We start from the raw sequence: 55991 nt of genomic DNA, 5'->3' as shown, positions 1-55991 counted from the left end.
TGCTGGGCACGGTGTTCATGCTGATCGGCGAGAACAGCCGCACGGTGTCGCAGGCCGTCGACCGCAAGATGGCGGAGATCAACCGCACGCTGCCGGCCGGCGTGAAGGCGATCACCGTGTACGACCGCACCACGCTGGTCGACAAGGCCATCGCCACGGTGAAGAAGAACCTGCTGGAAGGCGCGGTGCTGGTGATCGCCATCCTGTTCCTGTTCCTCGGCAACCTGCGCGCGGCGCTGATCACCGCGCTGGTGATCCCGCTGTCGATGCTGTTCACCTTCACCGGCATGGTCCACACCCGCACCAGCGCCAACCTGATGAGCCTGGGCGCGCTGGACTTCGGCATCATCGTCGATGGCGCGGTGGTGATCGTCGAGAACTGCGTGCGGCGCCTGGCGCATGCGCAGCAACGCCATGGCCGCGCGCTGACGCGCACCGAGCGCCTGCACGAAGTCTTCGCCGCCGCGCGCGAGGCGCGCCGGCCGCTGCTGTACGGCCAGCTCATCATCATGGTGGTGTACCTGCCGATCTTTGCGCTGACCGGCGTCGAGGGCAAGATGTTCCACCCGATGGCGATCACGGTGGTGCTGGCGCTGCTGGGCGCGATGGTGCTGTCGGTCACCTTCGTTCCCGCGGCGGTGGCGCTGGCCATCGGCAATCGCGTGGCCGAGCGCGAGAACCGGTTGATGGCCTGGGCGCGGCGCCGCTATGCCGTGCTGCTGGACCGCTCGCTGTCGGCGACGCCGGTGGTGCTGGCGCTGGCCGGCGTGGCGGTGGCGCTGTCGCTGGCGATCGCCACGCGCCTGGGCAGCGAGTTCGTGCCCAGCCTCAACGAGGGCGACCTCGCCATCCAGGCGCTGCGCATTCCCGGCACCAGCCTGACGCAGTCGGTGGCGATGCAGCAGCAGGTCGAGACCACGCTGAAGGCGAAATTCCCGGAGATCGAACGCGTGTTCGCGCGCACCGGCACCGCCGAGATCGCCTCCGATCCGATGCCGCCGAATATCTCGGACGGCTACATCATGCTCAAGCCGCAGTCCGAATGGCCCGCACCGCGCCGCACCCGCGACGAGCTGATCGCCGCGATCCGCGAGGAGGTCGGCAAGCTCCCCGGCAACAACTACGAGTTCTCGCAGCCGATCCAGCTGCGCTTCAACGAGCTGATCTCGGGCGTGCGCTCGGACGTGGCGGTCAAGGTGTTCGGTGACGACAATGCAGTGCTGGAAGACACCGCGAACCGCATCGCCGCCGTGCTGAAGGGCATTGCTGGCGCGGCCGAGGTCAAGGTCGAGCAGACCACCGGGCTGCCGATGCTCAGTGTCAATATCGACCGCGACAAGGCCGCGCGCTACGGCCTCAACCTGAGCGATATCCAGGAGGCCGTGGCGATCGGCATCGGCGGCAAGGTGTCGGGCACCTTCTTCAGCGGCGACCGGCGCTTCGACATCGTCGTGCGCCTGCCCGATGCCGTGCGCGAAGACGTGGAGGCGCTGCGGCGCTTGCCGGTGGCGCTGCCGAAGGACACCGCGGCCGGCGCGCGCACCAGCTATATCCCGCTCAGCGAAGTCGCCGCCGTGGAGATCGCGCCTGGCCCTAACCAGGTCTCGCGCGAGAACGGCAAGCGCCGCATCGTGGTCAGCGCCAACGTGCGGGGTCGCGATATCGGCAGCTTCGTGCCCGAGGCGGAGGCCGCCATTCGCGAGCGCGTGCGCATCCCCGCCGGCTACTGGATCAGCTGGGGCGGCACCTTCGAGCAGCTCCAGTCCGCTACCGCGAGGCTGCGCGTGGTGGTTCCGCTGGCATTGGGCCTGGTGTTCGTGCTGCTGTTCGCGATGTTCGGCAACGTCAAGGACGGGCTGCTGGTCTTCACCGGCATCCCGTTCGCGCTGACCGGCGGCATCCTCGCGCTGTGGCTGCGCGGCATTCCGCTGTCGATCTCGGCCGCGGTGGGCTTTATCGCGCTGTGCGGCGTGGCGGTGCTGAACGGGCTGGTGATGCTGTCGTTCATCCGCTCGCTGCGCGAGGAGGGCATGGGGCTGGACCCGGCGATCCGCGACGGCGCGCTGACGCGGCTGCGGCCCGTGCTGATGACCGCGCTGGTGGCGTCGCTGGGCTTCGTGCCGATGGCGCTGGCCACCGGCACAGGCGCGGAAGTGCAGCGCCCGCTTGCCACGGTGGTGATCGGCGGCATCCTGTCGTCGACGGCGCTGACGCTGCTGGTGTTGCCGGTGCTGTACCGCCTGGCGCACAGGAATGATGAGCCGGTGGCGGAGGCGGCGCAGGATGGCGGTGAATTGGCGGCGTCGAAGTACTGAAGCAGCGCCGTCGAAGTTGGAAGGCACCGGGTCCGCGCGCAAGCGGGATCCCGGTGTGCTGGACCGCCACCTCGCAGGCAATCCATCTTTCACGTTGCCGTGAAGCGTCCACCCCCGCGCACGCGGCAAACTGGCAGCACATCCAGCCTCCATGTGCCGCCATGCTGCCCGCAACCGTATCCGATGCCGACGATGCCATCGACCCCCTTAGCGCCGTCACGCACCCCGATCCCTATCCCTACTACCGCGAGCTGGCGATGCACCGGCCGTTCTTCCGCGACCAGCGGCTCGGCCTGTGGGTCGCGGCTGGCGCGCAGGAAGTCGCAGCGGTGCTGTCCCACCCCGAGTGCCGCGTACGCCCGCCCGCGCAGCCGGTGCCGCCGGCACTGGCAGGCACCCCTGCCGGGGATCTGTTCGGCCGGCTGATCCGCATGAACGACGGCGCCGCGCATGCGCCGCTGAAAGGGCTGCTGATGCCGCTGCTGGCCGCCATCGATCCGTCCGCAGCCGCGCACCGTGCGGCAGCGCTGGCGGCGCTGCTGGCCGCCGGCACGGCAATGTCCGCCGAGCGCGTCAATGGCTTCCTGTTCACGCTGCCGGTTGTGACGCTGGCCGACCTGCTCGGCCTGCCGGTCGCCGTGGATCGCGACATGGCCGTGGCGGTTGCCGGTCATGTCGCAGCCTTTGCCACCGCCCAGTCGCCGCTGGCCGACACGAACGCAGTGCAAGCCGGCGCCGGCGCCGCGCAATGGCTTGCCATCTGGCTCGCCGACGCGTTACCGCCAGCACCGGCATCAGGGCCGTTGCCGTTGCTGCACCAGGCCGCGCACGCTGCGGGCATCGATGCGCAAGCGGTGTCGGCCAACATCATCGGCTTGCTGGTCCAGGCCTGCGAAGCCACCGCCGCGCTGGCAGGCAATACACTGCTGCAACTCGGCCGTGGCACGGTGCCGGCCGGTACCGTGCCGGAAGAACTGGCCGCGCAGGTAGCGGTGTCGGATCCGCCGGTGCAGAATACGCGCCGCTTCCTCGCCGCCGATGCCCGCCTGTGCGGCCACGACGTCAAGGCCGGCGACGCGGTGCTGGTGCTGCTCGCCGCGGCTTCCTGCATCGGCATGGCCGATGGCAAGCGGCCGTGGACCTTCGGCGATGGCCGTCACACGTGCCCCGGCGACCGGCTGGCGCAGGCGCTCGCCGGCGCCACGGTCCGGGCGCTGCTGGCGCGCGGGGCCGATCCGGCCGCACTGGCGCGCGCGTTCCGCTATCGTCCGTCGCTGAACGCGCGCATCCCGCATTTTTGCTGAGACCACGATCCAGGAACACGGAGAAGCCCACATGATCGCCATCATCTTCGAAGTCGAGCCCGCGCCGGGCCGCCGCGACGCCTACCTCGATATCGCCGCAAGGCTGCGCAGCGAGCTGGAGAGCATCGACGGCTTTATCTCGGTCGAACGCTTCCAGAGCCTGGTCAACCCGGGCAAGGTACTGTCGTTGTCGTTCTTCCGCGACGAGGCCGCCGTACTGGCCTGGCGCAATACCGTGGCGCACCGCGAGGCGCAGGCCGCGGGCCGCGGCGGCGTGTTCGCCGACTATCGCCTGCGCGTGGCGCAAGTGCTGCGCGACTATGGCATGCACGAGCGCGACGAAGCCCCCGCCGACAGCCGCGCGGTGCACGACCGCAAGCCCGGCTGAAGGAGTCAGCGATGACGATGGAAGCAATCGGCACGCAGGCTGCCTTTATCGGCCTGACCTTCCTGCTGGCCGGCTTTGTCAAAGGCGTGGTGGGCCTGGGCCTGCCCACCGTCGCGGTGGGACTGCTCGGGCTGGTGATGCCGCCGGCGCAGGCCGCGGCACTGCTGGTGGCGCCGTCGATGGTGACCAACGTGGTGCAGCTCTTCAGCGGTCCGCGCTTCGGCCTGCTGGTACTTCGGCTATGGCCGATGCTGGCGGCGATCTGCGCCGGCACGTGGCTGTGCGCGGCGCTGGTGCCGGCAGGAATGATGACCCATGCCACCTCGGCGCTTGGCGTGGCGCTGGTGCTGTATGCGGTGGTCGGACTGGCCGCGGTCAGGTTGCACGTGCCGCCGGCGGCCGAGGCCTGGCTTGGGCCAGTGGTCGGCCTGGTGACTGGCGCGATCACCGCCGTGACCGGCGTGTTCGTGATTCCCGCCGTGCCTTACCTGCAAGGTCTGGGACTCGAAAAGGAAAGCCTGGTGCAGGCGCTGGGGCTGTCCTTCACGATATCGACCATTGCGCTCGCGGTCAGCCTGGCGCTGGGCGGATCGTTGCTGCACACCCCGGTGCTGGGGGCCTCATTGCTGGCGCTGGTGCCTGCGCTTGGCGGCATGTTCATCGGGCAATGGCTGCGGCATCGCATCAGTGCGGAACGCTTTCGCAAGTTGTTCTTCTGTGGGCTGCTGGTGCTGGGCGGCGAGCTGGCGCTGCGCGGGCTTTCCTGATCGGAGGTCGTTCCCATACCGTCGGTTTGCTCCCCTCTCCCGCTTGCGGGAGAGGGAGCACACAAGCAGTCAGGCAAAGGTCATGGGTACGCGACGACCCTCACCGTCCCGCCTGCACCACCCGCCCATTCAACGGCTGCACCGGCCGCGCATTCATCCGGTAAAGCTTGCGGAACGCTGCCAGCTGCGCCGCCGAAATCTCCACCGGCGTCTTCAACACCTGCCACTTCACATCCTCGCTGCAAGGCGGCGTGGTCAGCGAGCCAGTGAACGCCCAGTAGGATTGCTGCGCAGGGAGCAGTGCCGCCACGTCAATCGGCGCACCCGGCTCGCGCGATTCGCCGGCCTTGGCCGGCAGGTTGGCAAAGACCGGCTGCAGCGCCGCATTCTCGCGCCCGGTCTTGAACAGCACTGCCACCACCGCCAGCTTGCCTTCGGCGTTCTGGTGCACCAGGTGAGCCACCAGCGGATAGGCCTTGCCGTTGATCTTCTCCTCGCTCGGCGTGTGGAAGTGGAACTGCACCAGCTTGTACGCCGCGCCGTCGAACTCTGCCTGCCCGCCCGCAGGCAGGTTGACCTGGATGGTATGGCCGGTGTTGACCACGGTTGCCTGCGTCGCGGTGTAGCCAAAGCCGATCGGCTTCAGGTCGGCGCTCATGGTCTTGCCGGTGCGGATATCGATCGGCGACTGGTGCTTGCCCAGCGCACAGGTCTGGTAGCCGGCGTCGAGTTCGCCCCAATGGCTGGCCCCGGTCGGTCCGGCGTAGCTCCAGTGGGTGTCGTTGCCTGCCCAGGCGGCAGGGGCGAGCAGGGCTGCGCAAATGGCGATGGCCTGCAGCTTGATAGTCATGTCGATTGCGTCCTCGTGTTGGTGACCCCCATGTACTCGGATCTCCCGGGTTGGCGCGGTCTGCTGCCAGGCCTGGCCCGGGCCCGAAATCATGCAGCAAAACTCGCCCCACGCGAACACAGCATTACTGAATTCCGGTCTGCACTGCGCTTATTCCGGGTATGCGGCTGGCGGTGGCGCACCGGCCAGCAGACGGGCTGTTCGAGGTATCGAGACGCGCGGCGAGTACCTGCGCCGCCGGATCGACGGCGCGGCCCCGGACCGGCAAGCGGGGTCATGACAGGCACGGCCGGGATGCTCCGGCCGTGCCTGCGGCTTCAGTGGGGCGGGGTGCCCGGCTGGCTTGACTCCAGCTGGTCCCGCACCGCGGCGATATGGTCGCCGGCGGCATCGACGGCCGCTTCGAGATCCTGCTCGCTGCAGTGAAGCTCGCGGCACCAGTACTGCACTTCAAGCGGATCCATCAGGTTAACGCGGCCCGGATCCAAAGGCCTGAACTGGCTCGTTGCATCGATCATGCTCGCCTCCTGTCCGTGCCTCGGCGCGACACGACCCTTGCATTGTAGGCAGGGATCGCGATCGCGTTGCATGCAATGCTGATGCTGTGCGCCATGCCATGCACGCGACTCGGCATATGATGCACGGGTTACCCACGCCGACAGGACACCGCATGCCCCGCTCTTCCGGTGCAAAGCTCTGGTCCACGCTGAACAAGGCCGCCACGCGCAATGCCCGCCGCATGCAGCGCGCGGTCAACCGCAACATCACCAAGCCGATGACCGAGGCCATCGTGCGCAACGCGGTGAAGCAATCCGCTGCAGTCACCGCGGCCACGCAACGCGCGCTGTCCGGCGTGGTATCGCCGGCCGAACCGCCGCGCAGCCGCGGCAGCGGGCGCTGGGAGGAGGGTAGCTGGGGCGCCGGGCCGCTCGCGCCGCGGCGCTATCGCATCTTCGTGCCGGCAGGCGCCAATGGCAGGCGCCGCGCACCGATGCTGGTGTTGCTGCATGGCTGCGGGCAGGACACCGCCAGCTTCGCCGCGGTCACGCGTGCCGCCGCCGTGGCGCGCGAAGCCGGCTGGGTCGTGCTGCTGCCCGAGCAGAGTTCGCAGGCGAACGCGCAGCGCTGCTGGAACTGGTTCAAGCCCGCCGGGCAGGGCGCAGTGGAAGCCGGCCTGCTGATGGCGCTGATCGAGCAGGCATGCCGCATGCATCCGGTTGCGGCTAACCGCGTCAGTGTGCTGGGCTTGTCAGCGGGCGGGGCGATGGCATTGACGCTCGGCCTGCGCTATCCCACGCGCTTCGCGGCGGTCGGCTCGCATTCCGGTGCAGTGCCGTGGAGCGCCACCAACGCGGCGCAGGCAACACGCGCGATGCGCGGCCAGCGCGGGCCTGATGCGCAGGCCGTTCACGCGCTGCGCCTGGGCCTTGCCGGCCGGCGCCCGCCGCCGCTGCTGCTGCTGCATGGCGATGCCGACGCCATGGTCGATTTCAGCAACGCCACCGCGGCGGCGGCGCTGTGGATGCACCTGCAGCCCGAAGGCGCGCATCCGCTCGCTGTCGTGCCGGCGCGGCGCGTCCAGCGCGGGATGCGGCGTGCGGTCGACGTGTTCGACTGGACCGAGGGCAAGGCGCCCTACCTGCGGCTGGTGCGGATCGAAGGGTTGGGCCACGCGTGGAGTGGCGGTCCGGGAGGGCATGCGTTCTCGGATCCGGCGGGGCCGGACGGGTTGAAGCTGGCGTTGCGGTTTTTTCTGGCGGTCGGGGCCTGAGGCGCGTCGGGGCGCCTCACCCCAGCGACACCGGCTCAATCACCACATCGCTGACCGCGCAAGCCACGCATGGCAGGATCAGCCCTTCCTCTTTCTCGTCCAGGCTCAGCCCTGGCCACTCGATCCGGTAGCGAATCGATCCGGCATGCAGCCGGCTGGCACAGGCGCGGCAGGTGCCGTTGCGGCAGGAGTTGGGCAGCGGCACGCCGTCCAGCAAAGCGGCCTCCAGCAAGCTCAGTGCAGCCGGGGCGGCAAAAGTCTGGCCACCGGGCAGCACCCGCGCGGTGAATTCGCCGTCGGTGTCGGCTGCGGACGCATCGCGCTCATCCATGGGATTCGTCCTGTGCCTGCGGAAACTGCGCGCGTCCATGGGTGGCGTCGCGCAAGGCATCGCGGGCCGCATCCACCTGCGTGGCAGGAAGGCGCAGCACCAGCGTTGCCAGCGCGCCATAGGCGGTATCTGCCAGCGTGCAGCCGTGCTGGGCGGCCTGCTCGATCCAGCGGCGCACGCGTGGCTCGTCGGCATAGTCGATCGATATCGTCAGCGTGCCGTAGGCGATGCGCTCGATGCGTTCGGCCGACTTCAGCGCGGCGGCGATGGCATCGGTGTAAGCGCGCACCAACCCGCCAGCGCCCAGCTTGACACCGCCGTAGTAGCGCACCACCGCGGCCAGTACGCCGTCGAGGTCGTGGTGGCGCAGCACTTCCAGGATCGGGCGGCCAGCCGTGCCGGAAGGTTCGCCGTCGTCGGACATGCCCGACGCGCCGCCGGCGAGCAGCGCCCAGCACACATGGGTGGCGGTGGGATGTTCCGCACGCAGCGCCTGCAACGCGGCAATGGCCGCGTCGCGGTCGGCCACCGGCAAGGCCAGGGCCAGGAAACGGCTCTTGCGGATTTCGATTTCGGCCTGGACGGGATGGGCTAGCGTGTAGGTCGGCAAGCGGGAGGGAAGGAAAAAGCTCGAAAAAGCTGCGCGGTGCGGTCGCGGACGGAAACGGGAAGTGTACCGCAGCGGATCAGCCACCTCCGGCCGCGTCACCGCGTGAAGTGTTGCATCGTCAACTTCCTGTCACAAAGACGCCCTAGGATCTGCGGCGGTCGGGCGCAATGCCGTCCGCCGCCTGCCTGTGCCAACAGGTGCCCGGCCGCCCGCGTGGTGCCGGCGCGATCAAGCAGTCAAAAAACCAGATCTATCCTTTCCCCGGACAAAACCATGCAACAACAACCTGATGCTGGCCGCCGCAAGGCCCTGAAACTGCTGGCGGGCGCGCCGATGCTTCCGCTTGGCCTGGCTTCCACCGGCCTGCTGGCCGGCTGCGGCGGCAGCGACGATGCCGTGGCAGCACCCGCACCCGCCCCGGCGCCTGGCGCCACCTTCACCACGGCCGAGTTCATCCCCATGAGCGCGCCCACGCTGGCGGAGGCCGCCGCGATGGCAACCACCACCGTGGGCTCAAGCCTCAAGGTGTCGTTCAGCGACGGCAGCAGCACCACCTACAGGCTGGCTTACCAGCCGTTCTTCGTCACCGGCGACACGCTGCCGGACGGCAAGGGCGGCACCATCGTGGCTGGCGGCTACTACAACATCAACAACCAGCCGATCCTGGACAGCTCCGTGGCCGGCAAGGAACGCCAGTTCTTCTCCGACGCGCCAGATGGCAGCTCGTTGCTGACGCTGGCCAACCCGGCCGTGCCCGGCGTCAAGGGCAACACCGTGTTCGCGGTGGTGCAGTTCGAGTACACCTCGCGCAACCAGAACAACACCAGCATGTACGGCCTGCTGCCGTCGCCGATCGCCGTGGTGACGCTGGACCAGGACCCCGCCACCGGCAAGCTGACCCCGGTGAAGTACCACAACGTCGATACCTCCGGCGTCAACGGCCTGTGGATCACCTGCGGCGCGAGCCTGTCGCCGTGGAACACCCACCTGTCGAGCGAAGAGTACGAAACCGACCTGAAGGACGCCAACGCTGTCACGCAACTGCAGGGCTACAGCCAGAACCTGTACGGTGACCCCACCCGGGCCAATGCCTACAACTACGGCCACCTGCCCGAAGTGACGGTCAACCCCGACGGCACCGGCACCATCAAGAAGCACTACTGCCTGGGCCGTATCTCGCACGAACTGGTGCAGGTCATGCCCGACGAGCGCACCGTGCTGATGGGCGACGATGCCACCAACGGCGGCCTGTTCATGTTCATCGCCGACAAGGCGCGCGACCTGTCCAGCGGCTCGCTGTACGTGGGCAAGTGGCAGCAGACATCGGGCGCCGGCCCGGGCAGCGCCACGCTGTCGTGGATCAAGCTGGGCAGCGCCACCAGTGCCGAGATCCGCGCGCTGGTCGATGGCGGCATCCGGCTGGCCGACATCATGGACGTGCAGACCGTCGACCCGAACGACAGCAGCTACACCCGCATCATCTACAACGGCAAGGCCAACTGGATCAAGCTGGTGCCGGGCATGGAAAAGGCCGCGGCCTACCTCGAAACCCACCGCTACGCCGCGCTGGTCGGCGGCAGCCTGGGCTTCACCAAGATGGAAGGCACCACGGTCAACATCAAGGACAAGAAGGCCTACTCGGCGATGTCACGCATCGAGTCGAGCATGCTCGCCGGCAATGCCGCCAACGCGGGCGACATCCAGGTCGAAGGTCCGTACTCCGGCGCCGTCTATGAGCTGAACCTGAAAGGTGGCCAGACCGACAAGAGCGGAAACGCCATCAACAGCGAATGGGTGCCGGTCGACATGGCCGCGGTGCCGGCGCTGGTCAGCGAAGACCTCGGCGGCGGCAAGATGAAGCAGCAGGATGCGCTCGGCAACTTCGCCAACCCGGACAAGGTTGCCACGCCCGACAACCTCAAGTTCTCGGAGAAGCTGCGCACGCTGTTCGTCGGCGAGGACAGCAACACCCACGTCAACAACTTCCTGTGGGCCTACAACGTCGACACCAAGGTGCTCAGCCGTGTGCTGTCGTGCCCGGCCGGCGCCGAGTCGACCGGGTTGCATGCGGTGGACGAGATCAACGGCTGGACCTACGTGATGAGCAATTTCCAGCACGTGGGCGACTGGGAATCGCCGCTGCACGACAAGGTCAAGCCGACGCTGGACCCGCTGGTGCGCGCCAACTACAAGGACCGCTTCGGCGCGGCCGTGGGGTACCTGACCGGTGATCCGGCGGGCGTGAAGCTGTCGAAGGCCTGAGCGCAAGCGGACGCTGCGGCATGAAGGCGGCGGGCGCTTCGCCGCCGCCAGTGCATCCCGGTCCGCGCAGACTCTGCTACGCTAGCCGTTCATCCGGCAAACGAGCCGGCAAACGAGCCAGTCCGCCATGACCGACCAGACCCACGATCCCGACGCACGCCGCATGGCGCCCGCCACCGAGCGCAATCGCGAGCCCATTCTCGCGGTGCTGCGCGATGTGCTGCCCGCCAGCGGCACGGTCCTGGAAATCGCCAGCGGCACCGGCCAGCACGCGGTGCACTTTGCCGGGGCGTTGCCCGGCCTGAACTGGCAGCCGAGCGACCCCGACCGTGCCGCGCGCGAATCGATCGCGGCATGGACCGCGCATGCGGGGCTGGCCAATGTGCGCGCGCCGCTGGATCTTGACGTGTGCCGCCAGCCGTGGGGCATCGATGCCGCCGATGCGATGGTCTGCATCAACATGCTCCATATCTCGCCGTGGGCCGCGGCCGAGGCGCTGTTCGCAGGCGCAGGAAAGCTGCTGAAGCCTGGCGGCGTGCTCTACCTGTATGGTCCCTATCGCCGCGGCGGCGCGCATACCGCGCCGAGCAATGCCGCCTTCGACGCACAGCTGCGCGCCACGGACGCTGACTGGGGCGTGCGCGACATGGAAGACGTGGTTGCGCTGGGCGCCGCGCAGGGATTGCGCTGCGACGAGCCGGTGCCGATGCCGGCGAACAACTTCAGCCTGGTGTTCCGCAAATAGCCGCCCGGCAACAGCGGCATGCCGCTGGCCCGGCCGACATGGCCGGCGTGGGCATAGGTGCCCGGAAAGCCGGATGCGCTGCGAGCGACATCATATGCGCCCGGGCCCGGCAGGCGCTTTGCACTAAAATCGTCATTCATTTTCGATCCAGCGGCGCCGGCTGCCTGCCCGGGCGCTGCCGCGCCGCGCCCGCCACGGAGAACACGATGAAGGTCCAGAATATCCTGCAGACGATCGGCAATACCCCGCATATCCGCATCAACCGCCTGTTCGGCAGCGGGCACGAAGTCTGGATCAAGTCCGAGCGCAGCAATCCGGGCGCCTCGATCAAGGACCGCATCGCGCTGTCGATGGTCGAAGACGCCGAGCGCCGCGGCGTGCTGAAGCCGGGCGGCACCATCATCGAGCCGACCTCCGGCAACACCGGCATCGGCCTGGCCATGGTGGCCGCGGTCAAGGGCTACAAGCTGGTGCTGGTGATGCCGGACAGCATGTCGATCGAGCGCCGCCGGCTGATGCTGGCCTACGGCGCCAGCTTCGACCTGACCCCGCGCGAGAAGGGCATGAAGGGCGCGATCGCGCGTGCCGAGGAACTGGTTGCCGCCACGCCCGGCGCCTGGATGCCGCAGCAGTTCGACAACCCCGCCAACGTCGATGTGCACATGCGCACCACCGCGCAGGAGATCCTGAACGACTTCCCCGAAGGGCTCGACGTGCTGATCACCGGCGTCGGCACCGGCGGCCACCTGACCGGCTGCGCCCGGGTGCTGAAGGAAAGGTGGCCGCAGCTCAAGGTGTTCGGCGTCGAGCCGGTGGCCTCGCCGGTGATCTCCGGCGGCGCGCCGGCACCGCACCCGATCCAGGGCATCGGCGCCGGCTTTATCCCCAGCAACCTCGACACCGCGCTGCTCGACGGCGTGATCCAGGTCGATGCCGAACCCGCGCGCGAGATGGCCCGCCGCTGCGCGCGCGAAGAAGGCATCCTGGTCGGCATCTCGTCCGGCGCGACGCTCGCCGCGATCGCGCAGAAACTGCCGGAGCTGCCGGCCAATGCGCGCGTGCTGGGCTTCAACTACGACACCGGCGAACGCTACCTGACGGTGGAAGGCTTCCTGCCGGCCTGAGGCCGCGGGCCGGCGGCAACGCCGCGCCAGGCGGTCGGGGGATGCGGGCCGTCAGCGCGAGGACAGGCCGTGGCGCTTGTGCCAGTCGGCCAGCGACTCCTCCGGCCAGGTGTCGCAGTGCACGTGGCCCTTGCCCTTGGGTACATCGACCCAGGGCGCGGCCGATTCCAGCGAGGCTTCCACGACCTCGGGCGGGCGCGGCAACGGCGTGTCGATGGCCGATGCATGCGGATACACCAGCTCGGGCCAGCGCGGATCCCACAGCCACAGCGCGCTGCCGCACTTCACGCAGAAATGCCGCTGCGCGGGCGAACGCCGCGCGCGCTTGCCCGGCTCGCGCATCACCGCGTGGTAGATGCCCAGGTTTTTGCGCCCGCGCACCTGCAGCGTGGCGGCATCGCCGCCGATATTGATCGCATAGCCGCCGCCGCCGGCGGTCTTGCGGCAGATCGAGCAATGGCAGTGCATGTACGGGCACGGCGAGTCCGACTCGAGCGAGAAATGGACGGCGCCGCAATGGCAGGAGCCTTCGAGATGCATGGTGGGATCCTTTGCGTTGGCGTTTCCGGCAGTTCCTTGACTGTAGAAAACCCTGCACAAAGTGCAAAACCGCGTGTCGCGCCAGGCTTGCGCTACAGCGCCTTGCGGAACGTCAGGTTGATGCGCGCGCGTCCCAGCAGCGGATGGTCGCCATCGGCCAGCGGCGCCACGCCGTGAAAGGCTAGCCGCGACGGGCCGCCCCACACCACCACGTCGCCATGCGCCAGCCGCACGCGCTGCGGCCGCTCCGCGCGGCGCATGCCGCCGAACAGGAACACCGCTGGCAAGCCCAGCGAGACCGATACGATCGGCGCGCTGAAATCGCGTTCATCGCGGTCCTGGTGCAGCGACAGGCGTGTGCCGGGTACATAGCGGTTGACCAGGCACGCATCGGGCGCGAAACCGGCAAAGCCGGCTTGGGCCGCCGCTTCAGCCGCGAGCGCGCGCAACCGCGGCGGCATCGCCGGCCATGGCTTGCCGCTCAGCGGATCGGTGCGGTCATAGCGGTAGCCGCGGGCATCGGAGACCCAGCCCGCATCGCCGCAGTTCGTCATGGCCACCGACATGGTCAGGCCGCCGGGCGTCACCATGTGGCGCAGCGGGGCAGCGGCAATGACCGCCTGCACGTCGGCTAGCAGGGCCCCGGCATCCGCGCGCGCCAGCCCGCGCAGCACCGCCGCGCCGTCGGCCAGGGGCTCGGGCGCGGGGTTGGCCGGGGCGGGGTCGTCGAGGTTGTCGAAGAGGTCGAAAGTCATGGCTTGGGGTGGACGCGTGAGGGCGCCGGCATGCCGGTCCGGTCAGGCGACCGTCAGTTCCAGCCGCCTGCCCAAGGCCAGAAACGCCGCTTCGATGGTGTCGATCTTGGTCACATGGTCCTGCTGCTCAATGAAATGCTCGCGCAGGGCGTCTCCCAGGCAGAACTGGCGCGACGCCTGCATACCCGCAAGCAGGAGGTCCAACGTATTGTCAACCTCGAGCCAGCACCTTGTCGAGTTGCCGGCCAGTGTGTCGGCCAAGGGTTCCGCCTGGGTTTGGAGGGCAGCGGAACCTGCCGGCCGTCTTCGCTTGCGGGAGAGGGTTGGGGAGAGGGGAGAAAGCAGGTGGAAAAATGGAGCGTCGAGGGCCGGCAAAAAACGCCCGCTACCAAGGAGCCCGGCTGATCGGCGATGAACCCTGACATGGTGGCCGCCTTGACTCCCTCGACCGCCATTGTCCATCAACAGAACTGCCGCCTGAAACGGCGGCATTTTTGTCAGCGGAAGTGCGGATTGCCCGGCACCCAACCCCCGGGGCAATCAGGCGAACGTATCGATCTCGCCGCGCGCCAGCACTCGTGTAGACCGGACCACCGGTTGCGCCGGGGCGGCGGTCTCGGTGCCAGCCAGAGTGCCCGTGCCGAAGGCCGCTTGCCCGCGCCCGTTGCCCGGCGGCTGCTGCTGTTGCTGCCCATTCCCGGCCTGGCCGGCAAAGCCGTCCGCACCGATGGAAGTCTGTCCCAGCTGTATGCCGTTCTCGGACAGCGCGGTGCGCAGGTGCGGCAGCGCTGCTTCCACCGCGGCGCGGACTGCCTGGTGGGGCGAAACGAACTGGGCCTGGGCCTGGTCGTTGACCACGTTAAGCACGACCTTCAGCGGGCCGAGGTCGGGCGGGTTCAGTTGCAGCTCGGCGCTCTGCGTGCCCTGGGTACTGAGGCGGATCATCTGCTGGCCGAGCGCCTGTGGCCACTGGCTGTCGTACAGCGCGGGGGCGACCAGCGGGCGAGCGGCTGTGGCCGCGACAGCCGCCGGGGCCTGTGCCGAGTGCTGGCTGGCGAGTGTGGCGGCCAGGGCCGCCGTGTCGTCGGCGCTGGCCGATGCGGTGGTGGCGTCGGTGGCGCGCGCCGCCGGTTGCGCGGCGGCGAACGAGGCAGCGGCCGGGCGCGCTTCGCCGGTGCCATTGGCGGCGGCAAGCGGCTCGGCGCGATGCTGGCCGACGCCGCCGTCGGGCTGCTGCCGGGCGTTGTCCTGCTGCGCGGGCATGCCGGCAGCCGGCACGGATTGCGCGAGGGCAGCGGCGGACCTGGCGTCGGTGGCGGCCGGCGCGCTGCCCTGCATCGCGGCACGTTGCGAGGCGATGGTGGCGAGCGTGTCGGCGACAGAAGACTGGGCCGGCGCGACTTCGGCGGCTACGACCTGCAGCGTGGCGGGCAATGGGGCGTCGCCAGGCAGCACCGCTACCGGGGCGCTGGCTGCGTCGGCTGCGTCGGCAGCCGCCGGCTGCGCGGCGCCGGCCAGCGCGGCTTGCAGGGCAGCGCTGCTGCCTGCGTCGGCTGCGGACCCGATCGCTGCGGCGGTAGTGCCGGCTGCGGCGGTCGCTGCCGCCGCAGGGGCCATTGCCGGCAGCAGCAATGCCAGCGCCGCGGCGGCCGCTGCTGCGGCGGCATCGGCGGCGTTGGTGCTGTCGTCGTCTTCCTTCGTCCTGTCGGCAGTCGCTGACTTGTCCGCCGGCGCCGGCGGCTTGCCGGCGTCGGCGCGCGTCGGCTCGGGTGCTGCCTGCTTCTGGCTCGCGGCCTTGTCCTGCACAGCACCTGCGTCCCGGGGCTTGCTTGCCGGGGTTTGCTGCGGGCTGCTGTCTCGCGCGCGTGTCAGCGCGTCGTCGAAGCCGCCGGTATCGGAGCCGGCGCGCCTGGCGGCCTCGGCCGTGCTGGCAGCCGACTTGGCGGCATTGGCGGTGGTGCTGACAATCTGGCTGATGTCGATCATGTCGTCCTGCTGGATATCCGGTTGCGGTCCGGGCTTAGCCGAGCCGGCTGGCGGCGGTGCGTGCCAGCCGGGCCGCGTATTCGTCATTGGCGCGCTGCTCGCGGCGCGCCGCGATCTGGTCTTCCCTGGCCTCGGCACGCGCGATCAGCGTGTCGAACGAATTCAGGCGGCGCTTATGTTGCTGCCAGCGGTTGCGCCCGGCCAGCAGGTCGGCTTCGGCCTTGGCCAGCGCGGCGGTCTGCTGGCGGATGGCCTGGTCGAGCGAGTCGAGGAAGCGCGAGAAATCCTGCCAGCGGCTCGATGTCATGCCCTCCGCCGCCACGGCCTGCATGCGGGCGCGGTACTCCTGGCGGTATTGCGTCAGCTGGTTCAGCTGCTGCTCCGCCTGCGTGCGCAAGCCCTGCAGCCGGCCGAGATCGCGCGCGGCCGCGTCGGTATCGTTCTGGGCGAGGTCCGCCAGGGCATTGAGCGGTGAAGGCTTGGCCATGGTCACTCCTGTCGAAAGAGGCTGTGCAGCTGGGCAATGGCGTCGTCGTAGCCGGCGCGCTGGTGGATGTCCTGCTGCAGGAAGGCTTCCATGCGCGGATGCAGGCGGATCGCGAGATCCAGCTCGGGATCGTTGCCGGGCACGTAGGCGCCCACGCTGATCAGGTCGCGGTTGCGCTGGTAGCGCGACATCAACTGCTTGAAGCGGCGCACCGAGGCGAATTGCTCGTGCGGGATCAGCGCGGTCATGGCGCGGCTGATGGAAGCCTCGACATCGATGGCGGGGTAGTGCCCCGACTCGGCCAGGCTGCGCGACAGCACGATATGGCCGTCCAGGATCGCGCGTGCCGAATCGGCGATCGGGTCCTGCTGGTCGTCGCCCTCGGTCAGCACCGTGTAAAACGCGGTGATCGAGCCGCCGCCCTCGGGACCGTTGCCGGTGCGCTCGACCAGCGTCGGCAGCTTGGCGAAGACCGATGGCGGATAGCCCTTGGTCGCGGGCGGTTCGCCGATCGCCAGCGCGATCTCGCGCTGCGCCATGGCGTAGCGCGTCAGCGAATCCATGATCAGCAGCACATGCTGGCCCTGGTCGCGGAAATACTCCGCCAGCCGGGTCGCATAGGCGGCACCCTGCATGCGCAGCAGCGGCGAGCAATCGGCCGGCGCCGCCACCACCACGGAGCGACGGCGGCCCTCATCGCCCAGGATGTTCTCGATGAACTCTTTCACTTCGCGGCCACGCTCGCCGATCAGGCCAACCACGATCACGTCGGCGCTGGTGTAGCGCGCCATCATGCCCAGCAGCACGCTCTTGCCCACGCCCGAGCCCGCGAACAGGCCCATGCGCTGGCCGCGCCCCACCGTCAGCATGCCGTTGATGGCGCGCACGCCGGTATCGAGCACGGTTTCGATGGGAGCGCGCATCAGCGGGTTGATCTGCTCGCCGGCCAGCGGCACTTCCATCGCCGCGGTCAGCGGGCCGAGGCCATCGAGCGGACGGCCCGCGGCATCGAGCACGCGGCCGAGCAGGCCCGCGCCGACAGGCAGGCGCTTGGAGCCAGGCTCGCGCGGCGCGGTGATGCCGGCCGGCTGCGGCGACGGCTCCAGCGGATAGACGCGCGCGCCCGGCAGCAGGCCGACCACGTCGGATTGCGGCATCAGGTAAAGGCGGTCGGCACCGAAGCCCACCACTTCCGCTTCGGCGGTGCGCGGTGCGTTGCTGTCGGCACTGAACTGCCCGGCGGGCAGCTCGATCAGGCAGTCGCTGCCTACCGGCAGGCGCAGGCCCACGGCCTCGAGCACGAGGCCCGCGGCGCGCGTCAGGCGGCCGCAGCTGCGCTTGCTGTCGAGTCCGGCAATACCGGCCGATGCCGTTTCGAGCGCGCCGATCCAGCGTTGCGTATGCTGGTTCGCTGCGCCAACCGGCGCGGCTGGTGCGATACCTTGAACGAGGGCCTCAGTCATGCGGCGGCTCCCACGGATCGTCGCGGCCCAGCGCCTTGACCACGCGCGTCCAGCGCGTGGCCAGCGTGGCGTCGCGCTCGCCGCTGGCGGCGCTGGCGATGCAGCCGCCGCGCGCCACCGTCGGATCCGGACGCACGGTCCAGCCCGCGGCTTCGAGTTCGCCTTGCAGGTGCGTCTCGACCAGCGCCACGTCGTCAGGATGCAGCAGCACGCCGGGCGAGCCCTGCAGCGCGGGCTCGCTGGTCAGCAGCTCGCGCACGGCGGGCAGCAGCACCGAAGGATCCGCGGCAACCGTGGTGCGCACCAGCTGGCGCGCCACGTCCAGCGCCAGCGTCACCAGCGCGCGCGCGACCTGGTCGTCGACACCCGCCAGCGCGCCCCGGAAATTCGTGGCCAGTGCCTGCAGCTGCGCGGCCTCGTTGCGCGCCGCTTCCAGCCCGCGCGAATAGCCTTCGCGGTGGCCGTCGCCATAGCCCTGGGTCTGTCCCTGCGTGTAGCCTTGCGCATAGCCTTCCTTGCGCGCGCCCTCGCGCATCGCATCCAGCGCCGCAAAATCGATCGGCGGCGGCGCGGGCTCGGCCGGCAAGAGGCTGGCCGGCGCCTCGGGCGCGGTATCGCGCGGGTCGAGCGAGCCCATCTGCCAGCGCTGCCAGCCGGCGCCGCCACCGCGCGCCCGCCGCGGCGGCTCGAACGGCGCGAAGCCGCCGCCGTGCGCGCCGTCAGGGGGATCGCCCCGCACCGCGCGGCGTGCGCTCAGCGCGTTCGGCGCGTGCTGTGTGTTCGGGCCGCGCTCTGGTAATGCATCAGACATAGGCATCGTCGCCTCCGCCGATCTGGACTTCGCCCGCATCCGCCAGGCGTCTCACCACCTGCAGGATGGCCTTCTGCTCGGCTTCGACCTGCGACACGCGCACCGGGCCGAGCGCATCCAGGTCCTCGCGCAGCATTTCGCCGGCGCGCGTGGACATGTTGCGGATGAACTTGTCGCGCAACTCCGACGGCGCGCCCTTGAGCGCGACGATGAGCGACTCGGTGGCGATTTCCTTGAGCACGCGCTGGATGCCGCGGTCGTCGACCTCCAGCAGGTTCTCGAACAGGAACATCTCGTCGATGATCTTCTGCGCCAGGTCGCCGTCGTGCAGGCGCACGCCGTCGATGACCGCCTCTTCGTGCGCGGTGCTCATCAGGTTGATGATTTCCGCCGCGGTGCGCACGCCGCCCATGCGGCTGCGCTTCAGGCTCTGGCCTGCCAGCAGCTTGGTCAGCACGTCGGTCAGTTCCTGCAGCGCGCCCGGCTGCACGCCGCCGAAGGTGGCGATCCGCAGGATCACGTCGTTGCGCAGGCGGTCGGTGAACAGGCCCAGCACCTCCGACGACTTCTGGCGGTCCAGGTGGATCAGGATGGTGGCGATGATCTGCGGGTGCTCGTCGCGGATCAGCTCGGCGATCGAGGTCGCGTCCATCCAGTTGAGCGAGTCGATGCCGCTGCCCGGGTCGCGCGATTCCAGGATGTCCTCGATCACCGACTGCGCGCGCTCTTCGCCCAGCGCCTTGTTCAGCACGCTGCGGATAAAGGCGCTGGAATCGACGTTCAGTGCCAGGTACTGCTCGGTCTCGGCGCGGAACTCGCCCAGCACGTCGGCCATTTCCTCGCGCGTGACCGAACTGAGCGAGGCCATGGCAGCGCCCAGTTCCTGCACCTCGCGCTGCGACAGGTGCTTGAACACCTCGGCCGCGGCATCCTCGCCGATCGCCATCATCAGGACGGCGCTCTTCTGCAGGCCGCTGGCGGAGATTTCCTTGGAGATGGCCTTAGCGGTTGTCATTGGCAATCCAGTTCTTGATCACGCTGGCGACCAGTCGCGGGTCGCGCTGAGCGGCGTCGCGCACCAGTGCGAGGTCGCTTTCATACCTGGCGGCAAGCCGCAGGACTTCCGGATTGGCGGGTTCTTCCGGCGGCAGCAGCACGGCCTCGGTCTCTTCCCTGGCTTCCGGCGCCGGCAGCGGCGGGGTGGTGTAGCGGCGCAGGATCGGGCGCGCCACCTTGAACCACGCGAACAGCGCCAGCAGTGCCAGCAGCAGGTAGCCTGCGCCGGTCTTGCCCAGGTCGATCATTTCAGGTTGCTTCCACAGCGGGACTTCCGGCGTGACCTCGCGGTCCACGGTGAACGGGCTGTTGACCACGTTGATCGAGTCGCCGCGGTCGGACGAGAAGCCCATCGCCTCCCTGGTCAGGTTCTGGATCTGCGCCAGCAGCGCCGGCGGCAGCGGCTGCGCCGCGATCTTGCCCTTGGCATCGGCCACCTGGCGGTAGTTCACCACCACCGCTACCGACAGCCGGCGCACGCCGCCCGGCGCCTGCTGCACGTGGCGCACGGTGCGGTCCAGCTCGTAGTTGACGGTGGAGTCGCGGCGGTTGCTGCTCGGGCCGCTGGCGCCGGACTGGCCGTTGGCGCTGCTGGCCTGCGCGCCCTGGCCTTGCTGGCCGGGTTGGCCCGGCTGGCCGGCAGCGGGTGCGCCGGCCTGTCCAGGCGCCTGGCCCGCGCGCGGCGTCTGCGGCGTGGTCACCGGCGCGACCGCGGCAGCGGGCGGCTGGTTCGACAGCGCGCCCGGCACGCCGCCCGGCGGCGTCGCACCCTGCTGGTTCGACTCGCTGGTCTGCTGGCTGCGGATGGCCGAGCGGGTGGGATCCTGGTTGGGCTTGTAGCTCTCGTCGGTGTGCTCGACGATGGAGAAGTCCACGTCGGCCGTTACTTGCGCACGCACGTTGTCCTTGCCGACGATCGGCGCCAGGATCGCCTCGATGCGCTTGAGGTAGTTCTGCTCCAGCGCCTGCACGTACTTGAGCTGGGTGGCGTCGAGCATGCGCTCGTTGCCGGAATTCGACAGCAGGTTGCCGTGCTGGTCGACGATCGAGATCGACTTGGGCGTCAGCTCCGGCACGCTCGACGACACCAGGTGGCTGATCGCCGCGACCTGGCCTTCATCGATGGCGCGGCCCGGGTGCAGCTGCAGCACGATCGAGGCGGTGGGCTTCTGGCGCTCGCGCACGAACAGCGTCGGCTTGGGGATCGCCAGGTGCACGCGCGCCGACTGCACCGCCGCGATCGATTCGATCGAGCGCGCCAGCTCGCCTTCCAGCCCGCGCTGGTAATTGACCTGCTCGGCAAACTGGCTGATGCCGAACTTCTGGTTGTCCATCAGCTCCATGCCCGCAGTGCCGCTCTTGGGCAGGCCCTGCGACGCAAGCCGCAGCCGCGTTTCATGGACTTTCTCTGCCGGCACCATCACCGCGCCGCCGCCCTCGGCGAACTTGTACGGCACGTTCATCTGCTGCAGCGACTGCAGCACCGCACCGCCGTCGCGCTCGGACAGGTTGCTGTACAGCACCTTGTAGTCCGGCGCGCGCGACCACAGCACGCCTACGGCGATGGCCGCGGCAAGCGCCGCGCCGCCCAGCATCAGGGGAAGCCTGGGATTGGCCTTCAGGCGCTCGAGCACCTCGGCCGGCCGGCCCGGCATGGCAACCGCCGCGGTCACGCGCGTGCTCCTGCACCGGCGCCGCGATGCTCGCGACGGCTCGGGCGGTGATGACGGCCATGGCCGTCGGCACGGCTCATGGCGCGGCTGACGGTGCGGCTCACATTACGCTGCAGAGAAAACACGCGTACTCCCGGATCGATGGTTGGTCTGGCAAGTGCCGGAAGGTGGCGCTGGGGCGATTGCCCGCGCTTGTCCGGCACGGTGGCAATGATCGGCCAGACTTGATTGGGACAATCCCGCAAACAGACCCGGTTTTCCGCCCGATTTCGGGCCATGGCGGGTGCGTGGCGGCGGGTACTCTGCAAACCGCTGAAAATCGGTGCGCCCCGTCTGCCTTGCCGTCATGAATGTGATCGACGGGACGCCCATCGACTGACTCGGCCGCCGGCCGGCCCATGACGACGCCATGACCACTATTTCTTCCATCGAGTCCATGCTGCAGCAGCTGCGCGGCCTGTCACAGGTTGCCTCGGGCAACAGCGCCACCCAGTCGGCACCGATTGCCGGCGGCGGCTTCGCCAGCGAGCTGCAACGCTCGCTGGGCAAGATCAATGCGGCGCAGGAGCGCGCCTATGGCCAGGCCGAGGCCTTCGAGCTGGGCAAGCCGGGGGTGGCGCTCAATGACGTGATGATCGACCTGCAAAAGGCCAATATCTCGTTCCAGACCGGGGTGCAGGTGCGGAACCGGCTGGTCCAGGCGTATCAGGAAATGATGAGCATGCCGATCTGATCGGCTTCATCCGATGAAAAGGGCCGCCGGGTGTTGCAAGTACCAAGGGCTTCAAACTGCTGACAAAGCGTCGATGCCGCTGGTTTGCACCCCTCTCCCGCTTGCGGGAGAGGGGCCGGGGGTGAGGGCCGGCGCTCGGCAAGCACGGTGGCGCCTCACTTCGTGGACGCTCCCGCCCTCCCCCCACCCCTCTCCCACTGCGCGGGAGAGGGGAGCGACTGCATGAGGCGATGGCCATGGCCGCCATTCCGCATATGCTGGCTTGAGAGATAACACTTGCAGTCTTAACCTGGTCAGCAATCTGAGCCCCTGGTGTTGCAAGTATCAGGGGCTTTTTGCTGCGTATGGCCGCTGTCAGCCTTCTTGCCCGGCCGCGTCCAAGCCGGCTTCCAGGTGATAGATCCACGCCAGCAGCTCCGCCACCGCCACATACAGCTGCGGCGGGATCTGGCTGTCCAGGTCCACCTGCATCAGCAGATTGACCAGCGTGGGCGAGTCGTGGATATAGACACCCGCTTCCCTGGCGCGGGCGATGATGGCCTCGGCCACCACGCCATAGCCCTTGGCGACCACGCGCGGTGCCTGGTTGTTGTGCTGGTAGCTGAGCGCGATGGCCGCGCCGCGGTCTGCCGCGCCTTCGCTCATGACGCGGCTCCGGCAGACAGGTCGTCCTGGGTCTGGATGTTGAGCCGCTGCAGCGGAATTCCCTGGGCTTCCAGCCGGTTGCGCAGCAGCGGCCGTGCGGCGATCAGGCGCGCGGCGATATCGGTCTCGCCGGTGGCGACACGCGCTTCCAGTCCGGATGGTCCCAGCGTCAGCAGGGCTTCGACAGTGCCAAGGTTGGGCAGCTGCAAGCGGATCCGGCTCGACCACGGCCGGCTGGCGTCGTCAGGCCCCTGGCCATGCGCTTCGGGATCCGTACGCTGGATGTCCCACTCCATGGCGGCGCCGGGCCATGCTTCGCCGGCAAAGCGGAACTGCTGGGTGGCGAGCAATTCGAGTTGCTGGCGAACCACGCCTTCGGTCGCGGGATGAATCGCCGGTCCGGCGGGTGCCGCTTGCCGGGCGGCTTCGCTGCCGATGCTATCGGTATCGCCGGTACGCGCCGCATGCCCTGCCATCGACTCTGCGGTCGCGGGGCGCGCGGCGTCCGCGGTGGCCTGGTAGGCCTGCGCCGCCAGCATGCCGGTGGACGGGCGTTGCGGTGGCGTGTCGGCATCGCGGCTATACACGGCTGCGGAGCCGGTTCCCTGGCGCACACCCTGCTCGGAGGGCGCGTGGCTGTGCGCCACGCGCGGATTGCGCGGCGAGGCCAGCGCTTCGGCCAGGACCTGCGAGGCCGGCAGCAGGGGCGGGTTGCTCAGGCGAGGCGCGTCTCCGCCAGCTGGTCCGGAGTAGGTCAGCATGGCCGAGGCAGAAGCCTGCGACTGCGATGCGGCGGCTTGCCCGGGTGCCCCCTGCAATGCCGGTCGCGGCACGGCTGCCTGCGGCTCCTGCAGGATGGTCGACAGAGGGCGCGCACCGCTCATCCACTGCGCCAGGTGCGATTCATAGAACAGCCCGCTTTGTCCCACCGCATTCGCCAGCGCCGCCGCGGCGGCCTGCATCGAGCCGGCTGCCGGCGGTGCGGGCAACAACGGCGTGCCCGGCTTGACCGGCTGCGGCCCGGCGCTCTCCATCACCGCCAGGATCGCGCGCGCGGCACTGCTCAGCGATTCGCGCGTGGACGTGCCCGGCAGCAGCGCGCCCTGCGCCGGCATGGCATTGGCGCCTGCGGCCTGCTGGCTGTGGCGGATTGCCTGGCCGGTGGAATTCTGGACATTCGCTTCCGTGGCCTCGAGTACGGGCTGCAAGGCTGCCAGCTTGTCGATCGCCAGCGCGGGACGCAGCAGTTGCGGGTCCGGGGCCTGACCGGGTGCCAGGCCTGGTGGCAGGTGGATGCCGGTCATCTGTCAGGAAATAACGGATAAAGGCGGCGCGGCGCAGGGCCGTACGCGCGTGTGGTCAGCCGAGGGAGGCGCGCCAGCGCTGGCGCGCGGTATCTGTCCGGTTGCCGCTCAGGCCATCGCCCCGTACGCCGACGCAAGCTCCACCTGGCGGCGCGAACTGGTCAGCATGTCGCCGAGCTTCTTCAGCTGCGGCACGGCCAGGTCGCGGATGCGCGCATCGTACGTGAGGATGCGATCCAGCAGCTGGTAGCGGCGCATGCGCTCGGCATCGGAGAACGGGGATTCATGGTCAAGCTGGCGCAGGTGCTCGACCTGTTCCAGGTAGCTGCGCTGCAGCTCGGTGACGGTGTTCCAGTCAGCGGCGTGGGCGGCGTCGTACATGCGGGACGACAGCGCCAGGATGCCTTCGTAGCAGGTGACGATGGGGGAGAAGGGTGCCATGTCAGTTGTCCTGTAAGGCAGCGTGCGGCTCATCAATTTGCGCCCACGCTGATGCCAGGCTTTCCAGCAGCGTATCGACCTCGGCCAGCAAGGCAGCGTCGCTGCGCAGGTTGGCCAGCATCAGGCGGCGGACCATGTATTCGTAGAGGGATTCGAGGTTGGCGGAGATTTCGCCGCCGGCGTCGTGGTCGAGTACGGCGCGCAGGCCGTTGTCGATGATGTCGATGGCCTTGGAGATGGCATTGCCGCGCTCGGCAATGTTGCCACCTTCCAGGTGGAACTTCGCCCGTGCGATGGCCGCGCGGGCGCCGTCGTACAGCATGGCGATCAGCTTGTGCGGACTGGCGCTCATGGCGCCGGTGTGGACACCGACCTGGGCGTAGGCATTTGCGGCTTGGCGGGCGAACATGTGCGTTATCCCCGTACGTTACTTGGAACTGCTGTTGGTCAGCGCGTTGAACTGCTGCGTCAGGTAGCTGCTGGTGCGGTTCATCTGCGCCACGACCAGGTCCAGTTGCGTGAACTGGGCCTTGTAGCGGTCGATGGTCGCGTTGACGCGCTCTTCGACGCGGTCATAGTCGTCTTCCAGGTCCTTCAGCGTCTTGGTGATGCCATCCTGGGCCGACTTCAGGGCGCCATCGGTCTTGGTCAGGCCGTCGACGTAGTCGGTGATCTGCTTGCCGATACCGCCGCTGCCACTTGTGCTGGAAAACATCGCCGTGACACCGCCAAGATCATTCTTCAGTGCCTTGGTCAGCTTGGCGTCGTCCAGCGCCATCGTGCCGTCCTTGTTGAACGAGATGCCGACGTCGATCAGCGTCATCGTGCCGCCATTGCCGTTGTCCAGCGCGCCGCCGAGCATGCCGCGCAGGCGCGACTGGATCGACCGCAACGTGCTGTCGCCGGTCAGCGCCGCCGAAGTGCCGGCGTCGGTGTCGAAGGCCGTCAACGACTTTGCCGTGCTCTGGATGTTGTTGTACGCGGTGACGAAGGCCTGGACCGACGACTTGATCGTATCGTTGTCGCGCGTCACCACCAGCGATGTGGTGCCGGTCTTGTTCAGGTTCATGGTCACGCCCTGCGCCGCGTCGACCACCGAGTTGCTCTGGCTGACCACGTCGATGCCATTGATCTTCAGCGTGGCATTTGCCGGCGAAACCTTCTGTTCCATTTTGTTCGCGGCAGGCGCGGCGGCCGGGTCGAAGGCGACCAGGTTGTTCAACGCGGCATCGCCGGACGACACGCGCATCGTGGCTTGCGTGCCCGTCTTGTCGGACGTCAGCACCAGGCGGTAAGGCGTGGCGCTGCCATCGTTGACGATGCTGGCGGTCACGCCGATGCCAGCCTTGTTGATGGCGTCGCGCACGCCCTCCAGCGATGCGTTGGCCGGGATCGTGACCTTCTTGGTGCTGGTGGCGGCGCCGCCGGTAGCCAGCGCTTCGCCAAAATCGAAGGTGATCTCGCCCCCGCCGATCGCCGCCTTCTGGTCCGCGACGTTGCCGCTTACCAGGGACTGCGCGGTGGCGAGCGTGTTGACGGTGATGCTGTAGTTGCCCGGTACGGCGTTGGCGGCGGTGGTCACCGACATCACGTCGGCAGAGCCGACGGTCGCCTTGACCGCGCCGAAGGTGTCGGCGTTGGACAGCTTCTTGGCCGCGGCCTGGTATGCCGACAGCACGCTCTGCAGCTGGCTGAAGGCCGACAGCCTGGTCTGGTAGCTCTTGGCCTGGTTGTTGATGGCGGTCAGCGGCGCCTGCTCCGCCGTCTTGAGCTGGTCCAGCAGGGAGCTCAGGTCCAGGTTGGAGCCGATGCCGATGGAGGAGATCGTTGCCATGTTCTTGTCTCGTCTTCAACTGGTGATCAGGACTCAGGCTGCCTGGCTGACGAACAGCCCCTGCAGCTTGTCGATGGCGCGCGCGATGCGCAGCACTTCTTCGGTGGGCATCTGGCGGATCAGTTCGCCGCTTTCCTTGTCGACCACCTTGGTGATGACGCGGTGGGTCGTCTCGTCGATCTCGAAACGCAGGCCAATGGAAGTCATCTTGAGCGCGTGGACCAGTTCGCCGATGGCGGCGCTGGCTTCCACCTCGTCCAGGGCCGCTTCATCCGGCGCGCCCGCGGCGCCCTGCTGGCGGTGCGTCGCCTGAGTGGCCACCGGCGTGGCACCGGCGGACGGCATGGCCGCGACCAGGCTATCCGCGGGCAGCCGCAGGGCAATCGGGTTCACGGGCGGTGGAGGCGCCATCTTCTGCTCCGTCCGGGGCGGTCTGGTTGATAAAGGGTAGAAACGCTTTGCAGGCAGTCGCGCTGCCTGCAAAACGCTCCTCGGGCAAAAAGGCCGGGCCTTGCGGCCCAGCCTTTTGTGCCATGCGTGGTGCGATTAACGCAGCAGCGACAGCACGCTCTGCGTGGTCTGGTTGGCTTGCGACAGCACCGAGGTACCAGCCTGCTGCAGGATCTGCGCGCGGGTCATGTTCGACACTTCCGTGGCGTAGTCAGCGTCCTGGATGCGCGAGCGCGACGACGACAGGTTGGTGATCGTGGTGCCCAAGTTCGAGATCGTGGAGTCGAAGCGGTTCTGCACAGCACCCAGCGAGCTGCGCAGGTCGTCGACGACCTTCAGTGCCGCGTCCAGCTTGGCCAGCGGGTTGGCGGTGGAAACGCCGGTGAATTCAGCGGTAGCTGCCGTGCCGCCGTTCTGGCTCAGGTTGATGGTCGTGCCGGTCTGTGCGTCGTTGAGCGTACCACCGGCGCCACCGTCCGCCAGAGCGGTGTTGGCAACGGCGTAGTTCTTGTTCTGTACAGTGATGTAGCCGGTAGCGGTGCCGGTAGCATCAGCACCGACCTTGACCAGCATGTCGGTCACAGCGGAACCCGCGGCGTTGCCGTTGGCCGCGTCGGCAACGGTGATGTCCACCGTATTCAGCTGAACGTTGCCCGTAGCAGTATCCACCGAAGCAGCATAGTAGTCGTTGCCGCTCTTGACCACGTAGTCACCAGTGCCGCTCACATTGTGCAGCGACAGGTCGCCGGCGTTGACGCCCAGCGTCGTGGCGGCTCCGCTGAGGTCGACGTCGACGGCAGCAGCGGCACCACCGGCAGCCACGGTCGTGATGGCATCGCTGACATTCAGGCTATTCTTGGATACGGTGAAGCCCGTCAGGCCCAGCGTCGACGAGTCGATCTGCTTCAGGTCGATGGTGATGGTCTCGCCGTCATTGGCGCCGACCTGGATCGTCAGAGGCTTGGCGCTGGACGACAGCACCTTCACGCCGTTGAAGTCGGTTTGTTGCGAGGTGCGGTCGATTTCCGACAGGCGCTGGGCAATTTCGTCCTGGATCGACTTCAGGTCCGAAGCCGAGTTCGAGCCGTTGGCGGCCTGCACGCTCAGTTCACGGACACGCTGCAGGTTGTTGTTGACTTCGGTCAGCGCGCCTTCGGTGGTCTGCGCCAGCGAGATGCCGTCGTTGGCATTGCGCTGAGCTTGGGTCAGGCCCTTGATGTTCGCGGTGAAACGGTTCGCAATCGCCTGGCCAGCCGCATCGTCCTTGGCGCTGTTGATGCGCAGGCCCGACGACAGGCGCTGGATCGCCGTGTTCAGCGACGATTGCGAAGCGTTCATGTTGTTCTGAGTCATCAGAGACAACGAATTGGTATTAATGACTTGCGCCATTTACGACTCCTGTATGCAAAGTTTTTGGCATTCCGGCTGCTAGCCGTAACGTTGGCTGCCTGCTTTGCAGGGCGTAGAGTGCCTCCGTTGCAAGGGTTATCGACCGTCCCCGGCAAAGGTTTAGAGTGATCTCCGCAAGAGTTTCGGGGGGTATCGCCCGGGAGCGCACGGGCGTGCGCCGGCCTGCCAACAGGCCCTGAGAGTGCGGCGTTGCGATGCCGGCTTCAGCGCCGCTTGCGCGTACGCGGTATATAGATAGGCAAGAATTCCGCCGCGATTGCCGGATCGATCCCCACCGCCGGCGTGTCCAGCGGCGTCACCAGGCAGATCGCCTGCTTGTAGACGATCGTGGGCTGCGGATCGTCCAGCCGCCGCCCGAGCAGCACCATGTAGTTGTCCGTCCCCAGCACGAACCCCTGCAGCCGCGTACCGTTGGACAAGTGGACGGCCACCGGCGCGCGGTTGGCCGACTGGGCGGCGAGGTGCTGGTACTGCAGTGCCTTTCGGCTGGAGCGCTTGGGCCGGATTTCCTTCTTCTTCACAACGACTCCGGAAGAGCCCGCAAGGGATCTGGCGGCTGATGACGGTCCGTTGGCCGGCGGCGGGGTGAGCGGCGCGGCCAGGGCGGAGGGGAAAGATCCGCTCTCGGAACCGGCGGGTCGGGTCGTCGGCGCCGCGGTGCCTGCGGGCTTCACGTGCAAGGCCCGGGGCGTCGCGCACATGCCGGCTAAGGGCGCTGCCAGAAGAGAAGGGGGGATACTTCAGCGCCGAGAGTAACAAAGTTTTACAAGGGTTGACGGGCGCAGTGCCTCGCTGAGCCTAGAGTAATCGCTCTATAAAATTTGTTGCGCTCGGAGCTGTCGTATTGTAACCGCTTTGTGCGGCTGCACAATGGCCTTTTCCGGCCATTCGCGAGCCCTGACATGGCCTGGGACCACGGGGAAAGTGAAAGAAAGTCAGAAATTCGCCCTGAAGTGACGTCAGGGTTTAAAACACTAAAAATGTGAAAATTATCGCATTGCACATAAGGGATTTCCCTGATAGAAGCGGGATTTACACCTCATGTAAGCGCGTTTATATTCTTGGCAAGAGCTTGGTTTTCAAGCTCTTGCAGTCCTGGAAAGCCTACGAGCACCCCGCGCGTGGGCTTCTTTTTTGTGCCTGCGTCGTTTAGGTCGCGCTCTGTGGCGCTGTGGTCGGGAATTAACCGACCGTTCGGGATGCCCAGCGTGATTAAAAGCCACCTTCCGGACAGGCAATTCACCGAACTGCGGGTGTTTTTGCCTTTAATTCTCATTTCCCTTCAAGAACTGTTCGCTGACCGCCGATAGCGCGGCGGCGCTGGGGTATTGCCCTTAATCAGCCCGCAAGCTGCGCCGATCCGACACCGGCGCGCCAGCGGCTCTGGCGCGCTGGCGCACGGCGAGCACCCGCGGCGGGAAGCGCCTACAATGGCCGCTCTCCTTGACTCCGCAACAAGAGCAGGACCGGTCACCGCGCGGCCTCGCAGCGCGGCTAGCCGCGATCCTGCCGTCCGCAGGTGCACATGACCGCCGTCTCCTCCCAGCCGCCCTCGCACGCTGCCGTCGCCGCTGCCCCCTCCGCCCCCTCCGCCTCGACAGGCACTCCTGCCGCTACGACTTCGCCGCCAGCCCGGCACGATGCCCGTGCCCCGATGCCCCCGGTGCCGGTCATGCAGGTGATCTTCGGGCTGATGCTGGCGATCCTGCTGGGTGCGCTGGAGCAATCGATCGTCGCCGTGGTGCTGCCCGAGATCGCGCTGCAGCTCAACGGCTTCGACAACATGGCGTGGGTGATCTCCGCCTACCTGGTGGCATCGACCGTCACCACACCGATCTACGGCAAGCTTTCGGACTTGCTCGGCCGGCGTTCGGTGCTGTCCTTCGCCATCATGCTGTTCCTGCTGGCTTCCGCCGCCTGCGCGCTGGCGCAGACGATGCCGCAGCTGATCCTTGCGCGCATCCTGCAAGGCCTGGGTGGCGGCGGGCTGTTGTCGGTGTCGCAGGCGACCATTGCCGACGTGGTGCCGCTGCGCGAGCGCGGCCGCTACCAGGGTTATGTCAGCGGGGTGTGGGCGGTGGCCAGCATGGCCGGCCCGGTGCTCGGCGGCTACCTGGCGCACTTCCTGTCATGGCGCTGGATCTTCTGGATCAACCTGCCGCTGGCACTGCTGGCGCTGGTGACCGTGCGGCGCGCGCTGCGCCACCTGCCCGCGGGCGGGCGCCGCCACCGGATCGATTACCTCGGCGCGCTGCTGTTCGGCGCGGGGCTGAGCGGCGTGCTGGTGTTCCTGACGCGGCTCGGCCAGGGCCAGTCGCCGTCGCGGCCCGATACGCTGGGGCTGCTGCTGGCTGGCCTTGCTTGCCTGGGGCTCTTCCTCTGGCAGGAGCGCCGCGCGGCCGATCCCGTCATTCCGCTGGCGATGCTGCGCGTGCCCACCGTGGCGATCTGCTGCATCACGCTGTTCCTGTGCTTTTTCCAATTGATCGCCATGTCGGTGCTGTTGCCGCTGCGCTTCCAGGTGGTGGCCGGTGCGCAGGCCGATGCGGCCGCGTTGCGGCTGGTGCCGCTGACGCTGGCGATCCCCTTCGGCGCGTACGCGGCGGGGCGGCTGATGTCATGGAGCGGGCGCTACAAGCCGCTGCAGATGGCAGGCGCGCTGGTGGCTCCGCTGGCGATCGTGGCGCTGGCGTTTGTCGATCCGCGCGGCGCATGGCTGTGCGCGCTGGTGATGGTGGTGCTCGGGCTGGCGATCGGCCTGCAACTGCCCAGCGGGCTGGTGGCGACGCAGAACGCCGTGCCGCTGCAGCATGTCGGTGTGGCCACCGCATTGACCGCGTTCTCGCGCATGCTCGGCGGCGCGGTTGGCGTGGCGGTGCTGACCACGGTGCTGATCGCGCTGCTGCGGCACGGCGGCATGGCGGTCAGTGACCTGGGCGGCGGCGAAGATGTGCTGATGCAGCTGTTCCAGCGCGTGATGGCAGGCACGCAGGATGGCGGCGATGCCGCGGCGGTGCGCCAGGGCGCCGAGCATGCCTTCCGGCTGCTGTTGCTGATGAGCGCGGGGGTGTCGCTGCTGGCGCCGTTCCTGGTGGCGCGGCTGCCGGAGACAGCGCTGCGCGGCAGCGTCGGCAGCGCGGCAGTGGCTGCGGAGTAAGCGTACCGAAGGCTGGGCCGGGATGCCCTAGCCCGAAACTCCGCCCACCCCGCCGCCCACGCCGCCCCCCACATCGCCGCCACGCGCCACGCGCCGCCGTGCCCGTGCGGCCAGCCCCGCGCCCAGCGCCCAGCGCAGCGCCGGCGCGAGCACGCGCATGCCGGCCCGCGAGGCCGAGCGTCGCAGCGAAGGTTCGTCGAGCTCAAGCTGCTGCCGCGCCCACGGTGGCAGCAAGGCAATGCCGGCATCGGCCATGATCCGCACCGCCGGTTGCAGCAGCGAGTTGGCTACCGGCATCCTGCGCACCAGCCGCACCACTTCACGGGTGCGCTCGCTGGCCTGCAACTGGGGCCGCATCGCTTCCAGGTAGGCCGCCACCGCCGCGCGCGAGCGCGGCACGTCGGCCGCGCCGAGCAGCAGCGCGATGCGCGCGACCTCGTCGTAATAGCGGTCCTGCTCCGCCTCGCCCAGCGGCCCGACATAGCGCAGGTAGCCCGCCATGAAGCTCGACACCTCGGCGACATGCACCCATGTCAGCAGCGCCGGATCCGTTGCCGCATAGTGCCGGCCGTCCGGCGCCACGCCGCCCACGCCGGCATGGATGCGCCGCACGCGCCCGATCAGCGCCATGGCATCGTCGCGGCTGCCGTAAGTGGTGCCGGCAATAAACTGCGCGGTGCGGCCCAGCCGGCCCTGCATGTCGGTGCGAAAGCTGGAGTGGTCCCACACGCCGGCCAGCGCCAGCGGATGCAGCGTCTGCAGCAGCAGCGCGCTGACGCCGCCGGCCAGCATTGCCGGGAAGTCCGCATGCACGCGCCAGCAGACTGCGTCGGGACCGAACAGGCCAGGGTCGCCGGGCGGGTTGTCATAGTCGAGGGTGAGGCCGGAATTGCTGCGCGTCAGCGCGCGAACCTGGGCACCGGCGTGCGCGCGCACCCGCGTCATGGGTCCAGGCGAGCCGCGTTCGCGCCGGGCGTGGCAGGAGACCGCGGGATTGGCGGGATCAGAGTGGCTGGACAAAACCTGGTTGCAAGCAGGAAGACGTCACGGCCAGCATACACGGTAAGCCGCGGAGGCGCGCGAGCGGGCTGTCGCGGCAAGCCGGCAGCGGCAACCTGAGAAAAAAGGGCCGGACCTTCCGTTCGGAAGACCCGGCCGATCAATTTCCGGCGTATGCCCCTGCGGCCGCACCGCATGTTGCTGCCGCACATACCCGGATAGCTGCCTCTATGTCAGCAGGCGAGCCTGACTGCTGGAATTACTGCTGGCGTTGTCCGCCTTGCTGGCCGCCCTGACCGCCCTGTTGGCCGCCCTGACCGCCCTGCTGACCACTGCGTTGACCGCTTTGCTGGCCCGGTTGCGAGCTGCCGCGATCCTGTTGTTGCTGTTGGCCTTGGCCGCGGTCCTGGTTACCCATTTGACCACCGCCTTGTTGTTTTTCCATGTCAGATTGTTGGCCGCCGCGTTGGCCAGATTGCTGTTCCTGCTGCTTTTGGCCCGACTGCGATTGACCCGGCTGTTGCTGCTGTCCCATTGCTAGTCTCCTTGACGCGGCGGACTGCCGCATTCCCGTTTTTGCAATCACCATGCCAAGCGCGCACGCGCCGGCAGCGGGCTTGCCGTGGCCGACCGCGCCGCATGCTGCACCCGCCGGGACTGCCCGCTTTTACAACAGGTGGCCCGATTTACACACCGGTGTCGCCCCCGGTCTTGCGTGGCGTTGGGCGAACACGCGGGTATGGAGTTTGCGGACTGACAAGGTGCCAGCCGTGCCGCGTGCCAGGCAGCGAACGCGGCGAAGGCGCTGGCAACCTGTACAGGAGACACAGCCATGCGATTATCCCGATTTTCCGCGCGCGGCCTCAGGCTGGCCTGCGTGGCCGCGGCGCTGGCGGCGGCTGCCGGCGCCGCGCAGGCGCTCGACAAGAGTGGCCTGATCTTCATCGCGGCCGACAATACGCCGGTGGCGCCGGTCAACTCCGCGCCAGGCATGCCGGGCCGGGCCGACCCGGATGGCGGCGCGAGCGCCGACCTGAATGCCGACAAAGCCAAGCAGGCGGTCGAGGATGGCGCCATCACCACGAAGATCAAGACCAAGCTGCTGACCGCGAAGGATCTCAAGTCGACCGGCATCCACGTGAAGACGAAGAACGGCACGGTTGATGTCGGCGGCACGGTGCCAAGCCAGCAACAGCATGACCTCGCGCTTGACACGATCCGCAGTGTCGAAGGCGTGACGTCGGTGAACGATAACCTCAAGGTGACTTCGCGCTGACCGCCTGAAGCGCAATGCCCGGCACGCCGACGCCCCGCGTCCCGCCCTCCAGCGAAACGCAGGGCACCGGCCGCCATCCCGGTTTTCCGGATTTCAGCTAGGCGGCTTTGCGGCGCGTCGTGCCCGTGCTCTTGCGTGCCGTGGCATGAGGCTTGGCGTGCGACTTCCCGTGCGACTTGGCCGGCGCATGCTTGGCCGCCGCATGCTTGGTCGCGTTAGTGCGCTTGGCCGTAGTCCGCTTTGCGGGTGCTTTCTTCGCCGCAGCATGGCGCGCCGGCGTCTTGCGGCGGCTGCGGCTTGCGCCGGCGCGGTCGTCTTCGGCCCCGGTTTCCTCCGCCGCTTCCGATTCCTCAGCCGGCTTTGCGCGGCGCCGGCCCTTGCCGTCGTCGCCCTTGCCGCGCTCGCCCAGGCTCTTGCGCAGCAGTGCCACCATATCGATGACCTTCGCGCTGCGGCGCGGCGCTTCTTCGTCCTCGGTGGGCTGGGTCAGCTGGTGCGTCTTGCCGGATTCGATCTTCTCTTCGATGCGCGCCATCATGTCGTCGCGATAGGTGTCGCGGTACTGCTCCGGATTCCAGTCCTCGGTCATGTCCTCGACCAGCTTTGCCGCCATCTCGATCTCGCGCGCATGCGTGCCACTGCCCTTGGCACTCGACGCCTTCGGCAGGCGCAGTTCGGAAATCGGCAGCACCTCGTCGGCGAAGCGCATGGTATTGAGCACCAGCGCGTTGTCGTGGACCAGCATCGCCGCCAGGTGCTGGCGGTTGCGCAGCACCACCAGCGCCAGCGCGGCGCGGCCGGTGCGCCGCATCGTCGCATGCAGCAGCGCATAGCCGCGGTCGCCGCGCTTGTCCGGCTCGAGGTAGTAGGGGGTGTCGAAGAAGTACGGCGGAATGCTTTCTGCCTCGACGAAGCTGACGATGTCGACTGTCTGTGTAGCTTCGACATTGGCCTGCCGGAAATCCTCATCGTTCAGCAGCACGTATTCGTCCTTGGCGTACTGGTAGCCCTTGACGATGTGCTCCTTGTCGACCGGCTTGCCGGTGCTCTTGTTGATGCGCTGATAGCCCACCGGAGCCATGTCGCGCACGTCCAGCAGGTCCAGGTCGAGCGTCTGGCTGCGCGAGGCAGGCCGCACGACGACCGGGATGTTGACGAGGCCAAAGGTAATGGCGCCTTTCCAGATGATGCGGGACACTTAACGGCTCCTTTAATGGCTCCTCAAGCGCCTTATTCGCGCGCGCGTTGCGGCGGCGGTGGCGGCTGGTCGCCCGGCGGCGGATCGGAGACGGGTTCAGGAGGGCCCGGCGGCGGCTCGGGCGGGGGGACTTCCGGCTCTCGCGGGGGGATGTCATCGGGGTCGGGTGTGGTATGCACGTAGGCTCCTTGTCAGGGTCGATGGCGGACCGGCATGGCCGGCAGGCGGCTAAGCCCGTTCCTTGAGCGTATCGAGCAGGTGGGCCAATGCGTCCAGGTCGGCCGGCTTGACCAGGTGCTGGTCGAAGCCCGCTTCCATCGCGCGCCGGCGGTCCTCGGGCTGGCCGAAGCCGGTCAACGCGACCAGCGTGGCGCCGCGCATCTCGGGCAGCGCGCGCAGGCGGCGCGCGGTCTCGAAGCCGTCCATGGCTGGCATGCCGAGATCCAGCAGCACCACTTCCGGGCGCGCGGCGGTAGCGAGCGCGACAGCGGTAGGCCCGTCCGGCGCGGTCACCACGGTGTGGCCCATGGTCTGCAGCGTCATGGTCATGGCTTCGAGCGCGTCGGCGTTGTCGTCCACCACCATGATCCGCCGCGACACGCCGCTGTGCGCCGCGGACTTGCCGGTGCCGGGGTGCCACTTGTGCCACGGCTCGACCGGCAGCGTGACGGTGAAGGTGCTGCCCTGGCCAGGGCCGGGACTGTTGGCGCGGATCGTGCCGCCATGCAGCACGACCAGCTTCTGCACCAGCGTCAGGCCGATGCCGGGCCCGTCGTGCGGGAAGACGTTGGACGGCGCCATGCCGTCGTTGGTGTTGCCGTTATCGTTGCTGCTGCCCCTGCTGCTTCCTTCGCCGGCGTGGTCCTCGGCGGGATCGTGCGGGGCCAGCGGGTCGAACAGCAGCCGCTGCAGCGCCTCGGACAGCCCGGTGCCGTTGTCGCGCACGCGCACCGTGACGTAGCCGCCGGCGGAACCGCTGGCCGGATCCTGGTCTAGCGTGGCATCGACCGTGATCTGGCCGCCCGCAGGGGTATAGGCGGCGGCATTGTGCAGCAGGTTGCTGAAGATCTGCGTCAGCCGCACCAGGTCGCCGCGCACCGGCAGCGGCTGCTCGGGCAGCGACAGGCGCAGCGTGTGGCGGTAGGCTTCGATCTCCGGCCGCACGGCTTCGACAGCGGTATTGAGCGCGGCGCGCAGTTCTACCAGGTCCTGCCGCAGCGTGATGCGGCCCTGGTTGAAGCGCGAGATATCGAGCAGCTCGTCGACCAGCCGGGTCAGGTGGTGCAGCTGGCGGCCGATGATGTCGCGCGCGCGGAACATGTCCTCGCGCGACGGCGACAGTTGCTGCAGCATGTCGGCGGCGCTGCGCAGCGGTGCGAGCGGGTTGCGCAACTCGTGGGCGAGCATGGCCAGGAACTGGTCCTTGCGCCGCTCCTCGTCGCGCAGCGCGCGTCCGGCGCGGTTCTGCAGGGTCACGTCCTGGCAGATGCCGGCAATGCGCAGCGGCCGGGAATTGCCGAGATCGGCGCGCGCGGGCGCCTGACCCGCGCCGTGCACGGGGAAGGCGCGCGCGCGGATCTCGCGCAGCTGGCCGTCTGGCCGCGTCATCTGGAATTCGATATCCATGCGGCCGTCACTCAGCATGCTGGCGAGAGCGGCCTCCACGCGCGGGCGGTCGGCCGCAACCAGGCGGTCCAGGCAGCGGCGCGGCTCTTCCATCACCTCCGCTGCCGGATGGCCCCACAGCGCCTCGAACGACGGGCTGACGAACAGCAGCTGCCGGGCGGCGGGATCAAGAATCCAGACCACGTCGGCGAGCGACTCCGCCAGCTGGCGGAACAGGTCCTCGTTGTCGTGCAGCGCCTGCGTGGTGCGGTAGCAGGCATCTTCCGCGCCGCGCAGCCGCAGCAGCGCCTGGATGCTCGACAGGACTTCCTCGGGCTCGGCCGGTTCGACCAGGTAGCCGTCGGCGCCGCAGTTCAGCGCCTCGACGCGCTGGCGCGCCTGGGGTTCGCCGGGCGACGTCAGCAGCACCAGGGTGCGCGCGATTTCCGGATCGTCCTTGATCAGCCGGCACACTTCCAGTCCACTGATATCGGGCAGGCGCGACGACAGCAGCACCAGCGCCGGCGCATGCTGGCGCACCACCGCCAGCGTCGACTGGCCGGTGGCCGCCTCGATCACGGAAAACTCGCCGCGATGCAGGATGCGGCTCTTGACATAGCGCGGTCCCTCGCGGTCGTCGACGTTGAGGATCAGCGGAGCGCGGTTGGCTTGCGGGCGCATGGTGTCACGCTGACGTACGCTTTCGCGCACGTCCGCAGGCGATCACCGCGGCGCAGGCGCGCGGTTGGTTTGGAAGCAGGTAAAAGCGCCCCGGGGCCATCCCTTCGCGTGCAAATCTTGCACGGCCGGGCGACGCCCAGGTTGTAGTAATTACATGCATGCAGAAGTGATCCATTGCGTTCCCCCTTGTGGCGGCTCATCCACGGGCCCTCGGCGAGGCCGTTGGCGCTTCGCAGTGGCAAGAGGCGTGCCGGGACCAGGCACAGGCTAACGGGCGCGGTCTGGCTTCAGCGGCGAGCGGCCTCGCCGCTATGTGCCTCGGCGCTCGGCGAGGTACCGCCGTGCGGGCCGGCCGAACCGGGAGCTTCGGCGGCCTTCTGCGGGACCTTGCCGGCGTCGGTGGCGCCCGCCGGGCTGGCGCCCTTGCCGAAGCGCGCGGCCAGCGTGTCCTGCACGCGAGCAAGGGCCTCGGCTTGTTGCTTGGCCGTCTCCGCTTCCTTGGCCTTCTTTGCTTCGGCCGCCTGCTGTTGCTCGGGTGTGGGTGCCGGCAGGCGCGCGTGCACTGGTGCAGCGGCGAAAGACAGCATCGCGCAGGAAACCAGCAGACGACGCAGCGCGCGCCGGTTGTGCGGCGCGCTGGTGCCTGAACCGGCGCTGCCACCGCCGGCGGCGCGGATCGTACCGGGAATGCTGAGGTGGGTCATTGCGCTCTCTCCATAAGTGGCGGCACGGCGCTCACGCCGGTTGTCTATGGAAAGCGGCGCAAGAAATGTGCCGCGGATATGCCGCGATGTAGCTCAGCCGGCGCGCCCGAGCCGCGCGGCGGCACGGGTGATGGCCTGACGCACGCCAGCATAGCCGGCCCATGGATCGTCGGCCTGCAGGGCCTCCAGCCGCGGGCCCACGCTGGCGACGGTCCATTGCGCCGCGCTCTCCAGCGTCCCGAGTTCTTCCCACGAAACCGGGATCGATACGCCCAGCCCTGGCCGCGCGCGTGCCGAGAACGCCGCGACGGTGGTCGCCCCGACACCATTGCGCAGGTAATCGATGAAAATCTTCCCTACGCGATTGCGCGCACCACTCTTGGCCACGAAGCGCTGCGGGATGGTGGCGGCGACATGGCGCACCACGTCCTGCGCAAAGTCCTTGACCTCGTCCCAGCCGGCGCGCGGCGTGACCGGCACCACCACGTGCAGGCCCTTGCCGCCGCTGGTCTTCAGGAAGCTGGCCAGGCCAAGCTCGTCGAGCAGTGCCTTCATCAGCGCGGCGGCCTCCTGCATCTGGTCCCAGGGCACGCCTTCGCCCGGGTCCAGGTCGAAGATGATGCGGTTGGGCCGGTCGATGCTGCGCTTGCTGGCGTTCCAGGTGTGGAACTCGACCACGTTGAGCTGGGCCGCCGAGACCAGCGCCTCGGCCGACACGATCTCCAGCAGCGCGGGATGGCCCGGCCACAGCGACGGGTCCAGGAGGTTGATGCCATCGACGCGCAGCGTGTCGCCATGACGCTGGAAGAACTGTTCGCCGCCCACCCCGGCAGGAGCGCGCACCATCGCGATCGGACGGCCGCGCAGGTGCGGCAGCATCAGCGGGGCCGCCTGCTCGTAGTAGCGCACCAGGTCGCCCTTGGTCAGGCCGGAGGTGGTGTCGATCACGCGTTCGGCATGGCTGATCCTGACCTTGCCGCCCAGCGCGGTGGGCTGCTTGCCGAGGGCGCCAGCTCTGGCGGCCTTTATCGTGGCCTTGCCAGCCGCTTTCGAAGCGGTCTTGCCTGCGGTCTTGCCTGCGCGCTTTGCGGGGGCTTTCGCCGCGGCCTTCTTCCCCTTGCCGGCTGGTGCCGCCGGCATCTCGACCGACACCGCGCCGGCAGGCTTGTCGGTGCGCAGCCCGTGGAACACGGCATGGCGCACGCGGCCTTCGCGGGTCCAGCTGCCAAACGACACCTCGGCCACCAGTTTCGGCCGCACCCAGTGCCCCTTCACGCCGGCCGGCACGGTCGCGAACGGCGACGTATCGGCGCGCAGCGCATCCAGTTGCGCGCGCAGTTCGCCAAGCATGCGCGTGTCGAAGCCGGTGCCGACATTGCCGGCATAGCGCAGCCGTCCGCCGCTGTCGTGCACGCCCAGCAGCAGCGAGCCGAGGCCGGTGCGGCTGCCCCTGGGTTCGGTAAAGCCCGCCACCACGAATTCCTGGCGCAAGGTGCATTTGAGCTTGATCCAGGTATTGCTGCGCGTGCTGACATAGCTCGAATCCGCGCGCTTGCCGATCACGCCTTCGAGCTTCATGCGGCAGGCGGCGTCGAGCATTTCGTCGGGGGCGGCCTCGAAGTCTTCGCTGAACTGCAGCCGCGGCGCGGTGTTGCCGGCAAAGATGTGCCGCAGCAGCGCGCGGCGCTCGACCAGCGGCACCTTGCGCAGGTCATGGCCGGCATAGAAGGGCAGGTCGAACACGAAATACTGGATCGCCTCGACGCGCGCGGTATCGAAGGCGTTCTGCAAGGCCTGGAAGTCGGTCTCGCCATGCTTGCCGATCACCACGATCTCGCCGTCGAGCCAGCCGTCGGGCAGCCCCAGCATGCCGACGTCGCGTGCCAGCGCGCGCAGCTTCGCGGTCCAGTCGTGGCCCTGGCGCGTGAACAGCCGCACGTCCTTGCCGTCGATGCGCGCCAGCACCCGGTAGCCGTCGAACTTGATCTCATAGCGCCAGGCCGCGGCGTCCGCCGGAGGCTTGTCGACCAGCGTGGCCAGCTGCGGCGCCAGCGCCAGCGGCAATGCCGCGCGCGGCGCGCCGGGCGGTGGCTTCAGTGCCTTGGCGCGGGTGCCGGCGTGGGCCTTTGCGCCGGCATTGGCCTTGCCGGCACGCTTTGCTGCCGGACTGGCGGAGCGGCTGGCACCTTTCGCCTTGCGCGCGGTGCCGCCCAGCACGCTGTCGGGCAGCGCCTCGACCACGTCGAACTCTGCGGCCGGCACCGCGGCGTCGTCGCGCTCCTTGATCAGCAGCCAGGCGTCCTGCTCCTTTTGCCGGCTGCCGTGCATCCGCACCAGCGTCCAGTGGCCATGCAGCTTCTCGCCGCGCAGCTCGAACTTGAGCTTGCCGGCGCGGTAGCCTGCCTCGGCGTCGCCGACCGGCACCCAGGTGCCGCGGTCCCATACGATCACCGTGCCCGCGCCGTAGTGTCCGGCGGGGATGACGCCTTCGAAGCCGGCATAGTCCATCGGATGGTCTTCGACGTGGACCGCCATGCGCTTGTCGTTCGGATCCAGGCTCGGGCCCTTGGGCACGGCCCAGCTTTTCAGCGTGCCGCCAAGCTCAAGCCGGAAGTCGTAGTGCAGCCGCCGCGCCGCGTGCTTCTGGATCACGAACGACAGCTCGCCGGCGCGCTTGCGCGGTGCGGCGTGCGTGCGGGCGGGGGCACCGCTGGGCTCGGGCGTGGCGCCGAAGTCGCGCATGCGGCGGTACTTGTCCAGTGCGGCACTGGCTGTGCTGCGTTTGCGGGCCGCCGCCCCGCTCTTGCGCGCCGCCGGCGGCGAGTCCTTGCGGGCAGGCCGGCCGCTGCGCGCGGTAGAACGCTTTGCCGCTGTGCGGCTGTCGCCGGAGTCCTGTCGCGTCGTCTTGGCCATGGCTGTCGCCGGTTGGGAGAAGATGCATCCAGCTTAGGCAGCACATGGCGCTACCGAAATCGGCGCCAGTCCTACACTGGAAAAGATGGCGCCCTGTCGTCCCGCACACGGCAACGCGCGCCGGCCGGCATGTGGTTCTTACCGGACGTTGTAATTCTGCTGCGCGCCTGCTTCAGCTCCGGCGCGCGCCGGGGGGCCGGCGCCCATGGGAACGCAATTTGCGATGGTTATCTGCGGTGCTTTACTGGTGATGAACCGTTGTCACGCCTGGCGCCGCGCCGGAAACCATCCCGAGGAGGAAGCGGCAGATGAAACCCACCCTGAAGAAAATCGGCTCGCAGGTGATCGTGCTGACCGGCGCCACCAGCGGCGTGGGCCTGGTCACCGCGCGCAAGGCCGCCGCGCGCGGTGCGCGGCTGGTGCTGGTAGCGCGCAGCGAGGATTCGCTGCACAAACTGGCCGAAGAGCTGCGCGAGCAGGGCGCCGAAGTCATCACGGTCACTGCCGATGTAGGCCGGCACGAAGACGTCGCCAAGGTCGCGCATGCCGCGATCGAGCGCTTCGGCAGCTTCGACACCTGGATCAACAACGCTGGCGTGACGATCTTCGGCCGTCACGGCGACGTGCCGCTGGAAGATCAGCGGCGGCTGTTCGACACCAACTACTGGGGCACCGTCCATGGCTCGCTGGCGGCGGCCGCGCACCTGCGCGAATGCGGCGGCACCATCATCAACATGGGTAGCGAGGCCTCCGACGGGCCGCTGCCGCTGCAGAGCGCGTACGCGGCCTCCCAGCATGCGATCAAGGGCTTTACCGATTCGCTGCGGCTGGAGCTGGAGCAGGAACAGGCACCGGTCAGCATCACGCTGATCAAGCCCGCCGGCCTGGAAACGCCGCTGGCCATGCATGCAAAGAACTTCCTCGACGTCGAGCCGCGCCTGCCGCCGCCGCTGTACGACCCGGCGCTGGCCGCCGATGCGATCCTGTTCGCCGCCGAGAATCCGCGCCGCGATCTTTTCGTCGGCGGTGCGGCCAAGGCCTTCTCGGCGGCGGCGTATCACACGCCGCATACCTTTGACCGCTTCATGCGTCGTTTCATGGGCCGTGCCCAGCAGACGCGCCACCCGGCCGGCCCGCTCGAGGACAACACGCTGTACGGCAGCGGCAGCGGCCTGCAGGAGCGAAGCGGCACGCGCACCGCGCTGCAGTCGTGCCCCTACACGACCACCGCGCGGCATCCCATGCTCGCCACCGCGCTGGTCGTCGGCGCATCCGCCGCTTTGGCGGCCATGGTGCAGCTGCGCCGGGGACGCTAGGCCACCGGCCGTCACTGTGGCACCGGCAGCCCGCACACCGCTTCGCGGGTGCCGCGGTCGCGACCGGTGCCACGAACACCTATCATGGATCTGGATGCCCGCCGACTGGCGGGCATTTAGCCGTGCCGAATGCGTACCGCATGCCAGCCATGGTGCCATGCCGTTCGCATCGTATCGAACGGCCTGCCATGTTCGTCCACCACTACACAGGGTTTGTCCATGTCGGAGCCGGAAGCGGCAAAAGATGGCCGCGCGCCACATCTGGCAGCGGCGGGAGGCGTTCTCTCCGGGCAAGCCGGCCAGCCTGCCGCTGAGCAATACCGGCGCCTGCTGGATGCGGTCGAGGACGTGGCGGTGTTCGAAACGGATGCAGAAGGCCGCATCGTGGCATGGCCCGACATCGCGCGGCGCGTATTCGGCTACCGCGCCGAAGACATCGCCAGCCGCCATTTCTCCTGCCTGCATCGCGCCGACGATATCGCCGCCGGGTTGCCGCTGCAGTGGCAGCAGGCTGCGGCGCGAGCCGGCAGCGCCCGCGACCGGGGCTGGCGCGTGCGCCAGGACGGCAGCCAGTTGCAGGCCGCCTGTGTCATGCATGCGAGCGCAGGCGGCTTCGTGGTGGCTTGCCGCGATATCACCGTGCAGGAAGCCGCGTCCGAGCACGCCCGCCTGGCCGAGTCGCGCCTGCAGTTGCTGGCCGACAATTTGCCCGGCACCGCGGTCTGCGAACTGGACCTGGATGGCACCATCCGCAGCTGGAACGTCGGCGCGCAGGCCGTGACCGGATACGCGGCGGCCGACGCGATCGGCAAGCCGCTGGCGCTGCTGTACACCGGGCCGGATGCCGCGGCCGGGCGTGACCGCGCGGCGCTCGAAGCCGCGCGCGCCTGCGGCCAGTGGGCCGGCGACGAGCGCCTGGCACGCCAGGATGGCGCGATCGTGCGCTGCCAGACCCGCATGGTGCTGGTGCGCGATGCCGCAGGCTGCCCGGTCGGGCTGCTCTGGACCGCGCGCGACATCAGCGACGCGCTGCGCCTCGAGCTGCTCGAGTCCGGCAACCGGCGCCTGCAATCCTTCCTTGCCATTCTTGGTCACGAACTGCGCAACCCGCTCGCACCCGTGCGCAATGCGGTCGAGGTGATCGCGCTCACGCCGGATACCGATACCCGCATCCGCCATTGCGCCGCGATCATCGAGCGGCAGCTGCGCCAGCTTGAGCGGCTGGTCAATGACCTGCTGGATGTCGGCCGCGTGACCGCGGGCAAGATGAAGATGGAGTTGACGCCGACGTCTTACAACGATGTGGTCAGCAACAGCCTGGAGGCGATCCGGCCGGTGCTTGATGCCGCGGGCCAGCAGTTGCTGGCGGAGCTGCCTGCGGTATCGCCGCACGTGCGCGCCGATGCCAACCGGCTGGGACAGGTGCTGCTCAACCTGCTCAGCAACGCCACCAAGTACACGCCGCGCGGCGGCACCATCAGCGTGCGGGTCCAGGTGCAGCCGGCGCGCGTGGTGACAACCATATCGGATACCGGCCGTGGCCTGCAGCCGGCGGCGCTGGACCGGATCTTCAACCTGTTCTCGCAGGAGGCCGAGGCCGGCAGCCGCAGCGGGCTCGGCGTCGGGCTGGCGCTGGCCAAGGCCGTGGTCGAAGCGCACGGCGGCGCGATCCAGGCCGACAGCGCCGGGCCGGGCAAGGGCAGCACCTTCACCGTGATCCTGCCGCGCGCCGGCGCGCCGCGCCGCGAAGCGGCGGCTCCGGCGACAGGAGCGCCGCCGCGGCGGCGCGTGCTGGTGGTCGACGACAATGCCGATTCCGCCGACAGCATGGCCGAACTGCTGATCATGCTCGGCCACGATGCGCGCGCGGCCCATGGCGGCTACCAGGCGCTGGCGCTGGCTGACAGCTTCCGCCCGGACTGCGTGCTGCTGGACCTGGAAATGCCCGACATGTCGGGCTATGAAGTCCTGCAGGCGTTGCGCCAGACCTGCCGCGCGGAGGTGCGCTTCCTGGCGCTGACCGGGCGCGGTACCGCGGAGGACCAGCGGCGCAGCAGGCTGGCCGGCTTCCATGCGCATCTGACCAAGCCGCTGGCGATCGACGCGCTGTTGCGCGCGCTGGCCGATCCGGCCACGGGCGCATCGCCGTCTCAGAGCGACCGGTAGGCGTCCAGCCGGTTGTACAGCGTCTTCAGGCTGATGCCGAGGGCGCGCGCCGCCTGGCGCTTGTCGCCGTCGAAGCGCGCCAGCGTGGCCATAATGATCTCGCGCTGGGTATCGGCCAGCGTGGTGCCCACGCGCACGTTGACCACGCCGTCCACGGTGGTGGGCCGCGGCGGCTGCGTGGCCAGGTTGGGATTGCTGATCTCGACCACCTTGTCGGCCAGGATAAAGGCACGGTAGACCGCGTTCTTCAGCTCGCGCACGTTGCCCGGCCAGTCATAGCGCACCAGCCGGTCGAGCGAAGCGGCCGAGAAGGTCTTGTCGCTGTGTTCCATCGCGTTGTATTCGGCGAGGAAGTGCCGCGCCAGCGGCACGATATCGTCGGGGCGCTCCCGCAGTGGCGGGATATGCAGCGGAAACACTGCCAGCCGGTACAGCAGGTCTTCGCGCAGTTGCCCGGTGCGCACGGCCTCGACCGGGTCGCGATTGGTCGCGGCCAGGATGCGCACGTCGGTGACGATCAGCGTATCGCCGCCGACGCGGTGGAAGGTGCGGCTTTCCAGAACCCGCAACAATTTGATCTGCATCTCGAGCGGCATTTCGGTGACTTCGTCCAGGAACAGGGTGCCGCCCTGCGCCTGCTCGAAATACCCCGCCTTCTGCTCGATCGCGCCGGTAAAGCCGCCTTTCTCGTGCCCGAACAGCTCCGACTCGATCAGCGTCGGCTGGATCGCGCCGCAGTTGACGGCGATGAAGGGGCCGTTGCGCCGCGCGCTGCGCTCGTGCACGGCGCGCGCCACCACTTCCTTGCCCGAGCCGCTTTCCCCTACTGCAAGCATGGTGACATCGGTCGGCGCCACCCGCTCCACCTGGGCCATCAGGCGCTGCATGGCCGGGGCGGTACTTTCCCACAGCAGCGACACCTGCGAAGGCACGGCGCGGCGCGGCGCGCCTTCCCCGACCGCAGGGGAGAGAGTGGCCTGGCGGCTTGTGGCAGGGACGGCGGCGCTGCGCCGCGGAGGCGTGGTGGTCACTGGCACGATCGAAGGCAGGGCTTGGCGAGCTTGTCGTGTGAGGGTGGGAAGTTCCTATGCTAGCCTTTGCCACAGGGCCTTGCCATAGCCGCGCGGTCCCGCGCGGAAAGTTCCGACAGCTGTGTCAGACAGACACCGGCAATCACGGCGTCAGGCCCCGCTTAGACTTGCATTACGCAGTGGACTGGCAGTACACAGTCGGAACCGTGCCGCCCCTGTCCTGAATTGATCGGCATGCTGCCGCGCTTCGCATGCAGCGCGGCGGCAACAGCACCTGGTGCCGGCCGGAAATCGGACAGGCGTTTTTGCTGGTTTCGCCCAAGTTTCCATTAGGTCTCACTGACGGATCGTATGCCCCACATCCTGATTGTCGATGACGATGAAAACGCATGTGCCGCGCTGGCGGAGATCGTGGCCATGGAAGGTTTCACTTCCGCCACCGCCGGCAGCCTGCGCGAAGCGCGGCTGCAGTTCGGCTGGCACATGCCTGACGCGATCGTCGCCGACCTGCGCCTGCCCGACGGCAACGGCATGGAACTGTTCGACGAGGTCGGCGCCTCCGGCGTCGAAGTGATCCTGACCACCGGCTATGCCAGCGTCGAAAGCGCGGTCGAGGCGCTGCGCGCCGGCGCTACCGACTACCTGGTCAAGCCGATCAACGTGGCGCGCCTGCAGACCGTGCTCAAGCGCCTGGCTACCACCGGCGAGCTGCGCGCCGAGATCCATTCGCTGCGCGGCGAACTGCGCCGCTACGGCCGCTTCGGCCGGCTGATGGGCAGTTCGGAGGTGATGCAGACGGTCTACGACCAGCTCGCGCGCGTGGCGCCCACCGAGGCCACGGTGCTGCTCATCGGCGAAAGCGGCACTGGCAAGGAACTGGCCGCGCAGACCGTGCACGAGCTGTCGTCGCGGCGCCGGCAGCCTTTCCTCGCGGTCAATTGCGGCGCGATCTCCCCCACGCTGATCGAAAGCGAGATGTTCGGCCACGAGCGCGGCAGCTTTACCGGCGCCGACCGCCAGCACAAGGGCTATTTCGAGCGCGCTGACGGCGGCACGTTGTTCCTCGACGAAATCACCGAGATGCCGGCCGAACTGCAGGTCAAGCTGCTGCGCGTGCTGGAGACCGGCACCTTCATGCGCGTGGGTACCAACCGCGAATGCCATGCCGACGTGCGCGTGCTGGCCGCCACCAACCGCAACCCCGAAGAGGCCGTGGCCGACGGCAAGCTGCGCGCCGACCTGTTCCACCGCCTCAATGTGTTCCCGGTGGAGCTGCCGCCGCTGCGCGCGCGCGGCGACGACGTGATCCAGATCGCCAACCTGATGCTGGACCAGCTCAATGGCGAGCAGGGCACGCAGCGGCGCTTCGCTCCCAACGTGCTCGACAGCCTGCGCCTGCATGCCTGGCCGGGCAATGTGCGCGAGCTGCGCAATTTCGTGCAGCGCGCCTTTATCATGGCCGACGAGGACCTCATTACCGAGGTGCAGGTGCCGCTGCAGGTGGCGGCCACGCAGGCTCCTGGCGCGGCGGTGGTATCGGTGCCGGTAGGGATGTCGCTGGCCGACGCCGACCGCCAGCTGATCTTCGCCACGCTGGAGCAGTGCGCCGGCGTCAAGAAGCATGCTGCCGAGATCCTCGGTATCAGCCTGAAGACTTTGTACAACCGGCTGGAAGATTATGCCGCCCGCGGGGAGCTGCCCGAGTGGCTGCGCGCCTCGCGCAATGACACGGGATCCTCCGCGACCGGTTGACTCGCCTGGAACGACATGCGGGCTGGCTCCCAGCGCTGCGCGCAGCACGTTTCTTGCTTCTACGCCAAGCAGCCAACCTGGCCGACCAGACGCCAATCCGATCATGACGCAACCGCAGCCGCCGTCCAACCAGCCGGACGTTTCCGACGATCATTCCACGAATGTGGCCAGGGGCGCGGACTCCGCCCATACGGCCGCGGTGCGCGTGGTGCAGGAAGTCAACACCCTGATCGAGCAGTCGGCACATGACCTGCGTTCCTCGCTCAATGCCATCCAGAGCTGGGCCTACGTGCTGGACCGCGCCTTCGATACGGCGCCGGCCCCGGCGCAGCGTGCGCTCGACGGGATCCGCGCGGGCACCCAGCAGCAACTGGCGCTGATCGAGGAAATGGAAGAATCGGTGCGCCTGCTGGCCGACGAGCGCGCGCCCAGCTGGCAGCGCGTCGACCTGCTCGACGCGGCCGCGCAGGCCATTGCCGACCGGCGCCCGGCCGCCGAGGCCCGAGGAGTGCTGCTGGCCCCCGTCACCACCGACGGCGCGGGCGATGGCGCGTATGGCATCGACGGTGACGCGACCCGCCTCATCCCTTTGCTGCGGCACCTGCTGGTGCACTGCATCTGGCGCGCGCCGGCGGGTGGGTCGGTGGCGATGCATCTGTTCGGCGAGCCCACCCACGTGAAGCTGCGCATCACCGAGAGCCCGCGGCTGGACCAGCAACGCAGCGCCAGCCGGCTGGCGGCGCTGACCGACTTCTTCGGCCGCCGCGCCGCGGCCGACGGTGCCACGCCGGCGCGGCAGAGCACCGCGCTGCTGCTCACGCGGCGCATGGTCGAGATGCATGGCGCCCAGCTCAGCGCCGAAAGCGACGGCTGCGAAGCGGACAGGATCAGCGTCTGCATCGCCGTCAGGTTCCCGCGCCAGCCCGGTAGGGCGTGACATCGCGCGTTGCGCGCGCCATCCATCCTTTGCTTGACGATGTAGTTTTTACCGGCATGTCCGGCGTGGCGCGCATTGGCCGGACGCCGGCAGCGCGCCCGGCGCGGTGCGCGGCGCGATGCCTGGCGGGAAAGTCGCGCGCGGCGATCGGCGCGGGCTGTCTGGCCCGGCCTTTGCATGGGTCAGTCACTCAACCAAGGAGGGAACAACCATGCCTAACGCCAGCCGCAAGTCCGACAAGGCCGCGCAGGTTGCCCGCAAGCCGTCCAGCGCGAAATCCTCGGCATCCACCGCAAGATCCTCGGCCAAGCCTGGCGCGCGATCGGCCAGCAAGCCCGCCGCGAAGCCTGCTGCAAAGACCGCGGCAAAAACCGCGGCCAAGACCGCGACCAGGACCGCGGCAAAGCCGGCCGCCAAGCCGGCAGCGAAGCCCGCGGCCAAGCCAGCCGCCAAGGCCGTCAAACCAGCTGCCAGGCCAGCCGCCGCCAAGCCAGCCGCAAAGAGCACGGCCCGGCCTGCAGCCAAGGCTTCCGCCCAGCCTGACAAGCCCCGCGCCATGCGCGCCAGCGCCTCCGACAAGCCCGGCAAGGCCGGTACCGTGTCGCGCTCCGGCGGGGCCAGGGCCGGCATGGGCACGGACAAGCCCCAGCGTGGCAAGGAAGCCAGGACCTACCAGGCCGCCGTCGACGACTCTTTGGAAATGACCTTCCCGGCCAGCGACCCGATCTCGCCGAGCGCCGCCATGCATGCGGAAAAGAAGATGCAGACCGCGCGCGACGACGTCGACTGGAAGCTCAAGCGCGGCAGCGAGCAGCAGCCTGTGGGAGCCAAGCCGGCGGGCCAGCGCAAGGGCAGCGTGCGCGGCCGCTAGGGTAGCCGTCGGGCGATTCCGATCAACAAGCCATGGAGCCAGCATGACCGTCATCGTCGCAGGTCGATTCGACAGCTTCAGTACCGCCGAATCCGTCGCCAGCCGCCTCAAGGCACGCGGTTTCGCGGACCAGGACCTCAGCCTGTTCTACGTCAATCCGCCCGGGCAGCACGCCGCCTATGCGATGGGCGGAGACCACGCGGCCGATGCTGGCGCGCGCAAGTCCGGCGCCGGTGCCATTGCCGGCGTGGTGATCGGCGCAGCGGCCGGCGCTGCCGTGGGCGCAATGCTGGTGTCGTCGCTGGCCGCCGTGCCGCCGGTGTCGGTCCTCGTGCTGGTATTTGCGGTGGGCCTGGGCGCGTATCTCGGCTCGCTCGCGGGCGCGCTGGCGCTGGCGCGCGATGGGCGCCGCAACCCGGCGACCGGACAGCCGCCGGTGCGCAACGCCGGCGTGCTGCTGGCCGCGCACGTACCCAGCGGCGATACCGCCGCGGTCGCCGACCTGCTGCGACAGGAAGGCGCCAAGGACGTGGAGCGTGCCGACGGGCAATGGGTCGATGGCCGCTGGGTGGATTTCGACCCGCTGGTGCCGCCGGTGCCGGCAGACGCGCGCCGCCAGGCACAGGGCAGCCGGCCACCCACGCCATGACTTTTTGCAGCGACTTGTTGCAGCCAACCCGAAACGGAGGTGTCCATGACCCCAGTCCAGCCTGAATCCCCCGGTGAACAGCCGCGCGGCGCATCGATCGTCGGCGGCATCGACCGCAATTCCCCGGGCCCCGGCCCGTTCGTGATGGCCGCCGATACGCTCGAGGGCAACAAGGTGGTCGATCCGGCGGGCGACGACATCGGAACCATCGACCACATCATGATCGATATCCTGGGTGGCCGGGTCGCGTATGCGGTGCTGGCCATGGGCGGCTTCCTTGGCATCGGCGAGAAGCTGTTTGCCCTGCCGTGGTCCGCGCTGACGCTGGACACGCGCCGCAAGTGCTTCGTGCTCGGCGTCGAGAAGGACCGGCTAAAGGCCGCGCCCGGCTTTGACAAGGACCACTGGCCGAGCATGGCCGATTCGCAGTGGGCCACCAGCATCCACCAGTACTACGGCATTTCGCCGTATTGGGAAGCGGACCGCTACGATCCGTGGGGCTGACCCCGGGAGACAGCGTAGCTTGCCAGCGAGCGATGAACGAGGCGCCGGATTCGATCCGGCGCCTCTATTTTCGGGGGTCAGACCTTATGGTTGATCTGTCCGTACGGACGCTGCGATGGGTCGGCTTGCATGCCGCTGTCCTCGGGCTGCGCCGGCGCTTCGGATCGCGGTTCGCGGCGCAGCGACAGCGCGTTGTGTACGCCGAGCACGCCGGCGCTGACGGCCGCGGCTTTCTCGATGCGCTGCGCGGTGTCGACATCCTCGACGCAGCCCCGCACGGTGACCCGGCGATCCGAGACTTCGAGCGCCACGCCGTCAGGAAAGCGGCCGTCGAATGCCGCGGCGATCTCGGCGCGCACCGCCACGCGCAAGGCTTCGTCGTCGGCGGCGGATGGGGAAGGGGCATTCTGGTTCATCTCGGCTCCTTGACAGAAAACCATGTCCGGCGCAAGAAGCATTCCCGCGCGAGCGCGCACCGGCATGCGCGCCGCGCGCGCGAAAACGCAGGCGGTGTGCCGCGGATTGGCGCGCAAGTGCTGCGCGCGTTGTAGGACTGCGCCCGCTGCACGCCGGCCCCATGCCCTCCATACAATGAAATCAGCATGCCGCCGCGCGTAGCGCAAGCAGGCAAGCGCAACCGAGGAGCGCAACGATGAGCAAGTCCAGCCCAATCCTGCCGGGCGTTGGTCATCAGCCAACGTCCGGCAAGCATGCCAGCGTATTGCACGCGTTTGACCGCTTCGCGGGTGGTGCCACGCGCCATGCCGGCTCCCCCACCGCATTCGTGCTCGCGGTCAGCGTGGTGGCCGCCTGGGCCATCACCGGGCCCATGTTCGGATTCTCCGAGACCTGGCAGCTGGTCATCAACACCGGCACCACCATCGTCACTTTCCTGATGGTGTTCCTGATCCAGCAGAGCCAGAACAAGGACGCCGTCGCGGTCCACCTCAAGCTCAACGAGTTGCTGGCCTCGCACCGCGAAGCCAGCAACATGCTGGTCTCGATCGAAGACCTCGACGAGGAAGAATTGCGGCAGCTGGCGGACTTCTACCGCCACCTGGCCGAGCTGGCCGACAAGGAAGACGGCGTCAAGATGAGCCATTCGCTGGACGAGGCGCGCGAAAACCATGCGGCCAAGCAGCACGCTCGCGCCGCGCGGCAGCACCGGTCCGAGGACGGCGGCAGCGGCGCCGAAGCGCATGCCATTGCCGACGCCAGTCCTTAGGCCGCACCGCGGGCCGCATGCCCCGATCGCCGTCAACTTGTCGCGCCAACCAGGTCATCGAGCAAGGAGCCAGCCGTGTCCGATCCGAACAAGGCAAGCCAGCGCAAGCAGATGGAAGCGTCCGCCGCTGCGTCCCGCGCGGTCATGGTATACGGCTGCGACTCGCTGGGGCAGCCGGACAGCCACCTTGGCACCACCATGGCCAATATCGCGCGCAAGGTGGCCGGAATCGCGGGGATCGGCTACGCCGGTGCGTACGATGAAGCCGCTCCGGGCCGGCCGCGGCCCTACCTGGTGCCCGCGCAGACGCTGGTCGGGCAGGACCTTGCCGCGCGCCTCGGCGTGCAAGGAAAGGGCGACCTGTTCGGCGGCGTGGTGCCTTACGCGTTTGTCGCCACCAAGGCGATCACGCACGGGCTGGTCGAGCCGGGCGCGGCCGCTCCCGAAGGATGGAGCGAGGCATTCGTGCAGCGCGTGGTCGGCGCCACGCTGCCAGGCTTCACCGCGTTCACCCTCGCCGATGCGCGCACCGCCGGCACGCGCCTGCTGGCACTGGGTCCGGTGCGGCTGAAAGAGCCGTGCGGCATCGGCGGGCTGGGCCAGTGCGTGGTCGCCAGCGCGCGCGCGCTCGACGAAGCGCTTGCCGCCATGCCCGATGCGGTGGTGGAGGCCCACGGCATCGTCGTGGAACGGGACCTGGACGCGCCGCAGACCTATAGCGTCGGCCAGGTGGAGCTGGCCGGACTGCGCGCCAGCTATTGCGGCACGCAGGGGCTGACGCAGAACAACCGCGGCCAGCAGGTCTACGGGGGCTCGACACTGACGGTGGTGCGCGGCGGCTTCGATACGCTGCTGCACCAGCCGTTCGACGCGCGCACGCTGGCAGCGGTGCGCGCGGCGATGGTGTACCACGACGCCGCGCTGGCCTGCTATGGCGGCATGGTGCTGACGCGCTGCAACTACGACGTGGCCTTCGGCCCGGCCGCCGGTCCCGGCGCCGACCGCGAGCAGGTGCTTGGCGGCGTGCTCGAGCAGTCGTGGCGCGTAGGCGGCGCCACCGGTGCCGAGCTGGCGGCACTGGAGGCGCTGCGGAACGATCCGGACCGCGTCCGGGTGGTGGCGTCCACGCGCGAAGTGTACGGCGCCAACGTGCGGATACCCGCCGACGCCGTGATCTATTTCCAGGGAGAGGACCGCCACGTCGGTCCCCTGACCAAGTACGCAAGGCTGGAGCCCGATTCCCATGGCAACCCATGAAGAACTGCTGCAGATCCAAAGCGAGGGCGGCACCATTGCCGGCACCCTGATCAGTCCCGAGACCAGATTGCCCGGCGTGCTGTTCGTGCACGGCTGGGGCGGCAGCCAGCAGCAATACCTGGCGCGTGCGCGCAAGGTCGCGGGCCTGGGCTGCGTCTGCCTGACCTTCGACCTGACCGGCCACGCCGGCACCAAGTCGCAATATGAGACCGTCACACGCATGCGCAACCTGGCCGACGTGGTCGCCGCATACGACACGCTGGTGCGGCAGCCGGAAGTCGATCGCAACGCCATCGCGGTGGTGGGCAGCAGCTACGGCGGCTACCTGGCCGCGCTGCTGAGCACGATGCGACCGGTGCGCTGGATGGGCTTTCGGGCGCCGGCGTTGTACATGGATTCCGGCTGGGAATTGCCCAAGCGCCAGCTGCACCGCGAGCAGGACCTGGTGGCGTACCGGCGCAGCGTGGTCCCGCCCGAGGACAACCGCGCCGTGCGCGCCTGCGCGGAATTCGGCGGCGACGTGCTGGTGATCGAATCCGAGCACGACCAGGTGGTCCCGCACGCCGCGGTGATGAGCTATGTCGACGCATGCGTGCATGCCAACTCGATGACCTACCGCGTGATCAAGGGGGCCGACCACGGGTTGACCGACGAGGAAAGCCAGCGCGCCTATAGCAGCCTGCTGGTCAACTGGCTGCGCGAAATGATCACTGCGGCGCGTGCCGGCCCCGTCAGCGCCGACCGTGCCCTGCAGCCGAAGCCGCGGTCCGCGGCACCGGAGCCCGACGACGACGCCGTCGCCATGGGCGCTGCGGTATCGCCGCCGGCGCCCGCTTCCGGAGCCGCCGGCGCGCCGCCGGCCAGCACCGGATAGCGATGCGTGGCGTGCCAGTTGCGACGCCGCCTCTATGGACACGACCCTTACCGCCACCGAGCCCGCCGCAGCGCTTGACGCCGTGCTGCGCGATGCCGGCCTGCGCTACGTCGACGACGGCAGCCCGGGCATAACCCGGCGCCGGCAAGGCAGCGGCTTCAGCTATATCGGCCCCGACGGCCAGCGCGTGCGCGACCAGGCCACGCTGGCGCGCATCGCCACGCTGGCCATCCCACCCGCTTACGAGTCAGTGTGGATCTGCCCGCATGCGCGCGGCCACCTGCAGGCTACCGGGCGCGACGCGCGCGGGCGCAAGCAGTACGTCTACCACCCCGAATGGGCGGCACTGCGCGATTCAGACAAGTACGCGCGCCTGCCCGCCTTCGGCGCGGTGCTGCCGCGGCTGCGCGCCCGCGCCGCGCGCGACCTGGGCCGCAACGGCATGCCGCGTGAAAAGGTGGTGGCGGCGGTGGTGGTGCTGCTCGACGCCACGCTGGTGCGCGTGGGCTCGCCGCGCTACGCGCAGCAGAACCGCACCTACGGCCTGACCACGCTGCGGCGCCGGCATGTGACCGTGCGCGGCAGCCGGCTGCGCTTCCAGTTCACCGGCAAGAGCGGCATCACCCACGACGTCTCGGTCAACGACCCCCGCCTGGCGCGGATCGTGCGCAACTGCGCCGACCTGCCGGGCCAGCGGCTGTTCAAGTATCGAGACAGCGACGGCGAGATCCGCGAGATCGGCTCGGCCGATGTGAACGCCTACCTGAAGGAGGCGACGGGCGGCGAATTCACCGCCAAGGATTTCCGCACCTGGGCCGGCAGCGTGCACGCGCTGGCAATCCTGCGCAAGCTGCCGCCGGCAGCCAGCGAAACCGCGCGCAAGAAGGCCGTAGCCGACGCGATCCGCGAGGTGGCGCGCCAGTTGCGCAACACCATGGCGGTTTGCCGCAAGTGCTATGTGCACCCAGGCGTGATCGACGCTTACCTGTGCGGCGTGCTCGAAGCCGCCGGAAAGGCGCCCTCGGTGGCCCGGCTGCGCGCTGACGAAGCGCGCTTGTTGCGCCTGCTGGACGCCGTGCAGCGCGCTGGCTGAAAGGGGCATTCGTGAGCGGCTCGTTGGCAGCGGGGGTCAGCACCGCAGCGGACCGATATAGCCAGGCAACTCGCGCGCGCCTGGCGCATGCGCCAGGCGGAACGCGCGCGCCAGTGCGGCGGCGAAATGATGCGCCGTGTCGAACGGACCCGGCACGGTGCGACGGAAATAGTCGGCCCAGCGGAAATCCGGGTAAGCGGTCTTGACCTTGCGATAGCCGCCGGCGAGTTGCACGAACGCCTCCAGGCTGCGGTAGGGATCGTCGCGCATGTGGTGGATGGCCTCTGGCAGCTCCGTCAGCGGCCGGCGGCGGCCGTTCTCGTCATACGGGTGGACCAGGTGGTTGGCGACCATGTAGCGCCAGAACGCCGGTACATCGAAATCACTGACATCGGTGCGGACGATCGCGGGCACGTGTGTCAGGCCGAGGTCATGCCAGGCGCGCACCCAGTGGTGGTGGTCGACCACGTAGAGGCTCTGCTCCGGCCCGACCACCAGGTGGACGCGATGCCGGTCCAGGAACGCAGCGCGGTCCGCGGGCGGCACGCGGCGCGTCACGTGGACCTTTTGCGCGACGTGGTAGCCGCCGACAGTGATCTGGGTCGGGCGCAGCGTGTCCAGAGGCACCATCAGCTTGCTGTCGGGACGATATTTTCGGGGGTGGCGCGGCATGTCGGCGCGGCGCGGCCTGGCGCTTGCATGCGCCGCGCCGCGCCGGATGTCTGGCACTCAGCTCTTGTTCAGCGTGCGCTCCGGCGACGTGCCGGTGCCGCTCGCGGCGGTGCCGGCATCTTCGCCGCCGACCTCAGAGCCCGCGGCCCACGCCGCGCTCCGGCCGCGCTCGCCACCTTGCCCCCGCTCCACGCGCAGCCGGTTGTCAACCTCGGTCACGCCGAACACCGCATCGGCGATTTCCTCGATCACATACTTCTCGCGGCGCTCGCGCACGGTGCCGTCCAGCGTGACCACGCCGTTGGCAACTTCCACGCTGACTTCGCCGACATCGATGTACGGGTTCATGGCGAGGCGCTCGCACACGTCCTCGCGCACGCGCTCGTCCGAGCGGCGGTAGCCCTTCGGTCCGGTCATGCGCCTGCCGGCGTGCTGGCTGCGCTGGTTCCATCCCTGGGCGGCCGCCTGCTGGCCGAAGGCCCGGCTGCGGCGATAGCCATGATCGTCCGGATAGACCCGCTGCCCGCCGCTGAACGACTGGCCGCCGCTGGCGGAATCGCCATAGTAGCCGCTGCCATAGCTCGGTTCGCCGCCGCGCTGGCTGCGGTCGCGCTCCATGCCTTCGCGCCAGTGCATGGCGCGGCCGCCGCGCTCGCCACGCTCGTCCCTCTGATCGCGCTCGCCGCCTCGGCCGCGTGGCCCGAAGCGGTCCTCGTCGCGGTAACCATAGCCCGATTCGCGCTCCTGGCTGCGATATCCGCTGTCTTGCGCCGACGGACGGTAACCGCCGTAGGCACTGCTGTAAGGATGGCCGGTGCCGCCGGCATCCGAAGCGCCGTAGCCGGGCTGGCCCCAGCTGCCGCGGCCCTGGCCGGCGGGGGTGTCCTGCTGGTACCACGGACCGCCGTGGCGCGTTGATTCGCTGCCGCGGCGTTCATCGCCACGCTCATCGCCGCGCTCATCGCCATACGCTCGGGTTCCAGAGCGGCCGCGGCCCTCGCCGCGCCATTCGCCGCGGTTCCCCCGCTCCTCGGCGCGCGCGTCACCGCGCCAGTC

54 protein-coding genes (2 of these 54 running past the window's edge) are annotated in these 55991 nt (G+C 68.8%); 23 read left to right on the top strand and 31 right to left on the bottom strand.

Features of this window, described 5'->3' with window-relative positions; all coding sequences use genetic code 11:
* The 4 genes from J8I82_RS08265 to J8I82_RS08250 form a co-directional block, all read left to right on the top strand.
* Positions 1-2315 carry the 3' portion of a CusA/CzcA family heavy metal efflux RND transporter gene (locus J8I82_RS08265; protein WP_209756135.1) on the top strand. It extends 868 nt beyond the left edge of the window, so only the last 2315 of its 3183 coding nucleotides appear in the window; its start codon lies off the left edge, out of view; it ends in the stop codon at positions 2313-2315.
* A gap of 161 nt (positions 2316-2476) precedes the next feature.
* Positions 2477-3619, top strand: a complete 1143-nt coding sequence (locus J8I82_RS08260) for a cytochrome P450 family protein (RefSeq protein WP_209756133.1) — start codon at positions 2477-2479, stop codon at positions 3617-3619.
* A gap of 31 nt (positions 3620-3650) precedes the next feature.
* Positions 3651-4007, top strand: a complete 357-nt coding sequence (locus J8I82_RS08255; protein WP_209756131.1) for an antibiotic biosynthesis monooxygenase family protein — start codon at positions 3651-3653, stop codon at positions 4005-4007.
* 11 nt (positions 4008-4018) lie between these two features.
* On the top strand, positions 4019-4774 hold the full coding sequence (locus J8I82_RS08250) for a sulfite exporter TauE/SafE family protein (protein ID WP_209756129.1): 756 nt from the start codon (positions 4019-4021) through the stop codon (positions 4772-4774).
* Positions 4775-4874: 100 nt separating this feature from the next.
* Here J8I82_RS08250 and J8I82_RS08245 read toward each other — a convergent pair whose 3' ends face one another.
* Positions 4875-5624: a carbonic anhydrase gene (locus J8I82_RS08245; RefSeq protein WP_209756127.1), complete on the bottom strand. Its 750-nt coding sequence runs from the start codon at positions 5622-5624 to the stop codon at positions 4875-4877.
* A 317-nt stretch (positions 5625-5941) separates the two neighbouring features.
* A complete protein-coding gene (locus J8I82_RS08240; RefSeq protein WP_133095652.1) occupies positions 5942-6142 on the bottom strand; it encodes a DUF3606 domain-containing protein in 201 nt (66 codons plus the stop codon).
* A 152-nt stretch (positions 6143-6294) separates the two neighbouring features.
* Here J8I82_RS08240 and J8I82_RS08235 point away from each other — a divergent pair, with 152 nt between their 5' ends.
* A complete protein-coding gene (locus J8I82_RS08235; RefSeq protein WP_209756125.1) occupies positions 6295-7395 on the top strand; it encodes an extracellular catalytic domain type 1 short-chain-length polyhydroxyalkanoate depolymerase in 1101 nt (366 codons plus the stop codon).
* Between the two features lie 16 nt (positions 7396-7411).
* On the opposite strand, the gene J8I82_RS08230 is transcribed toward J8I82_RS08235, so the two are convergent.
* Together J8I82_RS08230 and J8I82_RS08225 are read right to left on the bottom strand one after the other, a co-directional pair.
* Positions 7412-7726: a 2Fe-2S iron-sulfur cluster-binding protein gene (locus tag J8I82_RS08230; RefSeq protein ID WP_209756122.1), complete on the bottom strand. Its 315-nt coding sequence runs from the start codon at positions 7724-7726 to the stop codon at positions 7412-7414.
* A complete protein-coding gene (locus tag J8I82_RS08225; RefSeq protein WP_209756121.1) occupies positions 7719-8336 on the bottom strand; it encodes an IMPACT family protein in 618 nt (205 codons plus the stop codon). The genes J8I82_RS08230 and J8I82_RS08225 overlap by 8 nt, the downstream gene beginning before the upstream one ends.
* Positions 8337-8609: 273 nt before the next feature.
* Here J8I82_RS08225 and J8I82_RS08220 point away from each other — a divergent pair, with 273 nt between their 5' ends.
* From J8I82_RS08220 to cysK, 3 genes are all read left to right on the top strand, one after another.
* The gene (locus J8I82_RS08220; RefSeq protein WP_209756120.1) at positions 8610-10598 is read left to right on the top strand and encodes a PhoX family protein; all 1989 of its coding nucleotides are present in this window, start codon (positions 8610-8612) and stop codon (positions 10596-10598) included.
* Positions 10599-10725: 127 nt separating this feature from the next.
* On the top strand, positions 10726-11343 hold the full coding sequence (locus J8I82_RS08215) for a DUF938 domain-containing protein (RefSeq protein WP_209756119.1): 618 nt from the start codon (positions 10726-10728) through the stop codon (positions 11341-11343).
* Positions 11344-11549: 206 nt separating this feature from the next.
* Positions 11550-12467: a cysteine synthase A gene (gene cysK / locus J8I82_RS08210; protein WP_209756118.1), complete on the top strand. Its 918-nt coding sequence runs from the start codon at positions 11550-11552 to the stop codon at positions 12465-12467.
* A gap of 51 nt (positions 12468-12518) precedes the next feature.
* Here cysK and J8I82_RS08205 read toward each other — a convergent pair whose 3' ends face one another.
* From J8I82_RS08205 to fliF, 9 genes are all read right to left on the bottom strand, one after another.
* Positions 12519-13007: a GFA family protein gene (locus J8I82_RS08205; protein ID WP_209756117.1), complete on the bottom strand. Its 489-nt coding sequence runs from the start codon at positions 13005-13007 to the stop codon at positions 12519-12521.
* A 92-nt stretch (positions 13008-13099) separates the two neighbouring features.
* Positions 13100-13762 (bottom strand): DNA oxidative demethylase AlkB, encoded by a 663-nt coding sequence (gene alkB / locus J8I82_RS08200; protein ID WP_209756116.1) that lies wholly within the window; start codon positions 13760-13762, stop codon positions 13100-13102.
* A 42-nt stretch (positions 13763-13804) separates the two neighbouring features.
* Positions 13805-14023, bottom strand: coding sequence for a hypothetical protein (locus J8I82_RS39585; RefSeq protein WP_431831535.1), 219 nt, complete (start codon positions 14021-14023; stop codon positions 13805-13807).
* A gap of 279 nt (positions 14024-14302) precedes the next feature.
* Positions 14303-15835, bottom strand: coding sequence for a flagellar hook-length control protein FliK (locus J8I82_RS08190; protein WP_336620894.1), 1533 nt, complete (start codon positions 15833-15835; stop codon positions 14303-14305).
* Positions 15783-16235: a flagellar export protein FliJ gene (gene fliJ, locus J8I82_RS08185; protein ID WP_209756114.1), complete on the bottom strand. Its 453-nt coding sequence runs from the start codon at positions 16233-16235 to the stop codon at positions 15783-15785. The genes J8I82_RS08190 and fliJ overlap by 53 nt, the downstream gene beginning before the upstream one ends.
* A gap of 2 nt (positions 16236-16237) precedes the next feature.
* Complete coding sequence (fliI, locus tag J8I82_RS08180) at positions 16238-17698, bottom strand: flagellar protein export ATPase FliI (RefSeq protein WP_245179536.1); 1461 nt, start codon at positions 17696-17698, stop codon at positions 16238-16240.
* A complete protein-coding gene (gene fliH, locus J8I82_RS08175; RefSeq protein WP_209756112.1) occupies positions 17691-18515 on the bottom strand; it encodes a flagellar assembly protein FliH in 825 nt (274 codons plus the stop codon). The genes fliI and fliH overlap by 8 nt, the downstream gene beginning before the upstream one ends.
* Complete coding sequence (gene fliG, locus J8I82_RS08170) at positions 18502-19524, bottom strand: flagellar motor switch protein FliG (protein WP_209756110.1); 1023 nt, start codon at positions 19522-19524, stop codon at positions 18502-18504. The genes fliH and fliG overlap by 14 nt, the downstream gene beginning before the upstream one ends.
* The gene (gene fliF / locus J8I82_RS08165; protein WP_209756108.1) at positions 19511-21238 is read right to left on the bottom strand and encodes a flagellar basal-body MS-ring/collar protein FliF; all 1728 of its coding nucleotides are present in this window, start codon (positions 21236-21238) and stop codon (positions 19511-19513) included. Before fliF ends, fliG begins: the two co-directional genes overlap by 14 nt.
* 409 nt (positions 21239-21647) lie before the next feature.
* Between fliF and fliE the strand changes: the two genes are divergently transcribed.
* Complete coding sequence (fliE, locus tag J8I82_RS08160) at positions 21648-21971, top strand: flagellar hook-basal body complex protein FliE (RefSeq protein WP_209756106.1); 324 nt, start codon at positions 21648-21650, stop codon at positions 21969-21971.
* Positions 21972-22325: 354 nt separating this feature from the next.
* Here fliE and J8I82_RS08155 read toward each other — a convergent pair whose 3' ends face one another.
* The 8 genes from J8I82_RS08155 to J8I82_RS08120 form a co-directional block, all read right to left on the bottom strand.
* Positions 22326-22616: an EscU/YscU/HrcU family type III secretion system export apparatus switch protein gene (locus J8I82_RS08155; protein WP_209756104.1), complete on the bottom strand. Its 291-nt coding sequence runs from the start codon at positions 22614-22616 to the stop codon at positions 22326-22328.
* On the bottom strand, positions 22613-23920 hold the full coding sequence (gene fliK, locus J8I82_RS08150) for a flagellar hook-length control protein FliK (protein WP_209756102.1): 1308 nt from the start codon (positions 23918-23920) through the stop codon (positions 22613-22615). Before fliK ends, J8I82_RS08155 begins: the two co-directional genes overlap by 4 nt.
* A 108-nt stretch (positions 23921-24028) precedes the next feature.
* The gene (locus J8I82_RS08145; protein ID WP_209756100.1) at positions 24029-24361 is read right to left on the bottom strand and encodes a flagellar protein FliT; all 333 of its coding nucleotides are present in this window, start codon (positions 24359-24361) and stop codon (positions 24029-24031) included.
* Between the two features lies 1 nt (position 24362).
* Positions 24363-24770: a flagellar export chaperone FliS gene (gene fliS, locus J8I82_RS08140; protein ID WP_209756098.1), complete on the bottom strand. Its 408-nt coding sequence runs from the start codon at positions 24768-24770 to the stop codon at positions 24363-24365.
* A gap of 18 nt (positions 24771-24788) precedes the next feature.
* Entirely contained in the window at positions 24789-26195 is a 1407-nt protein-coding gene (gene fliD / locus J8I82_RS08135) for a flagellar filament capping protein FliD (RefSeq protein ID WP_209756096.1), read from the bottom strand.
* 33 nt (positions 26196-26228) lie between these two features.
* The gene (locus tag J8I82_RS08130) at positions 26229-26606 is read right to left on the bottom strand and encodes a flagellar protein FlaG (RefSeq protein WP_209756094.1); all 378 of its coding nucleotides are present in this window, start codon (positions 26604-26606) and stop codon (positions 26229-26231) included.
* A gap of 135 nt (positions 26607-26741) precedes the next feature.
* Complete coding sequence (locus J8I82_RS08125) at positions 26742-28034, bottom strand: FliC/FljB family flagellin (protein ID WP_209756091.1); 1293 nt, start codon at positions 28032-28034, stop codon at positions 26742-26744.
* A gap of 224 nt (positions 28035-28258) precedes the next feature.
* Positions 28259-28576, bottom strand: coding sequence for an RNA chaperone Hfq (locus J8I82_RS08120; protein WP_209756089.1), 318 nt, complete (start codon positions 28574-28576; stop codon positions 28259-28261).
* Between the two features lie 1151 nt (positions 28577-29727).
* Between J8I82_RS08120 and J8I82_RS08115 the strand changes: the two genes are divergently transcribed.
* The gene (locus J8I82_RS08115; protein ID WP_209756087.1) at positions 29728-31212 is read left to right on the top strand and encodes an MFS transporter; all 1485 of its coding nucleotides are present in this window, start codon (positions 29728-29730) and stop codon (positions 31210-31212) included.
* Positions 31213-31239: 27 nt separating this feature from the next.
* On the opposite strand, the gene J8I82_RS08110 is transcribed toward J8I82_RS08115, so the two are convergent.
* Positions 31240-32232, bottom strand: coding sequence for an oxygenase MpaB family protein (locus J8I82_RS08110; protein WP_431831534.1), 993 nt, complete (start codon positions 32230-32232; stop codon positions 31240-31242).
* Between the two features lie 259 nt (positions 32233-32491).
* Between J8I82_RS08110 and J8I82_RS08105 the strand changes: the two genes are divergently transcribed.
* The gene (locus tag J8I82_RS08105; protein WP_209756085.1) at positions 32492-32752 is read left to right on the top strand and encodes a hypothetical protein; all 261 of its coding nucleotides are present in this window, start codon (positions 32492-32494) and stop codon (positions 32750-32752) included.
* A 291-nt stretch (positions 32753-33043) separates the two neighbouring features.
* The gene (locus tag J8I82_RS08100; protein ID WP_209756082.1) at positions 33044-33487 is read left to right on the top strand and encodes a BON domain-containing protein; all 444 of its coding nucleotides are present in this window, start codon (positions 33044-33046) and stop codon (positions 33485-33487) included.
* Between the two features lie 97 nt (positions 33488-33584).
* On the opposite strand, the gene ku is transcribed toward J8I82_RS08100, so the two are convergent.
* The 4 genes from ku to ligD all read right to left on the bottom strand — a co-directional run bounded on the left by ku (position 33585) and on the right by ligD (position 40588).
* Positions 33585-34685 (bottom strand): non-homologous end joining protein Ku, encoded by a 1101-nt coding sequence (ku, locus tag J8I82_RS08095; RefSeq protein ID WP_209756080.1) that lies wholly within the window; start codon positions 34683-34685, stop codon positions 33585-33587.
* 228 nt (positions 34686-34913) lie between these two features.
* Positions 34914-36971, bottom strand: a complete 2058-nt coding sequence (locus J8I82_RS08090; protein WP_209756078.1) for a hybrid sensor histidine kinase/response regulator — start codon at positions 36969-36971, stop codon at positions 34914-34916.
* A 287-nt stretch (positions 36972-37258) separates the two neighbouring features.
* Entirely contained in the window at positions 37259-37675 is a 417-nt protein-coding gene (locus J8I82_RS08085) for a hypothetical protein (protein ID WP_245179533.1), read from the bottom strand.
* 93 nt (positions 37676-37768) lie between these two features.
* Positions 37769-40588 (bottom strand): DNA ligase D, encoded by a 2820-nt coding sequence (ligD, locus tag J8I82_RS08080; protein WP_209756076.1) that lies wholly within the window; start codon positions 40586-40588, stop codon positions 37769-37771.
* Positions 40589-40896: 308 nt separating this feature from the next.
* On the opposite strand from ligD, the gene J8I82_RS08075 reads away from it, so the two are divergent.
* Positions 40897-41904, top strand: a complete 1008-nt coding sequence (locus J8I82_RS08075) for an SDR family oxidoreductase (RefSeq protein ID WP_209756073.1) — start codon at positions 40897-40899, stop codon at positions 41902-41904.
* Positions 41905-42123: 219 nt separating this feature from the next.
* A complete protein-coding gene (locus J8I82_RS08070) occupies positions 42124-44070 on the top strand; it encodes a hybrid sensor histidine kinase/response regulator (protein ID WP_209756070.1) in 1947 nt (648 codons plus the stop codon).
* Here the strand turns inward: J8I82_RS08070 and J8I82_RS08065 are convergent.
* Positions 44055-45107 carry a sigma-54 interaction domain-containing protein gene (locus J8I82_RS08065; RefSeq protein WP_209756068.1) on the bottom strand — a complete coding sequence of 351 codons (1053 nt, stop codon included), beginning with the start codon at positions 45105-45107 and terminating at the stop codon, positions 44055-44057. The genes J8I82_RS08070 and J8I82_RS08065 overlap by 16 nt on opposite strands.
* Before the next feature lie 345 nt (positions 45108-45452).
* Between J8I82_RS08065 and J8I82_RS08060 the strand changes: the two genes are divergently transcribed.
* Together J8I82_RS08060 and J8I82_RS08055 are read left to right on the top strand one after the other, a co-directional pair.
* Entirely contained in the window at positions 45453-46853 is a 1401-nt protein-coding gene (locus J8I82_RS08060; protein WP_133096000.1) for a sigma-54-dependent transcriptional regulator, read from the top strand.
* Between the two features lie 103 nt (positions 46854-46956).
* Entirely contained in the window at positions 46957-47790 is an 834-nt protein-coding gene (locus tag J8I82_RS08055; RefSeq protein WP_245179532.1) for a sensor histidine kinase, read from the top strand.
* Between the two features lie 186 nt (positions 47791-47976).
* On the opposite strand, the gene J8I82_RS08050 is transcribed toward J8I82_RS08055, so the two are convergent.
* Positions 47977-48231 carry a hypothetical protein gene (locus J8I82_RS08050; protein WP_209756066.1) on the bottom strand — a complete coding sequence of 85 codons (255 nt, stop codon included), beginning with the start codon at positions 48229-48231 and terminating at the stop codon, positions 47977-47979.
* Between the two features lie 115 nt (positions 48232-48346).
* Between J8I82_RS08050 and J8I82_RS08045 the strand changes: the two genes are divergently transcribed.
* From J8I82_RS08045 to J8I82_RS08035, 3 genes are read left to right on the top strand one after another with little or no spacing between them, the layout of a single operon-like run.
* Complete coding sequence (locus J8I82_RS08045) at positions 48347-48661, top strand: hypothetical protein (protein WP_245179531.1); 315 nt, start codon at positions 48347-48349, stop codon at positions 48659-48661.
* A 43-nt stretch (positions 48662-48704) separates the two neighbouring features.
* Entirely contained in the window at positions 48705-49310 is a 606-nt protein-coding gene (locus J8I82_RS08040) for a hypothetical protein (protein ID WP_209756064.1), read from the top strand.
* A 45-nt stretch (positions 49311-49355) separates the two neighbouring features.
* Positions 49356-49814 carry a PRC-barrel domain-containing protein gene (locus J8I82_RS08035; RefSeq protein ID WP_209756062.1) on the top strand — a complete coding sequence of 153 codons (459 nt, stop codon included), beginning with the start codon at positions 49356-49358 and terminating at the stop codon, positions 49812-49814.
* Between the two features lie 77 nt (positions 49815-49891).
* Here J8I82_RS08035 and J8I82_RS08030 read toward each other — a convergent pair whose 3' ends face one another.
* Positions 49892-50230, bottom strand: coding sequence for a BON domain-containing protein (locus tag J8I82_RS08030; RefSeq protein WP_209756060.1), 339 nt, complete (start codon positions 50228-50230; stop codon positions 49892-49894).
* Between the two features lie 236 nt (positions 50231-50466).
* Here J8I82_RS08030 and J8I82_RS08025 point away from each other — a divergent pair, with 236 nt between their 5' ends.
* From J8I82_RS08025 to J8I82_RS08010, 4 genes are all read left to right on the top strand, one after another.
* On the top strand, positions 50467-51039 hold the full coding sequence (locus tag J8I82_RS08025) for a low affinity iron permease family protein (RefSeq protein ID WP_209756058.1): 573 nt from the start codon (positions 50467-50469) through the stop codon (positions 51037-51039).
* A gap of 75 nt (positions 51040-51114) precedes the next feature.
* On the top strand, positions 51115-52296 hold the full coding sequence (locus tag J8I82_RS08020; RefSeq protein WP_209756056.1) for a DUF3182 family protein: 1182 nt from the start codon (positions 51115-51117) through the stop codon (positions 52294-52296).
* Positions 52283-53170 (top strand): alpha/beta hydrolase family protein, encoded by an 888-nt coding sequence (locus J8I82_RS08015; protein ID WP_209756054.1) that lies wholly within the window; start codon positions 52283-52285, stop codon positions 53168-53170. Before J8I82_RS08020 ends, J8I82_RS08015 begins: the two co-directional genes overlap by 14 nt.
* A gap of 34 nt (positions 53171-53204) precedes the next feature.
* Positions 53205-54263 (top strand): DNA topoisomerase IB, encoded by a 1059-nt coding sequence (locus J8I82_RS08010; RefSeq protein WP_209756051.1) that lies wholly within the window; start codon positions 53205-53207, stop codon positions 54261-54263.
* Positions 54264-54299: 36 nt separating this feature from the next.
* On the opposite strand, the gene J8I82_RS08005 is transcribed toward J8I82_RS08010, so the two are convergent.
* Both J8I82_RS08005 and J8I82_RS08000 read right to left on the bottom strand, forming a co-directional pair.
* Positions 54300-54935 (bottom strand): ParB-like protein, encoded by a 636-nt coding sequence (locus tag J8I82_RS08005; protein ID WP_209756231.1) that lies wholly within the window; start codon positions 54933-54935, stop codon positions 54300-54302.
* A gap of 57 nt (positions 54936-54992) precedes the next feature.
* Positions 54993-55991: the 3' portion of a BON domain-containing protein gene (locus tag J8I82_RS08000; protein WP_209756049.1), read on the bottom strand. 123 nt of this gene lie beyond the right edge of the window; only the last 999 of its 1122 coding nucleotides appear in the window; its start codon lies off the right edge, out of view — the gene reads right to left on this strand; its stop codon occupies positions 54993-54995.

Source organism: Cupriavidus consociatus (assembly GCF_017814975.1).
Taxonomy (GTDB): domain Bacteria; phylum Pseudomonadota; class Gammaproteobacteria; order Burkholderiales; family Burkholderiaceae; genus Cupriavidus; species Cupriavidus consociatus.
The sequence above is the reverse complement of the archived record's forward strand: the minus strand, read 5'-3'. Positions and strand labels throughout refer to the sequence as shown.

Bases quoted from the DNA above. Each gene is read 5' to 3' on its own strand.
- J8I82_RS08260 (WP_209756133.1), top strand. From the start codon at position 2,477: ATGCTGCCCGCAACCGTATCCGATGCCGACGATGCCATCGACCCCCTT.
- J8I82_RS08255 (WP_209756131.1), top strand. From the start codon at position 3,651: ATGATCGCCATCATCTTCGAAGTCGAGCCCGCGCCGGGCCGCCGCGAC.
- J8I82_RS08250 (WP_209756129.1), top strand. From the start codon at position 4,019: ATGACGATGGAAGCAATCGGCACGCAGGCTGCCTTTATCGGCCTGACC.
- J8I82_RS08245 (WP_209756127.1), bottom strand. From the start codon at position 5,624: ATGACTATCAAGCTGCAGGCCATCGCCATTTGCGCAGCCCTGCTCGCC.
- J8I82_RS08240 (WP_133095652.1), bottom strand. From the start codon at position 6,142: ATGATCGATGCAACGAGCCAGTTCAGGCCTTTGGATCCGGGCCGCGTT.
- J8I82_RS08235 (WP_209756125.1), top strand. From the start codon at position 6,295: ATGCCCCGCTCTTCCGGTGCAAAGCTCTGGTCCACGCTGAACAAGGCC.
- J8I82_RS08230 (WP_209756122.1), bottom strand. From the start codon at position 7,726: ATGGATGAGCGCGATGCGTCCGCAGCCGACACCGACGGCGAATTCACC.
- J8I82_RS08220 (WP_209756120.1), top strand. From the start codon at position 8,610: ATGCAACAACAACCTGATGCTGGCCGCCGCAAGGCCCTGAAACTGCTG.
- J8I82_RS08215 (WP_209756119.1), top strand. From the start codon at position 10,726: ATGACCGACCAGACCCACGATCCCGACGCACGCCGCATGGCGCCCGCC.
- cysK (WP_209756118.1), top strand. From the start codon at position 11,550: ATGAAGGTCCAGAATATCCTGCAGACGATCGGCAATACCCCGCATATC.
- J8I82_RS08205 (WP_209756117.1), bottom strand. From the start codon at position 13,007: ATGCATCTCGAAGGCTCCTGCCATTGCGGCGCCGTCCATTTCTCGCTC.
- alkB (WP_209756116.1), bottom strand. From the start codon at position 13,762: ATGACTTTCGACCTCTTCGACAACCTCGACGACCCCGCCCCGGCCAAC.
- J8I82_RS08190 (WP_336620894.1), bottom strand. From the start codon at position 15,835: ATGACGAATACGCGGCCCGGCTGGCACGCACCGCCGCCAGCCGGCTCG.
- fliJ (WP_209756114.1), bottom strand. From the start codon at position 16,235: ATGGCCAAGCCTTCACCGCTCAATGCCCTGGCGGACCTCGCCCAGAAC.
- fliI (WP_245179536.1), bottom strand. From the start codon at position 17,698: ATGACTGAGGCCCTCGTTCAAGGTATCGCACCAGCCGCGCCGGTTGGC.
- fliH (WP_209756112.1), bottom strand. From the start codon at position 18,515: ATGCCTATGTCTGATGCATTACCAGAGCGCGGCCCGAACACACAGCAC.
- fliG (WP_209756110.1), bottom strand. From the start codon at position 19,524: ATGACAACCGCTAAGGCCATCTCCAAGGAAATCTCCGCCAGCGGCCTG.
- fliE (WP_209756106.1), top strand. From the start codon at position 21,648: ATGACCACTATTTCTTCCATCGAGTCCATGCTGCAGCAGCTGCGCGGC.
- J8I82_RS08155 (WP_209756104.1), bottom strand. From the start codon at position 22,616: ATGAGCGAAGGCGCGGCAGACCGCGGCGCGGCCATCGCGCTCAGCTAC.
- fliK (WP_209756102.1), bottom strand. From the start codon at position 23,920: ATGACCGGCATCCACCTGCCACCAGGCCTGGCACCCGGTCAGGCCCCG.
- J8I82_RS08145 (WP_209756100.1), bottom strand. From the start codon at position 24,361: ATGGCACCCTTCTCCCCCATCGTCACCTGCTACGAAGGCATCCTGGCG.
- fliS (WP_209756098.1), bottom strand. From the start codon at position 24,770: ATGTTCGCCCGCCAAGCCGCAAATGCCTACGCCCAGGTCGGTGTCCAC.
- fliD (WP_209756096.1), bottom strand. From the start codon at position 26,195: ATGGCAACGATCTCCTCCATCGGCATCGGCTCCAACCTGGACCTGAGC.
- J8I82_RS08130 (WP_209756094.1), bottom strand. From the start codon at position 26,606: ATGGCGCCTCCACCGCCCGTGAACCCGATTGCCCTGCGGCTGCCCGCG.
- J8I82_RS08125 (WP_209756091.1), bottom strand. From the start codon at position 28,034: ATGGCGCAAGTCATTAATACCAATTCGTTGTCTCTGATGACTCAGAAC.
- J8I82_RS08115 (WP_209756087.1), top strand. From the start codon at position 29,728: ATGCAGGTGATCTTCGGGCTGATGCTGGCGATCCTGCTGGGTGCGCTG.
- J8I82_RS08100 (WP_209756082.1), top strand. From the start codon at position 33,044: ATGCGATTATCCCGATTTTCCGCGCGCGGCCTCAGGCTGGCCTGCGTG.
- J8I82_RS08090 (WP_209756078.1), bottom strand. From the start codon at position 36,971: ATGCGCCCGCAAGCCAACCGCGCTCCGCTGATCCTCAACGTCGACGAC.
- J8I82_RS08085 (WP_245179533.1), bottom strand. From the start codon at position 37,675: ATGACCCACCTCAGCATTCCCGGTACGATCCGCGCCGCCGGCGGTGGC.
- ligD (WP_209756076.1), bottom strand. From the start codon at position 40,588: ATGGCCAAGACGACGCGACAGGACTCCGGCGACAGCCGCACAGCGGCA.
- J8I82_RS08075 (WP_209756073.1), top strand. From the start codon at position 40,897: ATGAAACCCACCCTGAAGAAAATCGGCTCGCAGGTGATCGTGCTGACC.
- J8I82_RS08070 (WP_209756070.1), top strand. From the start codon at position 42,124: ATGTCGGAGCCGGAAGCGGCAAAAGATGGCCGCGCGCCACATCTGGCA.
- J8I82_RS08060 (WP_133096000.1), top strand. From the start codon at position 45,453: ATGCCCCACATCCTGATTGTCGATGACGATGAAAACGCATGTGCCGCG.
- J8I82_RS08055 (WP_245179532.1), top strand. From the start codon at position 46,957: ATGACGCAACCGCAGCCGCCGTCCAACCAGCCGGACGTTTCCGACGAT.
- J8I82_RS08045 (WP_245179531.1), top strand. From the start codon at position 48,347: ATGCGCGCCAGCGCCTCCGACAAGCCCGGCAAGGCCGGTACCGTGTCG.
- J8I82_RS08040 (WP_209756064.1), top strand. From the start codon at position 48,705: ATGACCGTCATCGTCGCAGGTCGATTCGACAGCTTCAGTACCGCCGAA.
- J8I82_RS08035 (WP_209756062.1), top strand. From the start codon at position 49,356: ATGACCCCAGTCCAGCCTGAATCCCCCGGTGAACAGCCGCGCGGCGCA.
- J8I82_RS08030 (WP_209756060.1), bottom strand. From the start codon at position 50,230: ATGAACCAGAATGCCCCTTCCCCATCCGCCGCCGACGACGAAGCCTTG.
- J8I82_RS08025 (WP_209756058.1), top strand. From the start codon at position 50,467: ATGAGCAAGTCCAGCCCAATCCTGCCGGGCGTTGGTCATCAGCCAACG.
- J8I82_RS08015 (WP_209756054.1), top strand. From the start codon at position 52,283: ATGGCAACCCATGAAGAACTGCTGCAGATCCAAAGCGAGGGCGGCACC.
- J8I82_RS08010 (WP_209756051.1), top strand. From the start codon at position 53,205: ATGGACACGACCCTTACCGCCACCGAGCCCGCCGCAGCGCTTGACGCC.
- J8I82_RS08005 (WP_209756231.1), bottom strand. From the start codon at position 54,935: ATGCCGCGCCACCCCCGAAAATATCGTCCCGACAGCAAGCTGATGGTG.